Raw genomic sequence first — 57,671 nt, forward strand, 5'->3', positions numbered from 1 at the left:
CCAGGGTGAAGGTTGGGTAAAACCAACTGGAGGCCCGAACCAGTTTCCGTTGAAAAGGATTTGGATGAGTTGTGGGTAGGGGTGAAAGGCCAATCAAACTGAGAAATAGCTCGTACTCCCCGAAATGTATTTAGGTACAGCGTCGGCGTTGAGTTACGTGGAGGTAGAGCTACCGATTGGACTAGGGGGTGTCAAAGCCTACCGAATCCAGACGAACTCCGAATGCCACGTAATATAGCCGGCAGTGAGGCGTGGGGTGCTAAGGTCCCATGCCGAGAGGGAAAGAACCCAGACCATCCGCTAAGGTCCCTAAATTCGGACTAAGTTGAACAAAGGAGGTCCACTTGCCTTGACAGCCAGGATGTTGGCTTGGAAGCAGCCATTCATTTAAAGAGTGCGTAACAGCTCACTGGTCGAGCGAGAGGGCATCGATAATACGCGGGCATCAAGTCTGGTACCGAAGCGATGGATTTGCATTATATGCAAGTGGTAGGGGAGCATTCTAGCAGCGGTGAAGGTATCCTGTCAGGGGTGCTGGAGCGGCTAGAAAAGCAAATGTAGGCATGAGTAACGATAAGGCGGGTGAGAAACCCGCCCCCCGATAGACTAAGGTTTCCTGCTCAACGCTAATCGGAGCAGGGTTAGTCGGGACCTAAGGCTACGCCGAGAGGCTACGTCGATGGACAGCTGGTTGATATTCCAGCACTTACAATGAGAAGTGATGCAGTGACGCAGAAGTGAAAGCAACGCGGGCGGACGGAAGTGCCCGTTGAAGCGCGTAGGTATAGAGACAGTAGGTAAATCCGCTGACTTTGCTGAAACGTGATAGTACCCTACGGCCTCGGCCACGGGGATAGTTTGCCTAATCAGACTGCCAAGAAAACCTGCTAAGCGTTTTAATCTTGTTGTAACCCGTACCGCAAACCGACACAGGTAGTCAAGGAGAGTATCCTGAGGGGCTCGAGTGAATCACGGCCAAGGAACTCGGCAAAATGGACCTGTAACTTCGGGAGAAGGGTCGCTTCCTCTGCGCAAGCAGAGAAGCCGCAGTGAAAAGGCCCAGGCGACTGTTTAACAAAAACACATGACTTTGCGAACGCGTAAGCGGAAGTATAAGGTCTGACACCTGCCCGGTGCCGGAAGGTTAAGAGGGGAACTTAGTCGCAAGGCGAAGGTTTGAATCGAAGCCCCGGTAAACGGCGGCCGTAACTATAACGGTCCTAAGGTAGCGAAATTCCTTGTCGGGTAAGTTCCGACCTGCACGAATGGTGTAACGATCTGGGCGCTGTCTCAGCCGTGAGCTCGGTGAAATTGTAGTCTCGGTGAAGATGCCGAGTACCCGCCACGGGACGGAAAGACCCCGTGCACCTTTACTATAGCTTGACATTGACGCTGGGTAACACATGTGTAGGATAGGTGGGAGGCTATGAGCCGGGGGCGCCAGCTCTCGGGGAGCCAACGTTGAAATACCACCCTTGTGTTACTCGGTGCCTAATCTCCGAGACGGGGAAACAGTGTCTGGTGGGTAGTTTGACTGGGGTGGTCGCCTCCAAAAGAGTATCGGAGGCTTTCAAAGGTCCGCTCAGTACGCTTGGTAACCGTACGCAGAGCGCAATAGCAGAAGCGGGCTTGACTGTGAGGCCTACAAGCCGAGCAGGGTCGAAAGACGGATATAGTGATCCGGTGGTTCCGCATGGAAGGGCCATCGCTCAAAGGATAAAAGGTACGCCGGGGATAACAGGCTGATCTCCCCCAAGAGCTCATATCGACGGGGAGGTTTGGCACCTCGATGTCGGCTCGTCACGTCCTGGGGCTGGAGAAGGTCCCAAGGGTTCGGCTGTTCGCCGATTAAAGTGGCACGCGAGCTGGGTTCAGAACGTCGTGAGACAGTTCGGTCCCTATCTGTGGTGGGCGTTAGAGATTTGCGAGGACCTGTCCTTAGTACGAGAGGACCGGGATGGACCAGCCGCTAGTGCACCGGTTGTGGCGCCAGCTGCAGCGCCGGGTAGCTACGCTGGGATGAGATAAGCGCTGAAAGCATCTAAGTGCGAAACTCACCTCAAGATGAGATCTCTTATATAGGAAGAGTCGTGGGAGACGACCACGTGGATAGGCTATAGGTGGAAGGTCCGAAATGGCCGAGCCGAGTAGTACTAATGACTCGAACACTTACCCAATACAGCTCTTTTTCTCCTTTCTTCTTACCCGTTACCTGCGTCAACGTTATTTGTTGTGTCCGCGAACAGGACACGACCGCCAGTAATGGTGGCTTTAGCCCGGGTGTTCACCTCTTCCCATTCCGAACAGAGCAGTTAAGCCCCGGAGCGCCTATGGTACTACCTTCACCGGTGGGAGAGTCGGTCGCCGCCAACCTTACTTTGCCGCAGCCCCCCAGCGTCCCCATACCGGATGCGGGGGCTGCCCTCGTTTATAGCCCCCCCGCACACCTAAAGGCACCAGTACCTGAGTGCTAGTTATAGTTTACCTTACATCACTATTATAAGTAATTAGGAAATAGCCTGTGGCATTGACCTCATGTCGACAGATGCGCATTAGTGAGACATCACACATCTGCTGCCAAGCCGTAGTACAATATTTACAGGTCAGAAAAACTCATCTGTAGCTTACTATTGACGTGACTGAGACGCAACGGTGCTGCCAGCCGTCCTTTTGCGCACACAAAAAATCTGATTTGGCACAAAGTACATAAGCTCGGGACCGCTCCGTACATGTGGGCCCGACTGTAAGCACCAGGGCAACAGGGAAATTTATTTGCACATGCCAATGCTGCACTCTATTCAGTACGCCAGCAACCCATACTGAATAGAGTGCAGCTGTCGACGTCTTAAGTAGCAAGCTGCTCGTGGTGGCTAACACTTGTGGTTAACTCGTTCGGGTGTACCCTGCCGCCTACCAGCATGCACTACAAGACTTGATGCTAGTCGCGAATATATTCAGAACCACTTGAAGCGGCCCGCGGCAACTGTGCCGTCATCCCATCCCTCCCACTCTAGCAAGTGCTCCTGTGCTTATAATGAAGTCAGCTATACCCAATGTCACCTTATTGATCGGCTATTCAACTGCCTCAAGCAGTTTAGTTGTAGGGTCACCCAGCGAAATAATTTAAAAGCACACTCTAGGCCCTTTTTTCCTTTATCAGGAAATTTGCTCCGATTGCGGGAATATCAACACCTTCTAATCATTTATTATAACTAAGTTTTTTATTATGAAATAAAAATTCTGCTGGCACCCTTAATTTATTATCTAAGCATTTGTAAGCGCGTAGTATAGTATCATTCAACTATGCTAGTCAGTTTATAATACTGCTTTATATTAATCTCACCTTAATTAAACTAAGCGTGTTGGTTTTGAGTTAGTTAGGCGTGACATAAATAATAACCTATTATGATTTAATTATGTACAGGTCTAATCTCATTAATCATTTGTATATACAAAGTTGCATAAAGAGCGTATTTTGTTCTTCAAATAAAAATGAGAGTAATTAATTAAAAAGTGGATAAATAAAAAGGCTCACCTTGCATAAGGTGAGCCTTTTTATTTATCCTTGAGGTATTACTTAACTTTTTCAATAATACCTTGAAAAGCGGTTGGGTGATTCAAAGCGAGATCAGCCAATACTTTACGATTCAAATCGATGCCTGCTTTTTTCAGGCCGCCCATGAATTGAGAATACGATAACCCATGCTCACGAGCACCGGCGTTAATACGCTGAATCCATAAAGCACGGAACTCGCGCTTTTTGGTTTTGCGGTCGCGGTAAGCGTATAATAAGCCTTTCTCAACAGCATTTTTTGCAACGGTCCAAACATTCTTGCGGCGGCCGAAATAGCCTTTTGCAAGCTTCATTACCTTTTTGCGGCGGTGGCGCGAAGCCACGTTATTCACACTTCTTGGCATAACCTACTTTTTTTGGCGACCGGTGACAATCCTTGTCTTGTAAACCGGGCGCCTGGTGGAAAATTATTGAGATACTGAACCTTCAAATGATAATCGAAACTGTTATTAAATTAACAGTGACTCAACATTCTTAGATATTCAGCATATCCTTCACCCGATTCATATCGGCAGAGCTAACAAGCGTAACATGCGTTAGATTACGCTTTTGCTTGGTAGTCTTCTTGGTGAGAATGTGGCTTTTGAAGGCGTGCTTCCGCTTCACCTTGCCCGTTCCGGTGAGCGTAAAACGCTTCTTAGCACCGGATTTCGTCTTTACTTTTGGCATTGTGGTATGAATTGAGAAAAAGGAAATGCTTGTTAATAAGCTAATTAATCTAATGCCTAAGCAATGAATAACTACCTCTAAGCCTGTTCTTCTTTGGCTTTAACTTCTTTAAGCTCTTTGGGTGCGACCTCTTTACCTTCCTTCCCTCCTTCTTTAGTGGCGGGTGCTTTGGGTTTGGCAACTACGGCTACCTTAGGAGCCAAATATAAGAACATACGCTTGCCCTCTAGTTTGGGCAACTGCTCAACTTTAGCTAAGTCTTCAAGAGCTTGAGCAAACTTTAGCAACAAAATCTCACCGCGTTCCTTGAACACGATGGAGCGGCCTACAAAGTGCACGTAAGCCTTGATTTTTGCCCCTTCACGCAGGAATTCCTGCGCATGCTTCAATTTGAAAGCAAAGTCATGTTCGTCGGTGTTAGGACCAAACCGAATTTCCTTTAATACCACTTTCGTGGCTTTGGCTTTCATTTCGCGGGTGCGCTTTTTCTGCTCGTATTTAAACTTAGAGTAGTCGATAACTCGGCACACAGGCGGCACGGCCGTAGGCGAAATCTCAACTAAGTCTAGGTTTTGCTCCTGAGCTAAACGACGGGCCTGCTCAATTGAATAAACACCTTGCTCGATGTTTTCACCGACCAGGCGCACTTCGCGGGCCGTAATCTTCTGGTTGATTTTGAACGGCTCCTCCACCTGAGCACGGGGGATGTAGCGGCGATTTGGGGTTGCTATGAGTTGGTCCTCCTTCTGAAAGGTGAGCGAATAATCTTTAGATACTATCTAACTCAACACAATGACCCGTGATGAGTTTCAATCAGCGGGCAAATATCCGCTTATTTTTCGGATCTAAAAAAGTGACTATATAAAAACATGCCCATTTCAGCATTTGCTGTCGTGGGCATGTTTTTATATAAGTGAACTAATTACCTACTAGCATCTCAGCTACTTGGCTATTAAAGCTACGAATGAATGCTTCGATTGGCATGCTACCCAAATCGCCTTCCCCGTGCTTACGGAGTGAAACAATGCCATTTTCCTGCTCCTTCTCCCCTACAATGAGCATATAAGGCACCTTGGACATTTCGGCATCGCGGATTTTGCGGCCTATTTTCTCATCGCGGCTATCTAATGAACCACGCAATTCAGCTTGTACCAAGCGGTCATAGACATGCTGGGCATAATCTTGATATTTTTCGGAAATGGGTAAGACAGCAAATTGCTCAGGCGAGAGCCACAACGGAAAATTGCCGGCGCAATGCTCAATAAGTACCGCAACGAAGCGCTCCAGCGACCCAAAAGGCGCACGATGTATCATTACAGGTCGTTGGCGGGAGTTGTCGGGGGCGACGTATTCGAGTTCGAAGCGCTCAGGTAGATTATAATCAACCTGAATGGTACCTAGCTGCCACTTCCGGCCTAGTGCGTCGCGCACCATGAAGTCGAGCTTAGGACCATAAAAGGCCGCTTCGCCTAGCTCCGTAACCGTAGGCAATCCTTTTTCCGCAGCAGCCTCTTGAATAGCGCTTTCTGCCAAGGCCCAATTTTCATCGGAGCCGATGTATTTGGTCTTATTTTCAGGGTCGCGAAGGGATATTTGAGCAGTATAATTCTCAAAGCCGAGTGCCCGGAACACATACAGTACAAGATCTATCACCTTGATAAATTCTTCCTTAACCTGATCTGGCCGGCAGAAGATATGTGCATCGTCTTGGGTAAACCCACGTACACGGGTAAGGCCGTGCAATTCACCACTTTGCTCGTAGCGATACACTGTTCCAAACTCTGCAAGGCGCAAAGGCAAGTCACGGTATGAGCGAGGCTTGGTTTTGTAGATTTCGCAATGGTGCGGGCAGTTCATCGGCTTAAGGAAGAATTCCTCACCGGGATTAGGCGTCTTGATGGGTTGAAAAGAATCAGCGCCATATTTCTCATAGTGACCCGACGTTACATAAAGCTCCTTTGAGCCGATATGAGGGGTCACTACAGGCAGGTAGCCTGCCTTAACCTGGGCACGGCGCATAAACTGCTCAAGGCGCTCACGTAGGGCCGTACCTTTAGGTAACCACAACGGTAGCCCCGCTCCCACTTTCTCAGAGAATGCAAACAATTCCAATTCCTTGCCCAGCTTGCGGTGGTCGCGGCGCTTAGCCTCCTCTAGGCGCTCAAGATATTCGGTCAGCTCTTTCTGTTTGGGGAAAGTGATGCCGTACACGCGAGTGAGCTGCTTATTCTTTTCATCGCCACGCCAAAAGGCTCCGGCCACATTTAGCAGCTTTACTGCCTTAATAGGACTTGTATCAGGGATGTGTGGCCCGCGGCAAAGGTCCGTGAAATCACCTTGGGTGTAAAAGCTGATAGTTCCATCTTCCAAGCGCTCCAGCAAGTCAAGCTTATAGGGGTCACCTTTCTCCGTGAAATAGGCTATAGCCTCAGCTTTAGGCACTTCGCGGCGCTCATACTGGCTTTTCTTTCGGGCCAGCTCCAGCATTTTCTGCTCGATCTGGGGAAAGTCGTTGGTGGATATAGTCCGGCCTTCGCCTAGGTCGATATCGTAATAGAAGCCACTCTCGATAGCTGGGCCGATACCAAGCTTTACACCCGGATACAAAGCCTCCAAAGCCTCAGCCATCAAGTGAGCCGACGAATGCCAGAACGTATTTTTGCCTGCGTCGTCGTTCCAGGTCAGGATTTCGAGGGCAGAATTCTGCGTGATGGGTCGGTGCAGGTCGCGAACTTCGCCATTTACGCGCACGCCCAAAGCGTTGCGAGCCAGGCCCTCACTAATACTAGCGGCTACGTCGTAGCCCGTCGCGCCATCTACAAACTGGCGCACAGAGCCATCGGGAAGAGTGATGTTAATCATTGGTCAGGAAAAAATGCTCTACAAACAGCGTTAGCCCGCAAGTTAGCTGGTTAAGACGAATGTGGGGGGCATTTATTGGAGCTACCACCCCAAATCTCTTTGTCTATAGCTGCGCTTATCATCACCGTACTAGCTACAGACACGTCTTATCTATGTGAAAACCGACCGAAAAAGCCCCCAGGCGTGCTTAGCGCAGTGTAGGTAAGGACCGTTCAACCAAAGGGGCTATTGCCTGACGAACAGGGCGACGCATACTATCTCCGCGTAACTGCCGTGCGCGTTCTCCCGCTTTCCAGGCGCGGTAAGTCCAGTGTTTATTGCCTGGGTTTTCGGCGACTAGAATACGATACTGAGCGACTGCTTCTGTAGTGCGGCCCATAGCTTCCAGGCTTTCCGCTACCATTTGACGTCCGCCTGGCAAGCGGGAAGCCCGACGCAAGGCACGCTGTAAATGGGGCAAAGCTTCTGCATAGCGACGCTTTTTGAAAGCAGCCAAGCCCAGACGATAATCGGCGCGGTATAGTGTGGTGTCCAGCTCTACTGCGCGGGTGTAGGCATAAATCGCGCTATCAGGCCGGTTTTGCAGCTCGTGCTGCCGTCCGTAGTCGTACCACAGCGGACCGTGCGTGGGCGCCAGGCGAAGGCCACGCGTAGCATATACCGCAGCGGCGGCCGGGCGCCGGTTGGCATTCGACAAGAAAGCTAGCTGATGTAGAATTTCGGGTTGGTGAGGGTCGCGAGCCAGGCTGGCGCGCAGGTAGTCCAGCGCCTGGGCGGTATCAGCGAGTGCAGCGTGAGCTAAGCCTTTGTAGAACAGAGCGGCGGCTAGCTCCGGCTCCTGCTGCAAGGCTCTATCAAGATGATCAAGGGCTGCTTGATGGCGGCGGGCAGCCAAGTGAGTTTCACCTACCAGCAGGTTCAGTTCAGGCGAAGAAAACCCACGCTTGGACGCTTCGGCCGCAGCAGCCAAGGTGGCTTCGAGCCGGTTTTGAGCGCGTAGGGCGCGGGCCCTGATGAAATAAAATTCGCCGGGGTCATCATCTAGCTTTAAGGCTTGATCGATGTCGGCTAGCGCAGGGCCAATCTGACCAGCATCGAGGCGAAATGTAGCGCGGCGTGCGTATAAAGACGCTTTGCGGGGTTGGCGGGCAATGGCGCCTTCCAACGTTTCGGCTTGCAGTTGAGGCCCGCTTTGCACCGTAGCCAGGTTTACCATCGTGGCAGGTGGGCCAGTAGGTGCCTGGTCGCAGGCAGAAATAGCAGCGACGCACAACAGCAAAGGCAGAAAACGACGAATAACAGCCACGGCAGCTACGAACCTTAGTATAAAATACAGAATTGCCGCGACGAGCTAAAGAAAGTCAATCAAAACTATTCTACCGAAGCCACGACGCATCCGACAGCAAAGATAACTTCAAAGCCAACAACGATACCGCCAGACAAGGACCGCAGAAGCTTATTCGACCTCATTGCGGCCGCGTTTCTGCCGCGCCAACTGCTGCAACAGGTTCCGACAGCGCCTACTTACCTCCAGCTCTTCACCCGTTACAGGCTCCAGCTTTTGCGAATCGACGAGCACTGTGATGGCTTCATCAAACTGGCGCTGATTCTGATAGACACGGGCCAGATCATAGCAGAACTGTATGCGCTTCGGGTCCAGCTCATGGGCCCGCTTAAGCGCGTCGACCGCTTTAGTGCTACTGGCACCGCCGGGCATTCCGCCCAGAATCAGCTCACTATACACCCGCTCCAACACGTTGTAATGATCAACACGATAATGCCAGCGCCCAAGCAGCTGCCAGGTATCGGCCCAATCGGGCGGCGCGCTACGGCCCGAAACACGTAGGGCTGCATTTCCTTGTACATCAGCAAGCGGCCCCGAGCCCGCAGCAACGTAGCCTGGTTGGCAAGAGACAAGGCCACGGCGTAGTTGGCCTCTCCCCCATCCGATTTGGCTACAAAAGCCCGATACGCATATTGCCCCGCCGAGGTGAAATAAGCCGACCGCCGCGTTTCGTCGGTATAGCGCGTGCCGATGCGCACGCTAAGCACTGCGGCCTGCCAGAGCGCTTCGTAGTTCTTGGCGTCCTCGTCCAGCACTTGCTCGTATTTCGCTAATGCTTCCGAATCGAGGTATTTTCGTTGGAGCAGCCGCGCTTCGGCCAACAGCTTTCCAATATCTGGCAAGGAAAGTGTGGCGGCTATGGATTCCAACTCACTTACCATGAGCATTCCCAGCAGTATGATTAGCCTGAAAATACGGGGCGAAAACATAGGCTAGAAAGTGGCTGGGCAGCAGGCCCAGCATTGAAATTGAAGCTTGGGGAAGTAGCAGCGAATAATTGCATTTGGCCGCAATACAATGAGTTGCCAGCTATGTACAGTTCATTAATGCTTTCCGCAAAACGGTTGGAAACCGAAACTTAATCATTCATGGCTACACCTGGCAAACCGCAAAAGCCACGCGGGCTGTTCCTTTAGGTCAGAGTTTGTAAGTTGAGTCTAAAAAAGCCCCCAGAAAGTAACTGGGGGCTTTTTTAGACTTTTAAAATAGCTTTAGCTGAGACTTGGGGCGCCGTAGTACTGCCTGGGCGCGCTCTACATCCTCGCTGGTCACTTCCACCGGACCGGTTAGCTCGGGCAGTGGCGCCACGGGCTCCGGCGCGGCCGGGCGCGGAATGGTGGCCGGGCCGCGCTTCTTGGCGGCCGCCCGGCGCTCCGGCTCCGGACCTTCGTCGGTGAGCAAGGCCAGCGAGTGAATTTTGTAGTAGGCAAGCTTATTACCGGCAGCCTTCCATCCTTTCACGTCGATAAACGTGTGCAGCGGCAGCTTCTCGGTTTCGCGGTCCGATTTCTTATCGCGCTGCACTTTCATCTCGACCAGCGGCTCCGGGTTGGCCGTAACGACCAGCATTTTGGAGCTTTTGCTTTCCGAAATAAATGAGAAGCGCTTTTCCAGCGTACTGGTTTCGATCTTGAAGCGCTTGACGTAGTGCACTTTCGTTTCTCCTTCCACATATATGGCGCTGAGCACCGTATCAGGTTCCAGCTTGCGCAGCAGCACGATATTAGGCATATCGAAGTGGTGCGCCGGATCGGGCGACTTGAGCTCATAGCTACCATCCTTGTATACAACCAGGACGGTATTATCCGTGTCGAAAGTACCTAAATAGCGACCGTGGCCGGCGGTGTTGAGGCGCCCAACCACACTATCGAAGAAGATCTCGCGGCCACCTAAAGTAGAGTCGCCGAGGGCTTCCTGCTTGATGCGCTTGATGGGCTGCTTGGTTACGATGTTGCCCTGCGAGCCTTTGCCTTTGATGGCCAGCTCCGCGAAGTCAAACTCAAACTGCTTCACCCGCGCCGGGGCCTTATCCGTCAGCTGTATGCTTACTATTTCCGACTCAGAATTTGGGTTGGCAGTCAGGTACAGCACCTTGGAATTTTTGCCCCCCTTGGTCAGATCGTAGGTTTTGTCGCGGGTGATGCCCGTCACGAGGAAGCGCTTAGCATAAGTTACCCCCGACGGGCCATCCTGGTACATCATGTTGTACACCAGGCGGTCGTCGTTCTTGTTGTACACGCCCACATGCAGGATGTCCTTGCCAACGAAGGTTTTCTCCGCAATGCGCGTGACCATGAACGAGCCGTCGCGGCGAATGCCAATGATATCATCTAGGTCGGAACAGTCACAGACGAATTCGTCCTTTTTCAGGCCGAAGCCCACGAAACCGTCTTGGCGGTTCACGTAAAGCTTCTGGTTGGCTACGGCTACTTTCTGGGCCGTTACCACATCAAAGGTGCGGAGCTGGGTTTTGCGCTCCCGACCAGCGCCGTACTTCTTCAGCAAGCCATCAAAATAGCTGATAGCGTAGCGCGTGATGTTCGCTAAGTGGTCGGCCACTTCGGCTAGCTCCGTTTCCAGCTTCTGAATGTACTCGTCGGCCTTGAAACCATCGAACTTGGAGATGCGCTTGATGCGGATTTCGGTCAGGCGCGTGAGGTCTTCCTGGGTGATGGGTCGGCGCAGCACAATGCGGGTGTCATTGGCCTTCTGCTTCTCCCCTTCCACGCGCACAAATTTCTTCAGGCCCGCGTCAATGGTTTCCAGAATCTCATCCCAGGTTTCGCACTCCTCAATTTTGCGGTAGATGCGGTTCTCGATGAAAATCTTCTCCAAAGAAGCCGAGTGCCACTTTTCGTGCAGCTCATCCTGCCGGATTTCCAACTCACGCTCCAGCAGACGTACCGTTTTCTGGGTGCTCAGCCGCAGCATGTCCTCCACGCCCACGAAGCGCGGCTTGTCTTCGATAATAACGCAGGTATTGGGCGAAATCGAAATTTCGCAGTCAGTGAAGGCGTACAGCGCGTCCATGGTCAGGTCGGGCGATACACCGGTGGGCAGGTGCACCTGAATCTCGACATCAGCAGCCGTGTTATCGACTACCTTCTTAATCTTGATCTTGTTGGCCTCCGAGGCCTTCACGATGCTTTCCATCAGCGCCGTAGTGGTGGTGCCGTAAGGAATATCGCGAATGACCAACATGGTTTTGTCGGCCTTCTCAATGGTGGCGCGCAGGCGGATTTTTGCCCCCCGCTGCCCCGAGTTGTAGTTGGTAATGTCACAAAGCCCCCCTGTCGAGAAATCCGGGAACAGCTGAATGTCGCGGCCCCGCAGCACATCGATGCTGGCCTTGCACAACTCGCGGAAGTTGTGGGGCATAATCTTGGTACTCAGGCCCACGGCAATGCCTTCTACGCCTTGGGCCAGCAGCAATGGAAACTTAACAGGCAGCGTGGTGGGCTCGCGCTTGCGGCCGTCGTAGCTCATCTGCCAGTCAGTGATGTCGGGATTAAACACCACATCGAGCGCAAACTTGGACAGGCGTGCCTCGATATAACGCGGCGCAGCCGCACCATCGCCGGTCCGTATGTCGCCCCAGTTGCCCTGGGTTTCAATCAGCAGATCCTTCTGTCCCAGATTCACCATCGCGTCGCCGATGGAGGCGTCGCCGTGAGGGTGATACTGCATGGTTTGCCCGATGACGTTAGCTACTTTATTAAAGCGACCATCGTCCATCTCCTTCATGGCGTGCAAGATGCGCCGCTGCACGGGCTTCAATCCATCTTCAATTGCCGGCACAGCCCGCTCCAGAATCACGTAGGAGGCATAGTCCAGAAACCAGTTCTGGTACATGCCAGCCACCGTGGCTACGTCGTGAATGGTTTCGCCGGGGGCAAATTTGGGCTCCTCCTCGGTTTCTTCGGTTACTGGCGTGGGCTCGGTCGTGACGTGCACATCCTCGGACGACTCAGACAGCAGCAGCTCGCCGGAGGCACTCACTACAAATTCCGCCTTCTCCTTTTCCGATGCGGCATCAGCGTCCTCGGGCGCGGCCGAGGCTGACCCAAACTCAAAGGAGTCGCCGGCACCAAATAGATTCGGCTGCTCTTCCTGGTTCGGGTCGTGGGGATTCTTCTCTTCTGACACAGTGGGGTGTGGCGCTTGCCACGATTAATGTTCTTGTACCTCTCTTTCAGCCCTGCGGCTGAAAGGCTTTTCACTAAAGACGCCTGAAAATAGATAACTGGCAAAAAATGTAAGGATCAACTCATGGAGTTTGAGTAAAAGCTACAAAGAAAATGAGCAGCGTCCGGGCTTGTTACATGTTCAGCCTGCGTATCAAAAGTACCGTTAGCTGCGCAGAACGCAATATTTGTAATGCGCGTCAAGCTCATAAAGTTCCCAATAATATTAGCCAAACACAAGCATAAACCCAATTTTATGTACCCTGCAACCAGTTCTTTCAACTTAGTGCCTTTGATAATCAGCGCAAATTATACTAACAGCTTTAGCCAAACATAGAATACATTTGATGATTAATCTTAGCTACACCAACGGTTGCTATAATTAAGGGCGTAAAAGTCTACCATTCGCACGCTCAAAAATGCAGCGCGCGCCAATTTCTGCGCTGGGGGGCAAATTGTTGCTTGGGGCAGGCAACCCCGCTAGTATCGTCAGCATCTGGCTGTTAAAGCGCTGAGAAACGCGTCATTTGCAAACACGCTTCCTGCTGGCAGAAATACGCTTTATTCAGCCCTCACCTCTGTACTTTACTTCCTCTGTGCGCCTCCTTCATCACTTTCTGCCGGGCCTGCTAATCCTGGCCATCCTTTCATCTGCTAGTGCTCAGCAACCTGCCGCAAGCAGTTACCGCGCCACGGAGCGCCGGGTGAACAATCTTGTTCATACCAGGCTCGACTTACAGTTCGACTACGCCAAGCGCTACGCTTACGGCAAGGAATGGCTCACACTCAAGCCCCACGCCTACCCCACCGATTCATTGCGCCTTGACGCCAAAGGCATGGACATCAAGGCGGTAGCTTTAGTGAACGGCACATCGATGCAGCCGCTGAAGTACGCGTATACCGATCAGCGGAACCTGCGCGTGAACCTGGGCCGAGAAATGCCCCCCGGCGCTGCTTACACGGTTTATATCGAATACACGGCCAAGCCCGACGAGGCCAATGTAAAGGGCAGCGCCGCCATTTTGGAAGCAAAGGGCCTGTACTTCATTAACCCCGACAGCGCTGTGGCCGGCAAGCCCGTACAGATCTGGACGCAGGGCGAGACCGAAGGCTCTTCGGTATGGTTTCCGACCATCGATAGGCCGAATCAGAAAACGACTTCGGAAATCAGTCTGACCGTGCCTAGTAAGTACGTCACGCTGAGCAACGGCGCGCTCGTGCAGCAAAAGCCGGCCGGCGCGGGCTTGCGCACGGATACCTGGAAGATGGAGCAGCCCCACGCGCCTTACCTCTTTATGCTGGCCATTGGCGACTTCCGCATCACGAAGGACACGTGGCGGGGCAAGGAAGTGAGCTATTATTTGGAGCCAAAATTTGCCCCCCAGGCCCGCGCTATTTTTGGCAAAACGCCCCAGATGCTGGAGTTTTTTCCCAACGCCTCGGCGTGGAGTTTCCGTGGAATAAATATGCCCAGATAGTGGCCCGCGACTACGTGAGCGGGGCCATGGAAAACACGACCGCTTCTCTGTTTGGCGAGCAAGCCCAGGGCACCGCCCGCGAGCTGCTGGACTGGGAATACGCCGGTGTGGAGCGCGAAATTGCCCACGAAATATTCCATCACTGGTTTGGCGACTACGTGACGGCCGAAAGCTGGAGCAACCTGACTATGAACGAGTCATTTGCCAACTTTTGTGAAGTACTCTGGGCCGAGCACGCTTACGGCCCCGATGCCGGCGCGGCTCAGGCCGACCGCAGCCTGCGCAACTATCTGCGCACTTCTTCCAACTATGAGAAGCCGCTGGTGCGCTTTCAGTATGCCGATAAAGAGGACATGTTTGATGGCGTGACGTACCAGAAAGGCGGCAGCATTCTGAACATGCTGCGCGCCCACTTGGGCGAGGAAATATTCTTCCGGGGCTTGCAGCACTATTTAAAGCAAAATGCCTTCGGAACGGGCGAGCCGCACCAGTTGCGCCTGGCCCTCGAAGAGGTATCAGGCCAGGACTTGAACTGGTTTTTCAATCAATGGTATTACGGCGCCGGCCACCCCGTGGTTACCATTGACTACCAGTGGGATGCGGCCCGCAAGCGACAGGCAGTGGTAGTGCGCCAAACCCAGGCTGGGGGGCTTTTTGTGCTGCCGCTGCTGGTTGATGTGTACGCTGGGGGCAAAGCGCAGCGCTACCACGCTACTCTTCGTAATGCTATCGATACGCTGTACTTTCCGGCTGCTACTAAACCGGATTTGGTGAACGTGGACGCCGCCAAAGTGCAGGTGTGGCAGAAGCAGGACAACAAATCATTGGCCGAATACGCCTACCAGTTCCGCCACGCCCCGCACTACCTCGACCGCCGCGAAGCCCTGGCCGCTGCTCAAGCCAAACCAACCGATCCGCTAGCCCAAAAAATTCTGGTGGCTGGCCTCACCGACAAATCTGCCGCTTTGCGAGAGATGACCGTTCAGGCTCTTGACCTCAAAAATGCCCCCCAGCGCCGGGCGGCCGCTCCCCTGCTCGCCAAGCTAGCCGCCAACGATTCATCGGTGCAGGTGCAGGCGGCGGCGCTTACGGCGCTCGGCACGCTGGAGGAGAAGCGCTACGCCAGGCTGTTCAGCAAAGCTCTCGACAGCAAATCGTACCGAGTGCAGGGGGCGGCGCTGCAGGCCCTGTTGCCGCTTCAACCCAAGCAGGCGCTGGCCCGCGCCAGCGCCTTCGAGGCCGATAACAAAGGAGCATTAACCGTGGCCTTGGTAAATGTATATGGCCAAGCCGGCGGACCAGCCCAATGGCCCTCGATATTGAGCAAGTATGATGCAGCCGGCCCCAATGGGCGCTTCGATATGCTGACCGGAATGGTGGAAATGCTCGGTCGTTTGGAAGATGCCGCGGCGCTGGCGGAGGGCATTACGCGAATGAAAGATCTGGCAGTGAAGTTTAAGGCCTATGGCGTTGCTGAACCAATTATCGGCGGGCTGCGGCAAGTAGAACAGCAGCAGGCCGCGCGCCCAACTGCGACCCAGACCAAAACGCTGGTAGCAGCAGCGGTAAAAGAAATTCAGGAAGCCAATTAGCGCGGCTTGTGGCTGAAAAAGCCTAAATAAAATTGCCACATAAAGGCGGTCATGCAGAGCAACGCGAAGCATCTCGCGTGTTTAGTGGGATTACTAATCTTATATCAGCACGCGAGATGCTCCGCTCTGCATGACCGCCTTATTCATAACTAATAGAAAAGCCCCAGTCGGAAGTGTCGGCTGGGGCTTTTCTATGAATTTAAGTTTTGAAAAAGCGGGCTCTATGCAAACGCCATATCTTCTTCGGCTACTTCTTCTACTGGCAGCACATCGGAGGTAATAAGGTCCTTCTCCTGACGCAGGTTATCGATGATAAACTCCTGACGGGCAGGCGTATTCTTGCCCATGTAATACGTCAGGACTTGCTGAATAGAGCGGTCAGATTGCAGAATGACGGGCTCCAGCTTGATGTTTTCGCCAATGAACTTGCCGAACTCATCGGGGCTGATTTCACCCAAACCTTTGAAGCGCGTTACTTCGGGGTTGCGGCCCAGCTTGCGCATAGCCTCCTGCTTTTCCTGCTCGTTGTAGCAGTAGATGGTCGTTTTCTTATTGCGGACGCGAAACAGAGGTGTTTCCAGAATGAAAACATGGTTGTTGCGCACCAGATCGGGGAAAAACTGTAGGAAGAACGTAAGCAGCAGCAAGCGAATGTGCATGCCGTCCACGTCGGCGTCGGTGGCAATTACCACGCGGTTGTAGCGCAGGTGTTCGATGCCTTCTTCGATGTTGAGCGCGTGCTGGAGCAGGTTCAACTCCTCGTTCTCGTACACGATTTTCTTCTTCAGCCCGAAGCAGTTCAGCGGCTTACCGCGCAAGCTGAATACGGCTTCCGTCTCCACGTTGCGGCTTTTAGTAATGGAGCCTGACGCGGAATCGCCCTCCGTGATGAACAGCGTGGTGAGAGCTTCGGCTTCCTGCTTGCCTTCGCCGAGGTGGAAGCGGCAGTCGCGGAGCTTGCGGTTATGGAGGTTGGCTTTTTTGGCGCGCTGGTTAGCCAGCTTTTTCACGCCCGCCATATCCTTACGCTCCCGCTCGCTCTGCTCGATGCGCCGCTTAAGCGCGTCGGCCACTGCCTGGTTTTTGTGCAGGTAATTGTCGAGATGCTCTTTTACAAAGTCCAGAATAAAGCCGCGCACCGTGGGGCCGTCCTCACCCATATTGATGGAGCCAAGCTTGGTTTTGGTCTGGCTTTCAAACACCGGCTCCTGCACCCGCACCGAAATGGCCGCGATAATGGAGCCCCGAATGTCGGCCGCGTCGTATTCCTTCTTATAGAACTCGCGCACGGTTTTGACCACCGCCTCACGGAAGGCTGCCAAGTGCGTACCACCCTGGGTGGTGTACTGGCCGTTTACGAAAGAATAATACTCCTCGCCGTAGTCGTTGCCGTGCGTTAGCGCCAGTTCAATATCGGGGGCTTTGAGGTGGATAATGGGGTAGCGCAGGCTCTCCGCGTCGGCTTTGCGCGAAAGCAAATCGAGCAGACCATTTTCGGAGTAGTATTTCTGCCCGTTGAAGTTGATAGTCAGGCCCGCGTTCAGGTACACGTAGTTCCAGATCTGATTTTCCAGATATTCCGGAATGAAGCGGTAGTTCTTGAATACCGTATCATCGGGCTGAAATACCATCAGAGTGCCGTTGCGCTGGGAGGTTTTCGCGGGCTTAGGGTCCTGCACCAACTTGCCCTGCGAGAACTCCGCCGACTTCATCAGGCCGTCGCGCACGCTTTGCACCAGGAAGTAGTTGCTGAGCGCATTCACGGCTTTGGTACCCACGCCGTTCAGGCCCACCGACTTCTGAAACACCTTGGAATCGTACTTGCCGCCGGTGTTGATCTTGCTGACCACGTCCACCACTTTGCCCAGCGGAATACCGCGGCCATAGTCGCGCACCTGCACGCGCTGGTCAGATATCTTGATGTCGATGGTGCGGCCGTGGCCCATCACGTGCTCGTCGATGGAATTATCAATAACTTCCTTCACAAGTACATAAATACCGTCGTCGTAGGCCGAGCCATCGCCGAGCTTACCGATGTACATACCGGGCCGCAAACGGATATGCTCACGCCAATCAAGCGAGCGGATGCTGTCTTCGGTGTACGCGTGTTGGGGGGCAATGGGAAGTTGTTCGTCAGCCATATAAACTAGGTAATCAAATTTGAGGTAAAATAACGCAGAAAATTGGCCTTTTCTCAACAGTAAGCCGTAGGAGGGCGCAAGACTGCTGCTCGTGGAACCGAAGCGCTGATTTTAGCCATAAATATTAGCAAAATTTCCAACTAAAACCAGCCCCTAGCGCACATAGTTCCTCCCAAAAACAACATCCATTACCCTGACGCCCAACTTTACTTCTCTTCTGCTTTCCTAATTTTTTTAGCTAATGCTTTCTACCTCTAAACACTTTAACGGCCCTCGACCCAACTCGACTCCGGCCGAGGTGAAATTGCCCCCGTCATCTACTATACCTTCCTGCTCATTGGTTTGTCGCTGCTCGTGTTCGTGCTCTGGAAGCTCGACAGTGTGTTGCTGCCCATCACGTTTGCAGCCCTCTTTTCCATTCTGCTGCTGCCGTTGTGCCAACGCTTTGAGCGGTGGGGCTGGCCGAGGGTGCTGGCCATTCTCTTTTGTCTGTTGCTGGTGATTGTCGGATTGGCAGCCATAATCTTCGCTTTCGGCTCGCAGATGACGCAGTTTAAGGCCGAACTTCCCAAGCTGCAGACTAAACTGGTGCAGTATTTCGACCAGATTCAGCAGATGCTGAGCCAGCGCTTTGGCATTGAGCCCATCAGCAAAGACGAGTTGATTGATTCATCGCTCAAGAGCGCTAAAAAAGATGCTGGCGGATACCTGGGCGCTACGCTAAACACCACGGCCGATGTGCTGAGCGTGGTCACGCTGGTGCCTATCTATATGTTCTGCTTCCTGTATTACCGCGACCACATGCGGCAGTTTATGTTCCGCTTTGTAAGCCCCGAGAAGCGCACATCGGTACTGCACACCGTGGACAGTATCCAGACGGTGATCCAGGCCTATATCAGTGGTCTGATGACAGTTATCGTGATTGTGGCCATTCTGAATGCTATTGGCCTGCTCGTTCTGGGGTCAAATTCGCCATTTTCTTCGCCGTCTTTGCCTCGGTTCTGACCATCATTCCCTACATCGGTATTCTGATTGGCTCGGCCTTACCGGCCATCATTACGCTGGTCGAAACCGGCTCGCCGGCCAAAGCACTGGGCGTAATTGGCGTGTTTGTGTTTGTGCAGTTCCTGGAGGGCAATTTTATTACGCCTATGATTACGGGCTCCAAAGTGAGCATCAACCCGATGGCGGCCATCATTGCGCTTATTCTGGGGGGCGAATTGTGGGGAACGCCGGGCATCATCATTAGCATTCCGCTGATAGCCGTGATTAAGGTAGTGCTCGACTCATCCAAAGCCACGGAGCCGTTCGGCTTTCTGCTGGGCGACGTGGCCGATGGCGACGATATTGTAGACAAGAAGGCCGAGCCAGGCTTTTTTGGGCGGCTTTGGCAGCGCCTGCGAGGAGCCTCGTAACCTGGGGGGCAATTTGTTAGTATAAACTCCTGATCAGCTTCTTGACGTGGCTGTGCTACACATTCTGACCTAACCCTAAAACAAACTTACCATGGCCTCTATTAGCGATAACACTGCCCGCGCTTATAACGACCTCGTCGAAATCAACGAAACTGGTGCCAAAGGCTACCAGGAAGCCGCCGAAGGCGCTACCAGTCCTCAATTAAAGTCGCAACTGAGCCAGTTCAGCCAGCAGCGCGCCCAGTTTGCTTCTGAGCTGAAGCAGCAGGCTCGTCAGTTTGGTATCAATACCGAAGCCGGCAACACAGTGGAAGGCGTAGTTGCCGATGCTGCTGCTGCTGTACACCGCGGCTGGATTAACATTAAATCGGTCATCACCGGCCAGGACGACAACGCCATTCTGGGCGAGTGCGAAACCGGCGACAAAGTAGCCCTCGAAGCCTACGAGCAAGCGCTGAAAGCTGAGGGCCTGCCCGTTGAAGCCAAGTCGATCATTCAAAAGCAGCACGGTGAAATCCTGGCTGCCAAAAACCAGATTACTTCGTTGAAGCGCTAATTCGCTTTCCCGATTTATAATAAAAGCCCCCAGATTCGTCTGGGGGCTTTTTTGTGCACAAATATTCCACAAAAGAACGTCATGCAGAGCGCAGCGAAGCAGCTTATGGGCTGATGTAGGAGTAGTAGTCTCAACAAACAGACCGTCATGCTTGATCTGGCGTCCGCCTGTCGAAGCATCTCTACTGGTTAGTAGAATCAATACCATTGCAACGAAGCGGCAGAGATGCTTCGATTCCTCAGCATGACGTTCTGCTCATCAGTCATTCCTACGATTTCTTTTTGCAACCTTAGTAGGGCTTATCTTTGTTACCAATATCATTAGCTAAATCAGAATCCAAATCTGCGCTGCCTTTGTACGCTATCATTGACCTTGAAACCACTGGTGGCCAGCCCACGCAGGACCGCATTACCGAGTTGGCCATTTTCATTCACGATGGCGACAAGGTGGTAGACCAATATGAAACGCTGGTCAATCCGGGCCGGTCGATTCCCTTTTTTATTACCCAGCTCACAGGTATCACCGACGACATGGTGCGCGACGCGCCCCGGTTTCACGAGGTAGCGCGCAAAGTGGTCGAAATGACCGAAGGCTGCGTGTTTGTGGCCCACAACGTGCGCTTCGACTACTCGTTTTTGAAAAAGGAATTCGCGGATTTAGGCTACAACTATTCGCGCAAAACGCTGTGTACGGTGCGCCTGAGCCGGTCGCTTATTCCGGGCCAGCCCAGCTACAGCTTGGGTAAGCTGTGCCAGAATATTGGCATTCCGCTGGAAGGCCGGCACCGCGCCGCCGGCGATGCTGCCGCCACTGCCATTCTCTTCGATCGTCTGCTCAAGATTTCGCAGCAGGATGAAGCCCTTGCCAATCCCGCCATCAGTGCCGCCGACACGCTGGCCTCGGTTGATGCCCTGGCGCCCAGCGGCCGACCCGCCGCTACTGCCACCAAAAAGCCCAGCGTCAAGCGCGTAACGGCCGTGCAGGAAGCCATCAAAACCGCACTTTTGCCCCCCAACATCACCCCCGAAAAGGTAGCTACATTGCCCCAGGAGGCCGGCGTGTACTACTTCCACGATGAGCAGGGCGAGGTGATTTATGTGGGCAAGAGCATCAATATCTACAAGCGGATTCAGCAGCACTTCGCCGTCGATTATAAGTCGCGCAAGTCGCTGGAATTCAAGAACAGCATCTCCGATATTACCTGGGAGCTGACGGGCTCGGAGTTAGTGGCTTTGTTGTATGAATCGGCCGAAATCAAGCGCATGAAGCCGTTTTATAACCGTCAGCAGCGGCGCTCCATTTTTCCAGCTGGCATTTATCTTCGGCAGGATGAAAAGGGCTACAAGCACCTCTACTACGGCCGCGCCGACGCCGATAATCCGGCCACGCCGCTTATTGCGCTGGCCAATCAATTCAAGGCCAAAGGCTTTCTGTTTCACAAAGTTTCCAAGTTCAACCTCTGCCAGAAGCTCTGCGACCTGTACAAAACCCAGGGTGCCTGCTTCGATTATCAGGTGCACCGCTGCAAGGGCGCGTGCGTGGGCGCTGAGTCGCCGGAAGAGTATAACCTGCGCGTGGACGAGGCCATCGAGAGCTTCACATTTGAGCACGGCTCCTTCGTAGTTATCGGCAAGGGCCGCAGCGGGGATGAGAAGTCGGTTGTGGTGGTTGAAAATGGACGCTACTTAGGCTTCGGCTACGTGGATGGCGAGTTCTCGGCCCGCCGCCTGGCCGATTTCCGCGACGTCATCAAGCCCTACGGCGACAACAAGGACGTGCAGCAGATTATCCGCCAATATCTGCGCACCAAGCACAAGGATAAGGTTAAGATTTTTAAGTAGTTCTGGCCGGGCCTTACCCCCCAGCCCCCTCTCAAAGGGGTAACGCGCTTCAAGCGTTTGCGGGGGAGCCAGCCGCTTGGCCTACGCCGCACCTTCCGCTCGCGCTCCAGGTACGGCTACCAGTCCAATCCGATAAGCTCAGCATCAAAAAAGGCCCCCAGAAGATATCTGGGGGGCCTTTTTTGCTTTATAAAACCATGAAAAGAACGCGGTAGCGGTTGCGGAGGCGACAGCCGACGCAGCCGCGTAGAACGACTGACGTCAGGCTCCCCCTCTCCAAGGGAGAGGGGGCCGGGGGGTGAGGCCAATCGTTGAACGACCACATGAGGGGCCACCTTTGAACAGGCACCCACTTTAATACAAGCGGTGCCGCAGGAGCCAGCCAGCGGCATCAAACTCGTTGGCCAGCGGATGATAAGCTTCCACTTTTATGTCACTGTTGGGGGCTAGCTGCAATAAGTTGCCGTCGCCGCTGTCGTAGATGGTGACATCCGTTTTGGTCTTAGTCTGGGGGCATTTCCGGTGATGACCAGGTCCTGTCCGGCCCCATCGTAGATGCTTATGACAAAATCAGCATCGGGCAGGCCATGAAACTCGAATACATCGTTGCCGCCCAACCCGAAGAGCTTGATGGTGCTGGTTTCGCGGGCTTTAAACGTGCGTTGGCTTAGCAGACTATCCTGCAAGGCCACCCGGCGGGCCAGCATACTGATGCGCACTTCGTCCGGCGCTACGGCCTCTATCAGAAAGCGCTCAGGCTGGTCGGTGCCGGGCAGCTCCACATCGCGGGCCAGCAGCTCGTAGAACTTGGCGGCCACAGCCGGCAATTGCTCCCGCCGGTTGCGCAGCTTGCTCTCAAACTCCGCTCCCGACAGAGCATAAATCTGGGGCGGCCACACTCCTACTGCTTCCTTAATCGCCACGTCGGTGAGGCGCAGGCGCAAAGAGTCCGCAATTTGACGGAAGTCCTCGGCCGTCAGGTAAGCCAGCAGCGACTTATCCATGGGCCGCGCCGCCTTATTGAGTCCCTCTACATCTTGCAGGCGAATATTCTCTTTAAACGTCTGGTAATTAGTTTTAAACCAGCTTATTACCCGCGTCATCAGGCCATCATCAAACTTAAAGAAGGCGTGGTCCCGGTCGCGAGGAATGCCCCGGTACGTCACTGTGCCGCCCGGCCCCGGAAAGCTGGCCCAGCGCCATTGATCTTCGCGCCGGCTCCAGTCGCCCAGCCACATATCAAACAGGCGGGAGCGCAGGTAATGGCGCGCATCTACGCGGTAGTTATGCGTCACGAAAAGGGAAGTAAAGGCCTTCCGGGAGCTTTCGACTAATGAGGAGTTGCCAAAGTTCGCGCTGTTGACCTGGTTGCCGTCGGGGCGTTCCTCAAACAGATACAGCGCATTGCCGTACTCCTCCCGAAACGGGCCCAGCGCCGCATCAGCCGGCAGCCACACCAGGCGCGGATTGGTATGATACACGCCCGCCGCCTGCGCCAGCCGCGGCACGATATAGGCCCCGTACGGCTGAATAACGCTGGTCTGATCCTTCATCAGGCGGCCAATGGGGCCGTTTTGCAGCCTGGGGGGCAAAGCCTTCGTTGCATCTTTGTCGACGGAGCGCAGTACATACTCCTGCCCCAGCGAGTCGACGAGGCGCAGGTTTTTGGTTTGAAAGCTGCCCCCGGCCTGTAAGGGGCGCAAGCCACCCGGCACCGCAGTACGCAGGTTGAATACGGGAGCCTGCACCGGCGTCGCCCATTCGCGGCGGTAGTGGTCGCCCCAGAAAAACTGATGCACAGCGCCGCGCTCGTACTGTGGGCCGGCCGCCACGCGTACCGTCGAGTCGGGGCCAATAACGGGCAGCGTACCTGCCGGCACCTCACGGGCTGAGCAGGCAGCCAGTACCAGCCAACTAGTACCTAATCCCAATAAGCGGCCAGGCCGGAATGCTTTCAGTAGAAAGTGCACAGATGCGGGAATAGCGCTACAATGGAAGCCGGCTGCGAACGCAGTCGATAGCATAATTTATAGCGCAAACGGGAAAAGAGCAATTCCGTTTGGAAATTATGCAATTGTTATCCGCTATTGCCTACTGTTGCGTTGAAGGCAGTAAGTTGCGCCACAATCTCACTCCATGCCTTCACGCTCCTCCGCCCTACTGCTCTTACTGGCCTGTTCGATGGGCTGTGTACGGGAAAACTTTTTCCAACCCGACGCTCGTCTTGTAACCACCTCCTCCCCCGCTGCTACCGATAGTGTGCTCGTCACCGCGGGTAGGCATTATCAGCGCGGCCCCGTTCACAACCTGTTGCTGGGCAAGCACTACCGCCCGGTGTGGGCCACGCCCGTGTGGGTACCCGTGTTTGACCCCGCCACTGCTGTGCCGGGAGGCCTGAAACCGGGCAAGCTGGGAGGCGGTTTTCAGAGCACCAGCATGACAGTGCTCGGCTCCGATGGCCGTGAGTACGCCCTGCGCAGCATCGATAAAGACCCATATAAAACGCTGCCCAAGATTTTTCGCAAGACGTTTGCCCTGAATCTGGTGCGCGACGCTACTTCGGCGGCCAACCCCTATGGGTCCTTTGTAGTGGCACCTTTGGCGGAAGCGGCCGGTTTGCTGCACACCACGCCGCGGCCTTTTTATGTGCGCTCCGATGAAAATGGCCTGGGTGAGGAATCGGAGCTATTTCGGGGAAAGCTGGTGCTGCTGGAAGAGAAATTCGAGGATAGAGCCAGCCTGACGCCCGCATTCGGCAAAGCCACCGACCTGTTGGAAAGCGACGATGTATTGCGCGACCGTTTTGCCGACCCCAGCCACCGCGTCGATCAGATTGCCTTCGCCCGTGCCCGCTTGTTCGATTTATGGATTGGCGACTGGGACCGCCACGAGGGCCAGTGGAGCTGGGCTGTTTATCCTGATGCCAACGGCCCAACTATCTACCGGCCCGTCCCCAGGACCGCGACCAGGCGTTTTTTCGGTTCAAGGATGGTATCATTCCCTGGATTGTAAGCCGGCCCTTTTTTGTGGGAAAGTTTCGCACGTTTCGGCCCGAATATGAGAGCATTGAAGGCATGACGCAGAACTCCCGGTTCGTGGATGAGCGCTTTCTGAATAAAGTAACCTCTGCCGACTTCCAACGCTTGGCCACGGAGTTGCAAACGCGCCTCGATGACGACGCCATTGCGAATGCGCTCAAGCGCTTTCCAGAGCCCGTGTTTGCGCAGGAAGGTGAATATATCGGGCAGGCGTTAGAAGCCCGCCGCGCTAAGCTGCCTTGGGCAGCCAACGAGTTTTACCGTATTCTGGCCCGCCACGTCACCGTTGTCGGCACCGACCAGGATGAGCGCTTCGTGGTGCGCCGCCTTACCGATTCCACCACGGCAGTCACGGTGTACACGCTGGGGGGCAAATCGGACCGGGATTCGGTGTTTTACCAACGCGTGTTTCGGACCAATGAAACCAAGGAGATCACGCTGCATGGCCTCGAAGGCAAAGACATATTTGAGCTAAGCGGTGAAGTGCGGCGCGGCCCACGCATCAACATTTACGGAGGCCCCAACTCCGATAAAGTCACCGACTCAACTCGGGTGCAGGGCCTCAGCAAGAAAACCCGCTACTATGACACCCACTCCGATAATGAGCTGACCAAGAGCAAGGAAACCTGGGACAGAACGGATCATGGTGTAAAAATGCACGCCTATGACCGGGAAGGAACCTGAGTTAATGATATTGTTAGCGTAGAAATAATACCCTCAGAACGTCATGCGGCGCTTCGCTCTGCATGACTTGTTAAAAGACAAAAAAGCCCCCGCACAATGTGCGGGGGGCTTTTTTGTTTTCAATAGCAAACTTCTGAAAACCGTTGTTTTACAACGTCGGCTCCGGAGCCGTTTGGTCTTTTTCCTTTTCTACTTCAATTGCCGGAATAGCTTCTGTGTAAAGCAGGCCAATCTTGGCGGCATGCTCGGCGGCCTGCACCGTGTCTTTTACCAGCAGCATTTCCACCTTATCCTGCAGTATTTCCTCGGCCACACGCTCCACGAGCGCCGCCCTTCCGGGGTGCTGCACATCGCGGATATAAATGGCCAGAATGCGGCCGGGGTAGCGGCGCACAACCTCGCGGTAAATGTTGGCATCTTCCTGCCCGCTGTCGCCGATGAGCACAAATGGCAACTCGGGATAGGTAAGCAGAAGGTTATCAATCTCGTGCAGCTTATGGCCATGATGGGCCGAGGCTTCGGGCTTGGTTGCTTTGCGGGTCAATGACATATCGCGCAGCAGCAGCGGGCCGGGCGGCACGTCATTCAGCTCCAGAAAATCGTCCAGCAGATCGTAGAGGTTCCAGGGGCTGCTGCTCACGTAGAAAAACGGGTTGTTGCGCTTGCCATTGCGCCCCAATTGCAGCGCTCGATAGAACTCGGCCACGCCCTCAAACGGCAGGCGGGAGTGCGCGTTACGCACCAGCACCGTGCGCGCCATGCGCACCAGGTTGGTGGCGGAGGTTTGAATAACAGTATCGTCGAGGTCGCTGATGATACCGTATTCAGCGTCGAGGGGCGGAATGAGCACGTGGGCCGGCTCCTTCATGTCGGTGGGCATCTGGAGATGCTGGGGGGCTTTTTTCAACTCCACCTCTACCGGGTACCACAGAAAATCGATGGGAGCCGGCAGACTTTTGGGCTCAATATTCAGCGTGAAGTATCCTTCCTCGTCGGTGGTCACGTTGTGCTCACTGCCATCACCCGGCCGAATAATCAGCTCAGCCCCCGGAATCTCATTGCTCTCGAAGCGCCGATACATATTCAGCAGGTTCTGCCAGCGCGAATCGCCCTCGCCGGGGTCGCCAATGCCTTTATCTGTGAGCAAACGGCCTTTTACGTACAGGCGGCCGGCAGTGCCGTAGCTGCGGTACGTTACCAATTGGAGCGGGTGCAAGAAGCCCAAACGGGCGCGGGTGTTCGTGACCAGGTCATCAGCCCGCTCGGCCAGACTACTGAGTTTGTGGAGGAAGGAGGGCATAGGGAATGCAAAAGGGTAGAAAGCAGCGTACGAGCAAAACCCGCCAGGGAGTTGCCTCAACAGTACACTTCCCTCCGCCTGACCACGTTTTCGAATGGATACAAACGGATTAATCATCCTCAGTACCCATAAAAAAAGCCAGCCCTGTGGAGGCTGGCTTTCCGCTATAAGAACTATCAATCAAGGGTTTACAAAATCCGCTTTAGCTCCAGGAAACTCGCATTATCGGTGGTGCGGCTCGCGCAATTCAGCTCCTTGGCTTTGGCCTGAATAGCCTCCACGCGGGTGCCGGGGTTGGGGTGGGTGCTTAAAAACTCAGGGGTGCTGGTGGGAGCCTGTGCTGCGGCCTTGATGAAGAAGCCGGCTGCGCCGTCGCAAGAGTAGGGAGTGCTATTCAGGTAGCGCACCGAGAACTCGTCGGCTTCTACTTCGTACTCGCGGCTAAACCGCAGCTGGCCCAGGCTGGCCGCGATTTGCGCCAGCTGGTTGGGGTTTTCGCCTAACAAAAGGCTTAAAAGGAAGGAAACGCCAAACTCCTTCTGCAAAGAGCGCGACGTATGACGGCGGTCGGCGTGGGCAATTTCGTGGCCTAGCACCCCGGCCAGCTGGTCTTCAGTTTCCAGAAACTTAATCAGCCCCGAGAACACATAAATATGCCCCCGGGCGTGGCAAAGGCATTCTGGATTTCATCGTCCTTGATGATTTTGACATCCCAGGGAAACTCGTTGCGGTACTGAAGCTCGTTGGAGCTGAGCACCTTACTCACTACCGCATCAAGCAGCACGTAGGCGCGCTGGTTGGCTCCGTTATTGCGCTCAAGCAGCTGGTTCTTGGACCGGTAGGTGGAGTCGGTTTGCGCGGCTACTTTTTGGCCCAGCGCAATATCATCTTCCACAGAAAACAGCACGACCCCATCACCAGTACCGGAGCAGGCCGCAGTGCCCAACGACGTGAGAAGAGCAAGAAAAAACCAGGGTTTAAGCCAAATACGACGCATACTGCAAATAGGAGTGTAGGAAGAACAGGGGGCAGAACTTACCGTCTAAAAACGGTGCCAAAGCCGGCGGCTACCCATACGGGTTTGGGTTGTGAGGCGTTGCTGATACGCAGATAATAAACATATAGCTCAGACGCTCAACTTGAAACTTTATTTTCCTGCCCTGTCTCATTATTATTCATTCGCCTTACTCTTCTGCTTTGCGATTACTCAGCATGCATCCGCTTCTTCGCTGATGACGAGCTACCTGCCGCTACTTTTTTCCAGCTTCTGCGTACAGAAATGCCCCCGGCTGCTTTTGGCCGGGGACATTTTTAGCGCTTTATGCCCACCACCTCCACCCCTCGGCCCAAAACCAAAAAAAAAACATCTGCCCCCTTAGAGGAGGCGCACGAGCTGTATAAAGACCCGGCCCGGCAGGCAGAGCTGGCGGGCCTGCGCTACCAGGCTGATACCAAGCCCGGCATCAGCCGCCAGCCCGGTCCCGATGGCACGTTTACTTTCCTCACGGCGAAAGGCGAAAAAATCACGGACGAGAAGACGCTGGCCCGGCTGCAAGGCTTCGTCATTCCGCCCGCCTGGACCGATGTCTGGATTGCGCCTTCCGCCTCCGCTCACCTTCAGGTAACGGGCCGCGATGCCAAGGGGCGCAAGCAATACATCTACCACCCCACCTGGGACCAAGCCCGCAGCCTGACCAAGTTCAGCCGCCTGCTGGCTTTTGGTGAAGCCTTACCTACCCTGCGTCAGCGTTTGCAGCAGGATCTGAAGCGCGCTGGGCTGGACAAGCAAAAGGTTATTGCCTTGGTACTGACCCTGATGGATCAGTCGTTTATTCGCATTGGCAACAAGGAATACGCCAAGAAGAACAAAAGCTACGGCCTCACCACCCTGCGCGACCGGCACGTACAGATATCAGGCGACGAGGTACGCTTTTCGTTTGTGGGCAAGAAAGGAGTGGCCCACGATGTAGCCCTGCAAGACCGCCGCCTGGCACGCATGGTGCGCAAATGCAAGGAGATTCCCGGTCAGCACCTGTTTCAATACTACGCCGCCGATGGCCACCGCCAAGAGCTGGAGTCGGGCGACGTGAACCAGTATTTGCAGGAGGTGACGGGCATAGCCCTGTCGGCTAAGGATTTCCGCACCTGGGGCGGCACCGTAAAAATGGTGGAGTGCCTGGAAAGCGTGCTGCACGAAGAGCCGGATTTGCCGAAGGAAAAAGTACTGAAGCGAGCCGTGAAAGATGTGGCTTCGGGCCTGGGCAACACGCCCACTGTGTGCAGCAAATACTACATTCACCCGCAGGTAGTCGAGCTTTTTCATTCCGACAAGCTCATCGACTACCTCCGTCAGCACGACATCGACCCCACCGAAAACGACATCCTCTCTCCTACCGAGCACATGGTGCTGCACATGCTCCGCACCGCCGCGTAAGCGCTGTTTATAAAGATGGTCAAGTCATGCTAAGTGGCGCTGAAATAAGTTATGTGCTGCCGTTGCATAAAACATATGGCCGTCATGCAGAGCGGTAGCGAAGAATCTCGCGTGCTGACGAGAGATTAGTAATCCCGCTAAACACGCGAAATGATTCGATCTGCTCTGCATAACGGCCATCTTGATTATTGGCATTTTTAGCTGGAATGATCGGCTACGATAACCCAGCGGCCGGCAATGCGGCGAAACACGAGCAGAAAATGCCCCCCAAGGTCGCCGGCGGCGGGGCGGGCGAGTTGCCAACGGCCTACTACGTGGGCCGCGTCGGGGCTGATGGGAGTAATGCGCAAGTTGGAAAACGTAAGCTGTCCCATGGCGGCGGCATCGGGATAGCTGCGGCGGTAGTTGTCGAGGGTGGGCTGCCAGCCGTAGGTCAGGCCGCTTTTGCCAATAAACACGAGCGAGTCGGACTGCCAGTAGCCCTGCATGAAGCCGCTTACGTCGCCCCGGTTCCAGGCTGCCGTTTGGGTCGTCAGCACCTGGCTGATGTCCTGCCGCTGGCTGCCGGGACGCGTGGCGGCGCAACTGCACAAAAAGGCCACGCCCAGCACTAATCCGCTAATTTTCTTCATGTTATCAAGTAGTAAAGAAGGAAGGAAAAAGCCCCCCACCGGCCTGAATATAGCTGGTGGGGGGCTTTTTTCTGGTGATGCTATTCCTCTAGCAGCGCCTTCACGTAAGAAATGCCCCCCAAACGACGCATGTTGCGCTGCACCCGCCGCTGCTTGGCCCGCGCCACCGGCCCCGGATTACCGGCCCGAAAACGAAGCGGATTCGGCAGCACGCCCGCCAGCAGCGCCGCCTCCGAAGCAGTAAGCTTGGCCGCCGATTTGTGAAAATAGCGCTGGGAAGCGGCTTCTACCCCAAAGGTGCAGTCGCCCATTTCGGCCACGCTCAGGTACATTTCCATGATGCGCCGCTTGCTCCAGAGCGCTTCGATCAGAATGGTAAAATACGCCTCCGCTGCCTTGCGCACATAGCTCCTGCCCGACCACAAAAACACGTTTTTGGCTACCTGCTGACTGATTGTGCTGCCGCCAACCAACTGTTTGCCGCCCTCAAAATTGCGCTTGGCCGCCTGCTGAATGGCTTTCACATCGAAGCCCCGATGCAGCAAAAAGCGCTGATCTTCGGCCGCCACCAGCGCCAGCGGCACCTGCGGCGATACTTCGTCCAGGGTTTTGAAATTATAGCTGATCCGGCGGTCGTCTTCGCGAATGCCGTGGTAGCCGCGGCCAATGGGCGCGTGGGCGCGGCGGTCGAGCATGAGCCAGGTAGCGGGCGGGGCCAGCCACCGATAGATAAGCACCCAGGCTACCGTGGTAAGAAACAGGGCTGCAATTATTTGCAGCAATACCCGCCACACCCGCCGCCCATGTTGCCGGAATTTTGTTTTCATGAAATAAAGCCGTTCTTCTTTCCCATCCATCCTGCTGAGAGGCACAGAAGGGGCAAAAGTAACGCATTTGGGCGCGCAGCAACCCAATACCAGCGTTTTTAGCCTATTTTCGTCGCCGACATTGTTGAGCTCCTATGCCTCGTATCCTTCCTCTCTTTCCTTTAAACCTTGTCGTATTTCCCGGCGAGAAGCTCAATCTGCACATCTTCGAGCCGCGCTACCGCCAGCTTGTGCGCGACTGCATCGAGTCCGACCTGACCTTTGGCATCCCGCCTTACCTCAATGATGGCGTGAGCGAGTTGGGTACAGAAGTGCGCTTGATAAGTGTAGAAAAGGCCTACGACAGCGGTGAGCTGGATATAAAGACCAAGGGCATTGGGGTATTTCGCATTCGTGAGTTTTACCGCGAAGCCCCCGGCAAGCTCTACGCCGCCGGCCAGGTAGATACCATCGAGGACGACCCCGAAGAGGACCCCAATCTGAAGGTGCGCATCAACGAGTACGTGCGCCAGCTCTACGATACGCTGGGTTTGCGCAAAATCTTCCTGGATTTGCCCCCCAGCTATCGCATCTACGATATTGCCCACAACCTAGGCTTCAGCACGGAGCAGGAGTACCAACTATTGCAGGCCACCAGCGAGCTGGAGCGCCAATCCATAGTGCTGGAACACCTCGAAAACGTGCTGCCCATTATCCTAGAAACCGAGCGACTAAAGGAGCGCGCCCGCCTCAACGGGCACTTCAAGAACCTCACGCCGCCGAATTTTTAACGGGCTCAGGAGCTTTACCAGTTGGTACGGCGCAGCTTTTCCGGCTGCTGCACCCGAATAAACTTGTTGGTCAGCTCAATAATGCCATCCTGCCGAAACTCGCTGAGCGTGCGGCTCAACGACTCGGGCGCCGTGCCAATCAACGCCGCCATATCATCGCGCGATAGCTGAATCTGAGGGTCATCAGGGTTGAGGGTGCGTTGCTGCTCATGCAGGCGCAGCAGCGTATCAGCCACGCGCTTACGCAGCGAGTTATAAGCCATATCGAGCAACAGATCCTCTTGCTCGCGCACCCGACCCGCCAGCAGGCGCACAAACTGCTGACTTACCTCCGGATTGCGCATTACTAGCTGGGTAAAGTCGTCGGCCGGAATGTAGAGCAGAACGGAATCCTCCACGGCCACGGCCGAGTCGTGGTGTGCAGTGCCTTCCAGGAGCGCTTTGTAGCCAAAAAAGTCGCCCGCCTGATATAACCCGGTAATGAGCTCCTTGCCGGCGGCGGTGGTTTTGCTGGTTTTCACCCTCCCCGACTGCACGAAATACAGCCGCGTGGCTTCATCACCCTCGGCGTACACAATCTGCTTGCGAGGTATGGTATGCGGTTTCCGATCGGCGGAAAGCGCCGTAAGGCTGCCCGTTTTCTGAGCATCATGCAAAAACTCGTCGAGCCCATTAGCGTGCAGATCGTACTCCGGCTTAAGGTGCTGAAAACGGTTGAGTCGGCCGGCTATGGCGCTTAGCAATTCGCTGCTGTCAAAGGGCTTAGTCAGGTAGTCATCGGCTCCCAGCTCCATACCTCTGCGCAAATCATTGCGCTCGGTTTTGGCCGTCAGAAAGATAAAGGGCACACCCGAGAGCTGCGGATTCTGGTTGAAAATATGCAGCACGCCGTAGCCATCCAGCACGGGCATCATAATGTCGCACACCACCAGATCAGGCTTCGTTTCGAGCGCTTTTTCTATACCCACCTTCCCATTTTCGGCCGTGATGACATTGTAGCCCGTCATTTCCAGAATTTCGGCGGTATTCTCACGAATAAAATCGTTGTCCTCAATCAGCAGAATGGTTTTCATAGGGGATTTTGATAGTGACGGTAGTGCCTACATCGAGTGTACTCTGCAGGGATATGGTGCCATTCATTAGCTCCAGATACTTGGCAATAATATACAGGCCCAGGCCCGTGCCCGGTACATTTGTTACGTTGCGGGCCCGAAAAAAACGCTCAAACAAGTGTTCCTGATCTTCGGCCGAGATACCTACTCCGTGGTCACGGACAACCAGCGTGAGCTGACCTGCCGCGCACTCGGCCTCTAGTTCGACTGTTGTATTCGGGCCGGAGTATTTTATGGCGTTGGACAGCAGATTGACGACAATCTTGCGCAGCAGCGAAGGATCAAGCCACAGGGCTTCGAGGCAGTTTATGCGTCGCTGAACAGTTTGCCCCGGCTTCAGCAGGCCCTCCACATCCGTAATGGTGTCGTTCAGTAGGTCCGATAAGATGAGGCGGGCCGGGCGGGCCTCCACCCGTCCTTCCTCGATACGCCCTACCGACAGAAACTCCTCCAGAATATCATTCAGGTGATTGACGGATTGCCGTATGCGCTCGAGGTGGCGCAGACGCTTATCCTGCTGCTCGCTGCTGGGGTATTTCTCAATAAGAGAGGCGGAGGTAAGCACGGCCGTCAGCGGTGTCCGAAACTCGTGCGAGGCCATGCTCACGAAGCGCGACTTCAGCTCGCCCAGCTCCTGCTCGGCGGCTAGGGCTTTGGCCAGCTCATCCTTGCGCTGCTCCAGCTGCTCCAGGGTGTTCAGCAGCGCGTGGGTGCGGTCGGCTACCTTCTGCTCCAGCTCGGCGTTGAGCCTCTCCACGCGCTGCCGCTCCGATATCAGGGCTTGCTGCGCGTTCTTTTTGAAGGTGATATCAAGGATATAGGAAACGACAAACAGTTCATCATCGAGGTAGAAATAGCTGAGGCTAACCTCTACCGGGAACACCGAGCCGTCCTTGCGAAGCGCTTCCAAGTCGCCCCGGTGGGCACCCATCGAGCGCACCTGGGGCTGCGCATTGAAGGATTCGCGCAGCTTCTCGTGTCGGCGGCCTCCCGCGTTGGGAACCAGGGCTTCAATGGCATGCCCTATTAGCTCCCCATCTTCGTAGCCAAACTGCTGGTGGGCCATTTGATTGGCCGATATAATACTCCCCCCCGATTGCACACAACAATGCCGATAGTAGCATTGGCAAACACGGCCTCGAAACGACGCACGCTCTGGGCTAGCTCGCGCTCGGCTTGGTGCAGACGGTTCTGCTCCGTAAGGCGAACCATAAAATAGGGCGCTTCGGCTACTTTAAAATATGTAAGCTCGATGTGGGCCTGCAACAAATCTTTCCCTGGCCGGTTGATTTCTACTTCGGCTTCCTGCCGGCCGCTTTGGCGGGCTTGCGCAAGCAGAGCTATCCATTCAGCTTCCGAAAAAGTTGGGGTAAGCAGCGTACGGGCTGGTTCGGCCAAAAGCTCCTGCTCTGAGCTGTAGCCCAATAGCTGCACTCCGGCCGGATTCACCTGCGCGAACCGATTGTGAGTAGCGTCAAACACACCCACAAACTCCTGGGCCTGGTTGACGAGTATATCGGTTATAGCTAGTGCGAACACGTTGTCTGGCATAATTAATAAAGGCAAAGAAATCAGGACAAAGCGTATCTGCTTAGCTACGGCTGCTGTGGGGGGCAAATTAATGCTATTGTTAAGCGCAGAGGCATCGTTTGGAAGTGCAGGGAGAACTGATTAATGCTTGGCGCCTGGCGTTGGCATCGGCCAAAGGTGGTTAAAAGTAGTCTGTAGGGATGATATGTGATAAATGTCAAGCCCCTACTTGACCAGCCTCATGGATGAGCAGCAGGGCTAAAAGCTAATTTTACGACATCCATTTAACATATCCCATCATGTCCGCCTCGTCTCCTCCTGTGCTGCAGCCCGATACGGTCGTATTACTGGTGCTGCTGCCGCTGCATAGTGCGGGCGAAGCTTCGTCCGGGACAGAAAGCAACGCCTCCATTCGCACGCTGCAAGGGCGACTTGGCCCCGGAATAAGGGTGCTCAAAATTGATGAAGCCAGCCATCCGGCCGTGGTACGCAGCTTTGGCACCCCCGAGCTGCCAGCCTGTGTGCTGGTACGACAGGGAGTTGAAATCTGGCGGCAGCACGGCCTGCCCGAAGACGAAGAAGTCTTTTCTGCCCTGCTTGAAGCGGCGCACGCGCATTAAGCAGGTTTTCTTGCTTACTTATAGTTGAGCTTCAATCCTATTTTCTGAGCTACATGGCTCTTGGCGGCAGACTCCCTACATTGCTGAGGTTTCTATTTAGCCGCGCCTCCTGTGCTCGCCCGCCGACCTACCAAAGTCCATCTCTGGGACTACTTTATCTTAACTGCCCGGGTCTTATTGGCCTTCACCTTTATTAGCTACGGTTACTCCAAATTAACTGGGGGGCAATTTGGCCTTACTCCCACACAGGCGGCCTTACCGGTCAGCCGCCTTACGTTGTTCAAACTCGCCTGGTATGTGTTTGACCACGAACCATTCCGGTCCTTTGTGGGCGTGTCGCAGATACTGGCGGGACTACTATTGCTCTGGAATCGGACAGCACTCCTCGGGGCGCTACTGCTGTTGCCGATTGCCGCTAACGTTCTCATTATTGACATCACCTACCTGAAGATGCCAGGGTTCTATTGGCGGCTATCCTATTATATCGGGCTTATCTTCTTGATTTTCTGGCATTATCGCGCCCGCATGCTCGTCGTATTTCACACCGTGACGAAGGGGCTCACGACGCGTTTTACTTACCCGTGGTGGGCGTATGGACTATTACCCGTCGCTGCTATTGGCGCCGAAATAGCTGGGGCCCTACCGCGATTTTTCTTTTATCTCATGACTAGCCCCAGAAAAACGTGGGACGGGTTGGTCTATTTGTGGGACACAATAATGCAACACTTAGTTAGTTAGAAGGTAGTGATGGGCTTCTTCTAGCGCTTACTAGTTCCCAAAAAACGATTTCAGGATATAAAAAAGCATGAATAAGGACCGATAACGGTTACGTCGGCGGTCCTTATTTTATGGTAATCATAAGCCGTCTATTACCCCTTCACTGCCGCTATTGCCACTGTCAGCAGGAAAAAGGAGTCCTGATGCGCCTGCACGCTATGCAGAACACCGGCGGGCAACAGCAGTAACTGCCCGGCTCTGAGGTCGGATGACTGCTGGGCGGTGCAAAACGTGATGTGGCCTTCGAGCACCTGCACGGTAAGGATGCCGGGGGCGGAATGCGTTTTCAGCTCGGCCCCTTCATGCAAACCCAACAGCACTAAGCGCAGGCTCTCCGACTTGAACAGTGTAGTGGCGTGCCGGTCGCTGGACTTCCAGTTGGGCGTCTGCTTGGCCTGCGCTATCTCGTGTGCCAGATTCATTGTCTGCGCCGGACTAGCGGAGGCAGCGTTTGCAGCAGCTTGGGAAGAAGTGATATTGGTGCTCATAAAAAGAGTGGGATTCAGGGCAATGGAGGAATCAGATTAAACGGAAGCCGTTGCGGTGCTACCCTTACAGAATCGAGAGCGGATTGGGGCGCAGGCGGGCTTCAAACACGTGGGCAATATTCTGGGCGCGCAGCTTGGCTTCGTCGGCCACCGGCCCGGCAAACAGCTCATCCACCGTGCCCAGGAAGAGCGTCAGCCAGCGCTGAAAATGCTCCCCGGCAATAGGCAGCGGAATGTGCTTGAGGAAAGGCCGGCCGCTGTAGCGCGAGGTATGCAGCAGCAGGCCGCTCCAGAAATCGTACATACGCGGCAGGTGCGCCGGCCAGTCGACGTGGGCAAATTCGTTGAAGACTGGCGCCAGCAAAGCATCGGCATTCACCTTATCGTAAAAGGTATCTACCAGCAGCTTGATGTCGGCTTCGGTCTGAATATCGGGGCGGGAATTGGACATGTGTTGGTTTAGAGAAAAGTCGCGAATGGGCTTGCTGGGGGGCTTTTTTTTACGCGTGCTGCACGCGTCGGCGCTGCGCGTTCAACCTCTGCCGATTGAGGGTAAAATAAGCCAGCGCGCCGGTGCCTAGCAGCAGCAGCAGCTTCACCGCTTCGGCCACTATATACAGCAGATGCAGGGAATTGGGCGGCGGCGGGTTGCCGCTCAGCAGCGCCTCGGCCCGCACATCCAGCGCCGGCAGCAGCCAGAACGTTTGCAGCAGCAGCACAAAGCTAAGCGCTGCCAGTCCGGCCCGCACGCGCCATTCGGGGCGCAGGTACAAGGCGCTGATAACGGCCAGTGCGCACAGCCCGATTTCCACCTTGTTCAGGGCATGAAACACGATGCGGCCAATGCCCACGCCCAACGGCACCGTGATGTGCGGAGCCGTAAACTTAAGGGGCGCTTCCAGGAAAGAAATGCCCCCACCATGCCGGCCCACAGAAAAAGAGACGCTACAAGTACAAGAGGAAGTGACTGACGCATAGCAAAGAATAAGCAGTACGGATGCCGTAGCCCGCACCCAGAATTTACAAGTCGAAGCGCTGACTGGAACAGCCGCGCTCTAGTACAAAGGTCAAAGGTGTTCCGTTCGGGCGGCTTAACATCAATCAAGCCCGCGCTTGATACTTGTCATCGTTCGGGCGGGCTGCGGGGCGGAGCTTTGTCGCTGAACTTATTGTAGCCGCCTGTGCCTGCCGTTCTCGAACAACCCGCTACCCATGTCGTTTGTGCCCACTGCGGCGATAATTGCCCCCAGAGCCCCTGCTGCTCGCCGAAAAGCCGTTTTGCTGTGCCGGCTGCCGCACCGTGTACGAGCTGCTCGACACGAATAACCTCTGCACCTACTACAAGCTCGATGAGCGGCCCGGCCTGAAAGTAAAAGAGGTAGAGCTGCCCGGCCGCTTCGATTACCTGAATTCCGAATCCGTGCAGGCTCAGCTGCTGGCATTTCGCTCCGAGGAGCGGGCGCGCTTGACATTGCAGGTGCCCCAAATGCACTGCACGTCCTGCATCTGGCTGCTGGAAAACCTGCCCCGCCTGAACCCCGGCATTGTGGAAGCGCGGGTGCAGTTTCTGCGCAAGGAAATCACCATCACCTACTTATTGGCCGAAACCAGCCTCAAAGAAGTAGTGCAGCTGCTGGCCTCCGTGGGCTACGAGCCGCAGATTACGCTGGCCGAGCTTGGCGCCCAGCCCCACCGCGCCGGCCGCACACTCTACTACCAGCTGGGGTTGGCGGCGTTTGCCTTCGGCAACGTCATGCTCATGGCTCTGCCCGACTACTTCTCTTTTGTGGAAGACTTGCAGGCGGGCTTCGGGCAGTTTTTTGGCTATCTAAGCTTGCTGCTGGCACTGCCCGTGCTGCTGTACAGCGCACGGGGCTTCTTCAGCTCGGCCTGGCAAGGGCTGCGGCAGCGCTACATCAACCTCGATTTTCCGATCAGTCTGGGGCTCGCCTCCCTGTTCAGCGTGAGTACTTACGAAGTCATTTCCGGTACCGGCCCTGGCTATTTCGACTCGTTTACGGGGCTCATTTTCTTTATGCTGATTGGCAAATGGGTGCAGCAGCACACCTACGACGCCCTGCGCTTCGACCGTGATTTTACCTCCTACTTTCCCGTGGCCGTCACGCGGCTCACGCCGGAAGGCGACCAGAGTATTTCGGTCAAAGAGCTGAAAGTAGGCCACCGTATCCGGGTGCGGCACCAAGAAGTAGTGCCCGCCGATGCCGTGGTCCTGCGCGGTGCCGGCCAGCTCGATTACTCTTTTGTATCGGGTGAGAGTACGCCGGTGGCGCGGGCCTCGGGGGAGTTGGTATTCGCGGGCGGTCGGCAATTGGGCGAGGCCCTCGAGCTGGAAGTAGTGCGCGAAGTATCACAGGGCTACCTCACCCAGCTCTGGAATAATCCGGCCTTTGCCAAGCAGGAAAGCGACGCCACCTGGGAAACCTACGCCAACCGCGTGGGGCGCTATTTTGTGGCCATAACGCTGCTCCTGGCCCTGGGCACGCTCCTCTACTGGGGCCCGCGCGATACGAGCATGATGTGGCGGGCCTTTACGTCGGTGCTGGTAATTGCCTGTCCGTGCGCGCTGTCATTGGCAACGCCCTTTACCTTGGGCGCCGCGCTGCGGGTATTGGGCCGACAAAAGTTCTACCTTAAAAACTCCGCCGTAATCGAAACCCTGGGCCGCGCCGATACGCTGGTATTTGACAAAACCGGCACCCTCACCGACACCAGTCAGGCAGAAGTGCAGTATCACGGCCGGCCGCTGTCTATGAAGGAAAAGCGTCTTGTTGCCACGGCGGCCGCCCAGTCAACGCACCCGCTAAGTCAGCGCTTGGCGCAGGAGCTGGCCACTGAGCCTTTGCCGCTGGCCGCCTGCCAGGAGCGCCCCGGCCAGGGCATCAGCGCCACGGCCGAAACCGGTGATACTGTGCGGCTAGGGTCGGCGGCTTTTGTGCAGGCAAACCATGTTGAGCTGGCGGACATTGGGCAAGAGCCTAATTCGACCAAAAAAGCCCCCCAGGCACTTCAGGCCAATGATACAGCCCCACCGGAGGCACCCGAAACGCGCGTGAGCGTTGCCCTGAATGAGAAGCAGGTGGGCTATTTTACCTTCCACAATGTGTATCGTCCGGCCCTGGCCAGCGTGCTGGCCACGCTCAGCCGCCGCTACCGCCTCGCCGTGCTTTCCGGCGACACCGATGCCGAGCGCACTCGCTTACAAACCCTGTTCGGGGAAGATGCCGAGCTGCATTTTCGGCAGTCGCCCGCCGATAAGCTCGCTTATATCGCGGCCCAGCGCGCCCAGGGCCGCACGGTGGTCATGATGGGCGACGGGCTGAACGATGCCGGCGCGCTGCGCGCCGCCAATGCGGGCATTGCCCTCACCGACAGGCTCACCAACTTCTCGCCCGCCTGCGACGCCATTCTCGATGCCAGCGAATTCCAGCGACTAGCCACTTTTCTGGGCTTTTCGCGGGCTTGCCTGCGCGTTGTTTTGGTCACGTTTGCGCTGTCGTTTTGCTACAATGGCTTCGGGCTGACGCTGGCCGTGCAGGGCCTGTTCACGCCTATTGTGTCGGCTATTCTGATGCCCGTCAGCTCCCTGAGCGTGATGGTTGTATCCACGCTACTCGTGCGCTGGGCCGCGAACCGCTACCACCTCTAACGCTGTTGTCATGACTATTATCTTCTTGCTGATTGGTATCAGCCTACTCGTGGCGCTGGCGTTTCTAGGGGGCTTTTTGTGGGCAGTGCGCAGCGGCCAATACGACGACGAATACACGCCGTCCGTGCGCATGCTCTTCGATGAAGAAGAAGAGAAATAGTATTGATTTGATATCAATCAAGCCCGCGCTTGATATCCGTCATGCTTTGCCAAGGAGGCGGCGAGGACCTTTGAAGCAGTAAAAACACTTACTGTTTCACTCTATGGAAGTCGTACCCATTACGCCTCTTATCCTTCCGGCGCAGCCTCCAGTTCAGACCCGAGTATCCCGCGCCGTCGACGAGTTTTTCTACGATAACAAGATTGTCCGCGACTTCGGCATTGCTACCGTGTTCTGGGGAATTGCCGGCATGATCGTCGGAATTCTGGCGGCTTTTCAGCTGGCGCTGCCTGAGGCCAACATGAATACGGCCGTCACCACCTTCGGCCGCATCCGGCCGCTGCACACCAACGCCGTCATTTTTGCCTTTGTCGGCAATGGTATTTTTATGGGGGTGTACTACTCTTTGCAGCGTTTGTGCAAAGCGGCCATGTACTCCAAAAAGCTCAGCCAGATTCACTTTTGGGGCTGGCAGCTCATTATCCTCAGCGCCCTGATTTCCTTGCCCTTAGGCTACACCACCAGCAAGGAATACGCTGAGCTGGAGTGGCCCATCGACATTGCCATTACGCTGGTGTGGGTGGTGTTTGGCTGGAATATGTTCGGCACCATTGCCAAGCGGCGCGAGCGTCACTTATACGTCGGCATCTGGTTTTACATCGCCACTTTCCTCACGGTGGCCGTGCTGCACATCGTCAACTCGGTGGCTTTGCCCGTGAGCTTTATGAAAAGCTACTCGGCCTACGCCGGTGTGCAGGATGCGCTGGTGCAGTGGTGGTATGGCCACAACGCGGTAGCCTTCTTCCTGACTACGCCCTACCTGGGCTTGATGTACTACTTCCTGCCCAAGGCAGCTGGTCGGCCGGTGTACTCTTACCGTCTGAGCATCATTCACTTCTGGTCCTTGATCTTCATTTATATCTGGGCTGGTCCGCACCACTTGCTTTACACTTCCCTGCCCGACTGGGCCCAAAGCCTGGGTGTAGCCTTCTCCATTATGCTGCTCGCGCCTAGCTGGGGCGGCATGATCAACGGCCTGCTGACCCTGCGCGGCGCCTGGGATAAGGTACGCGAGGAGCCCGTGCTGAAATTCATGGTAGTGGCCCTTACGGCCTACGGCATGGCCACCTTCGAAGGCCCGATGCTCTCCTTGAAAAACGTGAATGCCATTGCCCACTTCACCGACTGGATAGTAGCGCACGTGCACGTAGGCGCGCTGGGCTGGAACGGCTTCCTCACTTTCGCTATGCTCTACTGGCTGTGGCCCCGCCTCTACCGCACCGAGCTGCACTCCAAGAAACTCGCCAATACTCACTTCTGGCTGGGCACCATCGGTATCCTGTTTTATGCCCTGCCCATGTACTGGGCCGGCTTTACTCAGGGCTTGATGTGGAAGCAGTTCAATGCCGAGGGCATGCTGCAATACCCCAACTTCCTCGAAACGGTGCTTCAGCTGGTACCGATGTACTATATGCGCGGTATTGGCGGGGTGCTGTATCTGAGCGGCGTGTTTCTGATGCTGTACAACATGATAATGACAGCCAAAGCCGGTACGCTGCTCGTTTCCGAAAAAGCCCATGCTCCTGCCCTGCGGCCCGCTTCGGAAGATCCACACGCTGATGCTGGTCACTGGCACCGCTGGATTGAGCGACGCCCCTTGCAACTGGCCATTGGCGCTACGGTCGCCATCCTGATTGGCGGCCTGGTTGAGATGATCCCTACTTTCCTCGTCGAATCCAACGTGCCCACCATTGCTTCCGTGAAGCCTTATACCTCCCTGGAATTGCAGGGCCGTGACCTCTATATCAAAGAAGGTTGCTCGAACTGCCACACCCAGATGGTGCGCCCCTTCCGCTCCGAAACCGAGCGCTACGGCGAGTACAGCAAAGCGGGCGAGTTTGTGTACGACCGGCCCTTCCTGTGGGGCTCCAAGCGCACCGGCCCCGATATACACCGCCTGGGGGGCAAATATCCGCACTCCTGGCACTACAACCACATGATGGACCCCACCAGCATGTCGCCCGGCTCCATTATGCCGCCTTATCCGTGGATGTTCGAAAACGAGATTGACTACTCCACGCTGCCTGCCAAAATCAGGGTGCTGCAACAGCTGGGCACACCTTACCCCGCCGGCTACGACCAGCAAGCCGTGGCCGATGCCCGCCGCCAGGCCGAAGGCATCGTGCAGGAGCTGAAGAAGGAGGACATCGAGGTGAAATCGGACAAGGAAATCGTGGCTTTGATTGCCTATCTGCAGCGCCTCGGCACCGATATCAAAGTGAAGCCCGAGCAGGCCACGGCCGCCGCTCAATAGCCGACTTAAAGAGGCGGTCATGCAGAGCGCAGCGAAGCATCTCGCGTGCTGATGTTGCCAAAGTAACTCCTACCGCTTGCTCAACGAAGCGGGCAAAATGCTTCGCTGCGCTCTGCATGACAAACGGAAATTATTCAAACCTCAATCCATCATGGACAAGAAAGTATTGCAATCCATTGCCGGCGTCGAGATATACCCCATTATCTCCTTCCTCATTTTCTTCCTCTTCTTTCTGGGCTTGCTGATTTACGTGGTAATAGCCAATCGTCAGCACTTCGACAACATGAGCAATCTGCCACTGCTCAGCGATGACGAAACCCTAAAGGCCCACCTCGAACACGACGTAGTATGCTAACCAAACGCGCTTTTCTGCTAACCGCCGCTGGGCTTCTTCTAACCGGCAACATGGCCTTTGGGCAAACCGCTACTACCGGTGCTGACATGCTGTTCTGGCTGCTGGGGGGCATTTTGATCATCGTGCTGCTGATGGTGCTGATTGCCGGCGCGTCCCTGGCCTCGGCCACTCGGCAAGTGCGCCAACATACAGCGTCGGCCACCAATCAATCTATCACCGAAGTAGAGGAAGGAGCACCCACATGTTAACGCACCGCAAAATGAATTATGGGGCACTGGCCGCTATGCTGGCGCTATCCATTGGCACAACGGTAGCCCAGACGGCGGAAGCCACCACCCCCACCCCGGCGGCCGGCGGCCAGGATGCGCAGATAATGCTGTTCTGGTTTTTGCTGAGCACGCTAGCCTTGGTGCTGATGGTGTTTGTGCTGCTCTTCACGATGATTATCGTGCGCATGAAGCCGCAGCTGCGCAAAGTGTACGAGCTGCCCACGGTGCACGATACCTGGAGCGGTAAAGTGCTCGGCCTGCTCATCGGCGACACGCGCCTGGTAACCGGCGGCTACAAGGAGGAGGATATGGGCCACTCGTACGACGGCATCACGGAGTTCGACAACGATTTGCCGCCATGGTGGAAGTATGGCTTCTATTTCACCATCGTGTTTGCTGTGGCCTACATGGGCTACTACCACGTGGCCAATGCCGGTGAGCTACAGATAGCCGAGTATGAAACCGAAATGCGCCAAGCGGCCCTGTTGGTTTCCAATGAGCCCGACGACCCCAACAAGCTCACCACCTACACGGCTTTGATGGCGCCGGCCGATTTGAGCGCCGGCAAGTCTATCTACGCTACCAACTGCGCGCCCTGTCATGGGGCCAATGCCGAGGGAAAAGTAGGTCCTAACCTTACGGATGAGTACTGGCTCCACGGCGGCGAAATAAATCAGGTGTATAAAACCATCAAGTTTGGGGTCACCAGCAAGGGCATGGTTGCCTGGAAAGGCAAGCTTGGCGCCAAGCAGATTTTGCAAGTATCGTCCTACATCGAGTCGCTGCAAGGGTCGAAGCCAGCCAATGCCAAAGAGCCCCAGGGCGAGAAAGCAACTGCTGGCAAATCCATTGCCGCCAAGTAGCACCCGCCCACTGCCCACCCCACTTTTTTACACTTCAGCGCGATTTTACCGTCGGCGCACCAGTCAATGCCTGTTACCAGCTACCATCCAAACGACGACTTCCGCGACTCCATCGCTACGGTGGATGCGGCCGGCAAGCGCGTCTGGCTGTACCCCAAAAAGCCCAGCGGCGCATTTTACCGAGCCCGCAAGTGGATCAGCTACGGCCTGCTCATCGTGCTTTTTGCCGGGCCCTGGCTGCGCATCAACGGCCTGCCGGTGCTGATGCTGAATCTGCCGGCGCGGAAGTTTATCATCTTCGGACAGATCTTCTGGCCCCAGGACTTCTTTATCCTGCTGCTTGCGGCGCTCACGTTTCTGCTGTTCATCATCCTTTTCACCGTGGTGTACGGGCGGGCATTTTGCGGCTGGGTGTGTCCGCAAACCATTTTCCTAGAGATGGTTTTTCGCCGCATCGAGTACTGGCTGGAAGGCGATGCGCCTCAGCAAAAAGCACTCGACCGCGCTGAGTGGGACTGGAACAAAATCTGGCGCAAAACCAGCAAGCACGCGCTGTTTCTGGTCATTTCCTTTCTGATTGCTAACACGTTTCTGGCCTACATTATCGGCTCCGATGAGTTGGTCAGCATCATCACCGATCCGCCCGCGAGCACCTCGGCGGCCTTACTTCGATGGTGCTCTTCACAGGCGTTTTCTACGCCGTATTTGCCCGCTTTCGGGAGCAAGTGTGCACCATCGCCTGCCCTTACGGCCGCCTGCAAGGCGTTATGCTCGATAAAGACAGCCTCGTGGTAGCCTATGACTACCAGCGCGGGGAGCCACGGGAGAAGCTGCGCAAAAACCAAACGCGCACCGCCGGCGACTGCATCGATTGCCACCAGTGCGTGCAGGTGTGCCCCACAGGCATAGACATCCGCAACGGCGCCCAGCAGCTGGAGTGCACCAACTGCACCGCCTGCATAGATGCCTGCAACAACATCATGGACCTGATAAACAAACCTCACGGCCTGATTCGCCATGCATCGGAAAACAACATCGCGCAGGGCACCAAATTCCAGCTGCGTGGGCGCGTGAAGGCCCTGTCGGGCGTGCTGATGGTGTTGTTGATGGGCCTTACGTTTCTGCTGGTGTCGCGCTCCAATGTGCAGGCCACGGTGCTACGCACGCCGGGTCAGCTTTTCCAGAAAACCGACCGCGGCACCATTACCAACCTTTATAATGTGTCCGTCATCAACAAAACCAATCACCCTTATCCCATCACGCTCAAGGTGTTGGAGCCGCTGGGGGGCAAAATTTTGCTCGTTGGCAACGAAAAGCTGACGCTACCCGCCCAGGGAATTACTGAAGGCGTGTTTTTCGCCGAGCTGCCCAAGTCGGCCCTGCTGACGACCAACCAGAAAATCCGCATCGGCGTCTTCAGCAAAGGCCAGCTGATTGCGGAAACCAACACCAAGTTTCTCGGGCCCGCGCAATAGCCCGGCCCAAGCTTTCTACCAGCGGCCTACCCAATCCGCGCTTTTCGCTTGCCTCTATGACCACTTCCCGCGCTAATCTCTGGCCTTACGCCATCATTGCCACCTTCATATTGTTTGCCAGCTACATCGGCTACATGGTGCAGCAGGCCATGAGCACCAACGTCGACCTGGTCAGCGCCGACTATTACCAGCAAGAACTGGCCTACCAAAAGCGCATCGAATCGGTGGCCCGCACGGCGGCCCTGCCCGCGCCGGTAGCGGTAGAATACGAGCCGGCAGCGCAGCGCCTGACCTTAAAATTGCCCCCCAGCCTCGCAGGCCAGGCCGTGCAGGGCACCGTGCACTTCTTCCGCCCTCCGATCAGAAGCTGGACTTCAGCCTCCCCTTCGCCCCAACTGGCGAGTCCGCTCAGCAGCAGCTAAATACCAGTAAGCTGCAATCGGGCTACTGGCGTCTGCGGGTCGATTTCACGGTCGGCGGACAGCAGTATTTCGTCGATAAGGAGCTTTCCATCTGATTCAGCGCGGACGCTGTCGTCCGCTTCTAAACCTTCTTACCATGCTTTGGGCTGGCTTTCTTTTCGGGCTTTTGGGTAGTTTTCACTGCGTGGGGATGTGTGGCGCTATTGCTCTGTCGCTGCCCGGCGCAGCCGGCCCTAATTGGCGCTACGTAGCCGGCCGGGTGCTCTACAACTTGGGCCGCGTCACGACTTATGCTTCGCTGGGGGCGGTGGCGGGCCTGTTGGGCCGGGGCCTGCAATTGGCGGGCTGGCAGCAAAGCCTGTCGCTGCTGTCTGGGGGGCTTATTTTGGTGCTGGTGGTGGCGCCGGAGCATTGGCTGAGCAAGGCGGCAGCCCTCCTGAAACTAGATGGCGTGCTGGCCCGGGTGAAAAGCCAGCTGGTGTATTTCTACCAGCAGCCTTCGCTCAGTGCCTTCTATATCACGGGGTTGCTGAATGGCTTGCTGCCCTGCGGCATGGTATATCTGGCGCTGGCTGGCGCCCTGAGCGTGCCCGGCATAGCAGGCGCAGCGGGTTACATGGCCTTGTTTGGACTGGGTACGCTGCCCCTCATGCTGGCGCTTTCCCTGTCGGGGCAACTGGTGCCCTTCGTGTGGCGCGGCCGTATGCGGCGGGCAGTCCCGATTATGGCGACCTGTCTGGCGCTGCTGTTCATTGTGCGCGGCCTGAGCCTGGGTATTCCGTATCTGAGCCCGCAGCTGAGCAGTGAAACGATCAGCACCACCAGACGCTCCAGCCACCTGCCCGCCACCATGCACTACTGCCACGGCGAGGCGGCCGCCCCCGCTCCCAACTCCAATTAATTACAGAACTAAACCGGCTTCCGGATCACTCTTAACGCATTGTTGCCATGCAAACCATTCTCGTTCCCATCGATTTCTCGGCCGCGTCCGAAACCGCGCTGGTTTATGCCAACAAGCTCGCCCTGCATCTTCCGGCCGAAATTGTGTTGGTGCACTCTCACGTCGGCGCCACGCTTACCCCCGAGCGCCGGGTAGCTTTACTGAGCCGACTGGAGGCGCTGGCCGAGCGCTTGCGCTATCAGCACCTCACGCGCCAGAGCGGCCGCCGCATCCACTATCATTACCACATGGCGGCGGCCTCCCTCACCGACAGCCTGGAAGTATTGGTAAGCGGCTACCGCGCCACGTTGGTAGTAACGGGCTTAGCATTAGTTGATTGCGCCACGGCCACGGCCGCGGGCAATCCGGTAATGCTGTTGCCGGAGCATGTGAGCTGCCCGGTGCTTATCGTGCCGCCCGGCCGCCACGAGCTGGCGAGTGAGGTGGTTGTTTCCGGCGACTTCTCTCGTCTCGATGCCCACCAGCTGGCACCGCTCACCTCTTTGGCCCGCACCGCCGAGGCGCATTTCGATCTGGTGCAGTTCCACCCACCGACCAGCACCGGGCTGGTGCCGCTGAAAAAAGCGCTGATGGCCGCGCGCGCCGCTATACCGAATGCCACTGTGCACTTGCTGCCCGAAGAAGATGCCTTGGAAGATATCAGCGAGCTCTGCGCCCAGCTTAGCGCTCAACTCCTGGTTTTAGCGACCATGGACGGTTGCCTGGTCCGCCGGTTTTTCAACCCGCACTATACCCAAACGAACGCCTATCACTTGCGTATCCCGGTGTTGCTGCTCCCCACCAGTACCGTGCCCACCAAAGCCTGCTGCAACCAGTGCGGGTTGCGCCAAGCCGCCGAAAGCCGGTTGATGGCCCGTATTACCAACGTCACGTTCTGATAAGCTGTTTATCAAAGGAGGTAGAGAGGCAACATGTTGCGTCTCCTCGTTGAACGACCGGAACCGCACCTCCACCTGAACAACGGCAGCAACGAGGAGACGCAACATGTTGCCTCTCTACCTCTACTCATTTTACAACTAAGGTTTTCCCTATTTATGCTTACCGAAACCACTAGCTCCACCGATACCCAATCTACCCGCGCTACCGTTGAGGCGTGGATGCGCCAATTTCAGGACTGGCTGTGTCAGCAGCTCGAAGCTGCGGATGGCAAAGCTGCTTTTCGGGAAGATCGGTGGGAGCACGAAGGGGGCGGCGGGGGCCGTACGCGCGTGATTGGCGAGGGTGCTATTCTGGAAAAAGGCGGCGTAAACTTCTCGGCCGTGTGGGGGCAAATGAGCGAATCCGCTGCCCGCCAGCTTCTTATGCCCGACCCCAATTACTTTGCTACGGGGGTATCGGTGGTGCAGCACCCGCGCAGCCCCAGGGTGCCCATCTCGCACATGAACGTGCGCTACTTTGAGGCCGGCAACGGCGAGGCGTGGTTTGGCGGCGGCCTCGATCTTACGCCCATTTACGTGGATGAGGCCCAGGCTCGCTGGTTTCATGAGCAGATACGGGAGGTTTGCAACCAGCATGACACGTCGTTTTATCCCCGCTTCAAGCAGTGGGCCGATGAGTACTTCTATCTGCCGCATCGGCAGGAAACCCGCGGTGTGGGGGGCATTTTCTTCGACCGCCTGACCGTGGGCAAAGACGGCACCTTCGAAGCGTTGTTTGCCTTCGTCCAGGCAGTGGGCGAAGTGTACGGCCGCACCTATTCGGAGCTGATGCGGCGCAATGCGAAGCTGCCTTTTGGCGAGGCCGAGAAGCAGTGGCAACTGGTGCGCCGCGGACGCTACGCGGAGTTCAATCTGGCCATCGACCGCGGCACCAAGTTCGGCTTGGAAACGGGCGGCCGCACGGAGTCTATCCTGATGAGTTTGCCACCGCTGGCCGCCTGGCACTACGACTATCAGCCCGCGCCGGTCTCGGCCGAAGCGGCTACGCAAGCTTGGCTCCGGCAGGGTATAAACTGGGTGTAGGCATCCATCAGCACCCATTTTCGCCGTAAGCTGCGCCGATAATTTGCCCCCCAAGCAGCTGCATTTACTACTCTTCACGCAGGTTTCAGCCTTAACTCTCTCCGATGAACCTCAAACCCTTACTTCCGGGCTTGGCCTTGGTGCTTGCTGCCTGCGGCGATGTCAAAAACCCGAATGGCATGCCCGACGAGTCCACCAGCAACGCCTCAGCCCGGATAGTAACGGCCAACCCACCCAAACCTGACTCAGCCGCGGCCAAAACCGAGAACCCCGTGATGCCCGCCGACACCTCCGTTACGGGTGCCTGGCTAATCCTCGACGGCGCCCTGCGCAGCCACGATGCGCAGGTGCTTAACCAGCTCATGGACCCGGAATACGGCCTCTGGATTCTGGAGCAAGCCGGCGGCACACCCCGCGTGACGCGCGTAGCCGACGTGCAGCAGTTCCGCGACCAGCAGCAACAGCCACTTTTCGCGCTGGATAAAAAACTGATGACCTGTGCCGCGCCGCAGCCGGTAGCCGCGCTACCCTCGGCGAGCTGTCCGGGGGGCAAATTTGGGCAGGAAGGCTGCTTCGTGGGACCGTCCACTGCGTTTCGCGGGCTCGATTTCTGGGCGCAGGCGTCGGTGAAGGGAGGCAACCGCAACCAGGGCCAGGCGGCACAGGGGCGCACCGTTCGCTCGGTACTTCAGACGCGCACGGGCTACCAGTTTCACTTCGCCAAATCGGCGGGTGTAGGTGGCCGCTGGCGCCTGATTTTCGTTGATCTGCGCGGCGCTTGTCCTTCTTAAATATGGCTGGGGGCTTTTTTAGGCCTAACGTAGCTTCATGAGCACAGTAAAAAGGGTTGCGGAAGTATGACATCATAGTCTATACTTCCGCAACCCTTTATTGCAGTTTTAAACTAACTTTTATGCTCCAGCTTCTACCAGTTCGTCTTCCAGGGCAAACAGCTCGGTGAGCATGGCCACCAGCTGGTCAGCTTCCCCGCGTTGGCAGGCGGCTTTGAGCTGCACCACCGGCAGCTTCAGAAACTTCTGGGTCAGGGCCTTGGTGGCGTCATCGAGGCGGCTAACTTCCGCGGGGCTCATGTTTTTGCCGAACCGGTTTAGCTCCTGTTGGCGCAGCTGCTCCAGCGTCGTTTTCAGCTTCTGAATAACCGGCGACACTTGCAGATTGCGGCTCCACTCGTGCAGATCAGCCATGCTTTCGGCAATGATTTCGCGCACGTGGGACACCGCCGCCACCCGCCGGGCCAACGCCTCCGACGCCTTGTTCTGGATAGCGTCAATGTTATACACCAGCACGCCCGGCACCTGCTCAGCGGCGGCCGCAATGCTGCGGGGCACCGACAGATCAATGAAGAACTTGGGGCTCAGGATGGTCAGGCTGTCCAGCAGCTCGCGGGTAAAAAACGGCGATGGCGTGGCGATGGCCGAAATGACTACATCAGCCGCCTGCAAACCCTGGGTGAGGTGGGCAAAATCCAGCACTTGTAGGCCGCACTCGGTGGCCAAAGCCTGAGCCGCGGCCGGGGTACGGTTGCAAATAGTGACCTCCGCAAAGCGCTTGCTCTTGCCAAAATGACGGCAGATATCGGCCCCAATCTCGCCCAAACCAACAATCAGAACACGCGGCTGCGGAATATTGGCCGTCAATTCCTGCACCAGTTCCAGCGTAGCATAAGACGTAGAAGCGGCGCCGTCGCGGAAGGCGGTTTCCTGCTGCACGCGCTTGTTGGCGGCGAATACGGTGTGTAACAGTCGATGTAAAAAAGGCCCTGCGACATTTGCTTCTGTCGAGCGCTGGTAGGCTCTTTTCACTTGGCTGCTGATCTGCATATCGCCCACCACCTGCGCGTCGAGGCCCAGGGCTACTTCAAACAGATGCTGCACAGCGGCCGTAGCTGAGTTTAGGACAGTGAAGTAGGAAGAGTAGCTGCTCGCATCCATTTCCTTTAGGTCGCCTAAGGCTTCCACAATGGCGGCGCTGTTGTCAGTATCGGCAGTGTAATAAATCTCGGTGCGGTTGCAGGTACTCAGCACCAGCACGTCCGACAGGCCCAGGTGGTGGTGCAGCGTATGCAGCAGGCGGCAGCACGTTGCCTCATCCAGTGTCAGCAGCTCGCGAATGGCCAGGGGGCTTTTTTGTAAGAGAGACTGACGGCCTTAAAGGATTGTTTCATAGAGATTTGCCGGAACGAAGAAAGCAGCGAAAGGGGGGTTTGAACAACTACAATCTGCTGTTTAGCCTGGGCTTGGGTAATGGGCAGATAGTGGGCTCAAAGTTTCGCTTTGCCGGCGGCACATTCTATGACTTTACTCAGAGACTGTGATGATTACCGTCATATCCACGCACCTGAAGCAGTCCGTATTTTTGGTGTGGTAGCCGGTCGCTCAAACGCAGCTACGTGCGTGGCCGGCCCGGCTCTCGCTCATTTCACCGCCCAATGCATATTCGCCTCTTTTCCCTGACGTCTGCGGTTCTCTTTTCGCTGCTGCAATTGCAATGCGGGGGCCAGCAGCAAGCGGTGACCACCCCGCCCGACCAGACAGCTGGTATCACCCAGGATTTGCCCCCCACCGAAACTCCAGTGGGTGAACTCATTCTGGCCCTGCTCGATACCACGGCCGCAGGCCCGGCGGCCGCAGACGAGCGTCTGGGGCTACAGACCGGGCCCCACGTGCGGGCATTTTACGGTGCGAGCCCCCAGCCCGTCTGGACGCAGCCCAACGACAGCCTAAGTGCCGAAGCCAAAGCGGTACTGGCCTTGCTCGGTGAAGCCCGCGCCTATGGCCTCCAACCCGAGTACTACGCTACTAATCAGCTGGTTGCCTTGCGTGACTCGCTACGCCTCCCGGCTGCTTCCGGCCCGCAGCAACGGGCGCGCCTTGACGTGCTTCTGAGCGACGCCGTGCTGCGCTTTATGCTCGATTTGCACCGTGGCAGGCTGCGGACGTACGTGGCATCTCCGCGGGAGAAGGCTTCCGGCCAGATTTTTCAGCCAGCCGATGTGTTGCGGGAAAGCCTGACAGCGGGCAAAGTGGCCGACGGCGTATTAGCGTGTCAGCCCCGGAACCGGGAATACCGGCAGCTGCAGCAGGCGCTGGAGCAGTGGCTCAGCACGCCGGCTCCGCCCGACTCGGCTGCGCAGTTTCAGGCGCGGTATGAGCAGGTGGCCCTGAACTTGGAGCGCTGGCGGCAGGAGGCTATTTCGGACTCGGAATACCTGCTGATAAACCTGCCCGCGTACCGGCTGGACGTGGTGCGCGGCGACAGTGTGGTGCGACAGCACCGCGTGATTGTGGGTCAGCCCAAAACGCCCTCGCCTACCCTGAGCAGCACCATCGACCACTTTACCCTGGCGCCCGACTGGCATGTGCCCCGCTCCATTGCCACCAAGGAAATTCTGCCCATTCTGAAGAAAGACGTGGGCTATTTGGCCCGGAATAACTTCGCCCTGTACGATGAGGGCGGCCGCCTGCTCAGCCCGTACCAGGTCGACTGGCAGCAGGTTACGGCCAAGAGCTTTGCTTACACTATCCGGCAGTCGGCGGGCTGCGACAACGCCTTGGGCAACATTGTGTTTCGGTTTAAAAACCCGTACTCCGTGTATCTGCACGATACGCCCGTGCGGCAGGCGTTTACATATCCGATGCGGGCGCTCAGCCACGGTTGTATGCGGCTTCAGAACCCCATGCAGCTGGCAGCTTATCTGTTGGCGCGTGGGGGCAATTCAGGAAGCTACCGACCGAGGAGGAGTGCGCCCGCCAGTCGAAGCCGGAGCATGTTCGCCTCGCCAAGTCTATTCCGCTGCATGTGCGCTACTTCACCTGCGCCACCGAGAACGGCCAGCTTCGCTTTTACGCCGACATCTACCAGCGCGACAAGGCCCTCAGGCGAGCCCTTGCTGTGGTAGCGCGCGAGTCGTAGGATTCCTTTAACTGCATGATTTAAAACAGATTGCTTCATGATTTAAATCATGGACGTGGGCGGACGCATTTTCGAATTTTGTATCGCTGTTTGACCACGCTGGTTGAGTTCACGCCGCAAAAAAGCCCCCCAGCACTTGTTTTCGGCCTGTCTCACCTCACCAATCTAAGCCTGTAGTCATGACGTTGAACCTCGCTCAGTCTGCACCCACCACCGTACCAGCTTCCGACAAGCCGGCCCTGACGCTGATTGTGCTGACTGATTTCTTTCCGGCCGCGCATCGGGCTATTCAGTACGCGGCCGAGCTGGCGGCGCCCCTCGGAGCCAGGTTGCTGCTGCTGTACGTGCGCGACGATTCGCAGCTCGACAGCAAGCTCGCCCCCGACGACAGCAAAGAGCGCGACCAGGATCTGCGGGCCGCCGTGCGGGCGCTGGCCGACGAGCTGTACGTGCCTACTACCATCGAGATGGTAGCTGATCTGCAGCTTTCTACGGCCGCCGATCTGGCCAAGCGGCACGCGCCGGCGCTGTTTGTGCTGGGCCGCGCCGACGAAAGCCTGAACGAAGCCGAAGTGGGGGTAGCGGTGCTGGAAGTGCTGCGCGGGGGCCTTTACCCCTGCTGGTAGTGCCCGAAACGTATCAGGGCTCCTCCACTCCGACCCAAGCCGTGGTGGCCGCCGACGGCGAGCCATTCACCCTGGATAAGCCCTTGGCTGCCTTACAATTAATAGCACAGCTAGAGCCGCGCATGACCGTCGTGACGGTGTCGGGCATTGCAGACAACCAGGCCTGCGCTACGTCGCTGCGCCAGGTAAAAGCCAGTGGCCTCGCCGATGCAGCCAGTCATGTTACGCTGGAAGCCATCCGGCACGCCTATCCGGTCGAGGGCCTGTTCAAAGCCATTACGCTTACCAAGGCCGATCTGCTGATTCTTGTTGCCCGCCGACGCAGCTTTCTGGGCACTATGTTTCACCGCAGCGTCACGAACCGGCTATTGCGCACTTGCCACATACCCATGCTGGTATTGCCCGCCATCGACGGCTAACCTACTGAGCAGCAAGGCCACCTGATCTGAACTAACTATTCTTTCTACTGCTATGAACAAGCAAATCAAGTATCCCGCTCTTCACTCAACATACCCCTCGGGTGCGCGGGTGAGCCGGTCAGCGGCCGGTTCGCGCGGCCGCCAGCGCATTATCCCTTCCCAAGACATGCTAACCCGTCCGGAAGCAAATCATCAACTCAATGACATGGTTACGGAAGCGGCGGGCCTGGCCCGAAACAAAGACGCCTGGGGTTACTACGCCGGCTCATTCTAAACACCAGTTTTAAACAGAAAAAGCCCCCCAGATTTGTTCTGGGGGCTTTTTTATGAGCAACGTTACTGCGCCAGGTAGCCGCCATCCACCACGATGGCCTGGCCAGTTACAAACGATGCTTCGTCGGAAGCCAGCCACAGCAACGCGCCCGTTATTTCCTCGGGCTTGCCCAGCCGCTGCATGGCGTGCTTGGCAGCAATTGCGTCCTGCAGATCCTTGTGCGCCTCGTCGATGCCTGCTTTGGTGAGCATGGGCGTGGCAATGAAGCCCGGACAAACCGCATTTATCCGAATGCCCTGTGGCCCGTATTCCAGGGCGGCGGTTTCGGTCAGGCCGATGAGGCCGTGCTTGGCCGCCACGTATGCCGATGCGCCCGCAAAGCCCACTTTCCCCAGAATAGAGGCCATATTGATAATAGAGCCCCGCCCCGCCGCTACCATCGCCTGCAGCTCATACTTCTGGCAATACCAGGCGCCGCTCAGGTTGATATTGATCACGCGCTGCCACTCCTCATCGGGGTAATCTGCGCTGAAGGCGGAAGCGCCGCCTATTCCCGCGTTGTTAATTGCCACGTCGAGCCGGCCGAAGGTGTCGAGGGTTTGGTGAATGAGATTTTGCACGCTGGCCGATGAGGCTACGTCGCAGGCAATAAACACGCTTTTGGGTCCTAGGGCGCTCAGCTGCCGGGCCACCGCCTCGCCTTCCTCCGCCGACACGTCGGCGACTACTACGTGGGCGCCCGCTTTTGCAAACGCTTCCGCGGCGGCTCTCCCGATGCCGGAAGAAGCTCCCGTAATCAGCACAACTTGATTTTCAAATGATGGCATACAGAATACAGATGATTAAAAGGCCAGTTATACTATTAAGCTGATAGTTAATTCATTAAACTCATGATGCGGGGCAGGCTTCTGGCCACGCCGCGGGGTTCGCGCTGAGCGGGCAATACAAGCACCGGAACCGGGCTGTGCAAAATCATTTGCGCCGTTACGCTGGTATGAAACAGCCTTTCCAGAAAGCGGTGCCGCCGCGCAATCATCACCAGCATATCGGCCCCCAGCTCCGATACGGCCTGCAGTATGCCCTCGCCCGCGTGGGTATGACACACATGGTAGGGGCGCACCTGATGGGGAAGGTCGCGGGTAAGGCCGGTGTTCTCCACCGTCTGGAGCGCGCGCCGGGTGGTGTGGCGGGTAGCCGACTCGGTGATGTGCGCCACCGTCAGATCAATCTGCAAAGCGTTGAAGAAGTCGCGGATGGGGGCCACATGCTCACCCAGCTCAAACCCGTCGCCATCGGCGGCCAGCAGTATGCGGTGCGGCACTCTGGCCGGCGGGGCATGCGGAGGCACTATTAGCAAAGGGTAAGGGCTGATTTTCAAAAGATTGAGTGCGGTGGTTGTCACCAGCACATCAGGCGTATCTTCGTCGGGCGGCCGGCTCAGCACAATCATCAGCGGATTATGCAGCCGGGTGCTTTCCAGCACGGCCTCTTCCACGCGGCCCGAAGCTACTTCTGCCTCCGCAGACACGGGCAGGTCACGGATCAGGTGGTTAAGCGCCAGATCCGTTTCCTTCCTGGACCTGACTGTCACCTCACCCGTCAGCAATTCCGGGTCGAGCAGGGAAGTGCGCTCTACATGCAGCAGCACCAACCGCGCTCCGAGAGGCTGCGCGATGGCAGTGGCGAAGGCTAAGGCCCGGTTTGAGCCGGCGAAAAAATCGGTCAGGATAAGCAGGGCAGGCTTCATAACTATCTAACGCTTAGTTAAAAAACCAAATCTGCTATTTCAACAGGACATATGCCATGTGGCAAATCATGATCAGCCATGATTTTTATCAGCTCCCTAAGGCCGTAATACTCAGCCCTGAGCTAATCAGGCGTCGGCGACGGGCACCGCGAGGCCTTTGAGTTGTTGATAAGCCGCTGGAAATAATCAGCCCGATGCTTCACTCATTTATCAGCCCCCCCCAGCAGTCGTTAAACGGATCTGGGGGCTTTTTTTGAGGTATTTCTCCGGAACGTATTCAGCAACGCAGTGAACACTGAAAGGCAAGAACTCAATCCCACTTGTTAAAGCGGTTACCCAAACGATGCAGAGACTCGTATTTGCGTCTCGTCGTTCGCGCCGCACACACGACGTGTTCAAGGACGAGACTCCAACTATTGCGTCTCTACACCGTTCGGGTAACTGCTATGGCCTTCAGGTAGCCGGAATTGCGTTTTAACCCGGGAAACTTGCCTGAAACACTTTCTCAGGCCAGATGCTTCTATACTACGCTGCCAGTGGTGCGTATAAGGTTCTGTACATCTGATTATTCGCTTTGCCGACTCCTACTCTTCTGTTTTATATTCTGCTCAGCATCAACCTCGTGTTGATTGGGTGGCTGCTGTGGCGCTACGTGCAGGAGCGTCGTTTCCGGCGCCTGCCTTACATTGCTCCGGCCGTGCGTGACTGGGAGCAGCACCAACCCGATCCTTCGTCGCCGCTGCGCCACCGCATTGCCCTGGTAGGCGACCTGGGCGCCGTAGCCACCGACGGCCGCGACCCGGTACTGAACCTGCTGCACAGCTGGCTGGAGGAAGCCGGCGCCAACAGCACTGTGGTTATACTCGGCGATAATGTATACCCGACGGGGCTGCCTGCCGAAACGTCCATCGGCCGAGCGGCGGCGGAGCGACGCCTGGATATTCAGCTCGATGCCTTGCGCTATCCTGGTCGGGTGGTGTTTTTGAGTGGTAACCATGATTGGAATAAAGGCCGCAGCGACGGTTTTCAGTATCTGCTGCGGCAGGAAGCCTACGTGCGCGAGCATTTGCCCGCTGCCCAATATTTGCCCCCCGGCGGCTGCCCCGATCCCGTAACCGTGCAGTTGGCCGACAACCTGCTGCTTGTGGTGCTCAATACGCAGTGGTGGGTGCAGCACGGCACGCGCCCGCTGGGAGCAGCCTACGGCTGCAAGGCCACAGATAGCCGCATGCCTTTTCAGCAGTTACAGTTGCTGCTCGACGCCAACCGCCACCAGCAGATTGTGGTGGCCGGGCATCATCCGCTGTATTCCAACGCCATGCATGGGGGGCAATTCACGACCAAGCAGCACGTATTTCCGCTCACGGCCGTTCATAAAAGGGCGTATGTGCCGCTCCCGGGCGTGGGCTCCCTGTTTCCGATATATAGGCGCATAGTGGGCGCGGAGGAAGATATGGCCCATCCGCGCTACCGCAAAATGCGCCGCCGCCTGCTGCGCGTGCTGCACCAATTTCCCAATATCATCTACGCCGCCGGCCACGATCACAACCTGCAATATTTTGCCTACAAGAATGGCCACTACTTAGTCAGTGGCTCGGGCAGCAAAACGGCCTATGTGGGCAAGGGCGGTAAAGCAACCTTCACGCACGAGCACAAAGGTTTCTTCACGCTGGACTTTTACGAGAACGGGGAAGCCTGGCTACGCACGCTGGAGCCCGGGAACGCCGACGGCACCGAGCGCGCCCCCGAACCATTTCGGCGGCGCTTGCTAAGCAGTCTGGGGGACATTTCCGGCGCGGCGTCTACTCCGACGCGGGCGTCAGCACCTGCAAGCTCCGCGGATTAATCTTGACCTCAACCGGCGTATCCAGCTCCAAAGGTTCGCCATCTACCTGCACGAGTACACGCGCCTGTCCCGGCACCTGAATGCTGGCATGGCGGCAGCGCAGGCGCCGCGTATACACCGACGTATCGAAGGCATCGGTGTAGAGATGATATAGAATGCCCAGGGAAGCCGTGGCGGGAAATGGCTCAATCAAACACAGCTCAAACTCGCCGTCGTCGAGGTAGCTGTCGGGGTTGATAACTACGTTGCTGCCAAACGTGCTGGCGTTGGCAATGGTGAGCATAAACGCCGGCCCTTCAAACTGCTCACGGTCGGTTTCGATGCGGTAGGTGGCGGGCTCGTAGCTCAGATATTCCTGCAAGGCAATGCGAATATAAGCGCCCGGGCCGCGCGTGTCGCCGTTGCAGAAACGCTCCACTACCAGCGCGTTAAAACCCAGGTCGGCAAGGTGAACCGAAAAATTCCCGCCCACGTGCAGGGTATCCAGCGCACGCAATTGGTGCTGCCAGA

51 protein-coding genes, 2 rRNA genes and 3 pseudogenes (2 of these 56 running past the window's edge) are annotated in these 57,671 nt (G+C 56.2%); 31 read left to right on the forward strand and 25 right to left on the reverse strand.

Annotated features, from left to right (window positions below):
- Together H9L05_RS17735 and rrf are read left to right on the forward strand one after the other, a co-directional pair.
- A 23S ribosomal RNA gene (locus H9L05_RS17735) occupies positions 1-2,177 on the forward strand (it extends 735 nt beyond the left edge of the window).
- 84 nt (positions 2,178-2,261) lie between these two features.
- Positions 2,262-2,373 (forward strand): 5S ribosomal RNA (gene rrf, locus H9L05_RS17740).
- Positions 2,374-3,573: 1,200 nt separating this feature from the next.
- Here rrf and rplT read toward each other — a convergent pair.
- The 8 genes and pseudogenes from rplT to H9L05_RS17780 all read right to left on the reverse strand — a co-directional run bounded on the left by rplT (position 3,574) and on the right by H9L05_RS17780 (position 12,404).
- On the reverse strand, positions 3,574-3,918 hold the full coding sequence (rplT, locus tag H9L05_RS17745; RefSeq protein WP_187732048.1) for a 50S ribosomal protein L20: 345 nt from the start codon (positions 3,916-3,918) through the stop codon (positions 3,574-3,576).
- 130 nt (positions 3,919-4,048) lie between these two features.
- Positions 4,049-4,243, reverse strand: a complete 195-nt coding sequence (gene rpmI, locus H9L05_RS17750) for a 50S ribosomal protein L35 (RefSeq protein ID WP_187312636.1) — start codon at positions 4,241-4,243, stop codon at positions 4,049-4,051.
- A gap of 173 nt (positions 4,244-4,416) precedes the next feature.
- Positions 4,417-4,974, reverse strand: a pseudogene (gene infC / locus H9L05_RS17755) (translation initiation factor IF-3); the annotation flags it as partial.
- Between the two features lie 187 nt (positions 4,975-5,161).
- Positions 5,162-7,105 carry a threonine--tRNA ligase gene (thrS, locus tag H9L05_RS17760; protein WP_187732049.1) on the reverse strand — a complete coding sequence of 648 codons (1,944 nt, stop codon included), beginning with the start codon at positions 7,103-7,105 and terminating at the stop codon, positions 5,162-5,164.
- A gap of 187 nt (positions 7,106-7,292) precedes the next feature.
- Positions 7,293-8,411 (reverse strand): tetratricopeptide repeat protein, encoded by a 1,119-nt coding sequence (locus tag H9L05_RS17765; protein WP_187732050.1) that lies wholly within the window; start codon positions 8,409-8,411, stop codon positions 7,293-7,295.
- A gap of 150 nt (positions 8,412-8,561) precedes the next feature.
- The gene (locus H9L05_RS17770) at positions 8,562-8,861 is read right to left on the reverse strand and encodes a tetratricopeptide repeat protein (RefSeq protein WP_187732051.1); all 300 of its coding nucleotides are present in this window, start codon (positions 8,859-8,861) and stop codon (positions 8,562-8,564) included.
- Positions 8,834-9,337, reverse strand: coding sequence for a hypothetical protein (locus H9L05_RS17775; RefSeq protein WP_187732052.1), 504 nt, complete (start codon positions 9,335-9,337; stop codon positions 8,834-8,836). The genes H9L05_RS17770 and H9L05_RS17775 overlap by 28 nt, the downstream gene beginning before the upstream one ends.
- Positions 9,338-9,650: 313 nt before the next feature.
- A complete protein-coding gene (locus H9L05_RS17780) occupies positions 9,651-12,404 on the reverse strand; it encodes a DNA gyrase/topoisomerase IV subunit A (protein WP_373285373.1) in 2,754 nt (917 codons plus the stop codon).
- A gap of 757 nt (positions 12,405-13,161) precedes the next feature.
- Between H9L05_RS17780 and H9L05_RS17785 the strand changes: the two genes are divergently transcribed.
- Positions 13,162-14,112: a M1 family metallopeptidase gene (locus H9L05_RS17785; protein ID WP_187732053.1), complete on the forward strand. Its 951-nt coding sequence runs from the start codon at positions 13,162-13,164 to the stop codon at positions 14,110-14,112.
- The gene (locus tag H9L05_RS17790) at positions 14,079-15,704 is read left to right on the forward strand and encodes a M1 family aminopeptidase (RefSeq protein ID WP_187732054.1); all 1,626 of its coding nucleotides are present in this window, start codon (positions 14,079-14,081) and stop codon (positions 15,702-15,704) included. Before H9L05_RS17785 ends, H9L05_RS17790 begins: the two co-directional genes overlap by 34 nt.
- 221 nt (positions 15,705-15,925) lie before the next feature.
- Here H9L05_RS17790 and H9L05_RS17795 read toward each other — a convergent pair whose 3' ends face one another.
- Positions 15,926-17,845: a DNA topoisomerase IV subunit B gene (locus H9L05_RS17795; RefSeq protein WP_187732055.1), complete on the reverse strand. Its 1,920-nt coding sequence runs from the start codon at positions 17,843-17,845 to the stop codon at positions 15,926-15,928.
- Between the two features lie 381 nt (positions 17,846-18,226).
- On the opposite strand from H9L05_RS17795, the pseudogene H9L05_RS17800 reads away from it, so the two are divergent.
- The 3 genes and pseudogenes from H9L05_RS17800 to H9L05_RS17810 all read left to right on the forward strand — a co-directional run bounded on the left by H9L05_RS17800 (position 18,227) and on the right by H9L05_RS17810 (position 21,657).
- A pseudogene (locus tag H9L05_RS17800) lies at positions 18,227-19,260 on the forward strand (AI-2E family transporter).
- 91 nt (positions 19,261-19,351) lie between these two features.
- Positions 19,352-19,816 carry a ferritin-like domain-containing protein gene (locus tag H9L05_RS17805; protein ID WP_187732056.1) on the forward strand — a complete coding sequence of 155 codons (465 nt, stop codon included), beginning with the start codon at positions 19,352-19,354 and terminating at the stop codon, positions 19,814-19,816.
- Positions 19,817-20,169: 353 nt separating this feature from the next.
- Entirely contained in the window at positions 20,170-21,657 is a 1,488-nt protein-coding gene (locus tag H9L05_RS17810; protein WP_187732057.1) for an exonuclease domain-containing protein, read from the forward strand.
- A gap of 446 nt (positions 21,658-22,103) precedes the next feature.
- On the opposite strand, the gene H9L05_RS17815 is transcribed toward H9L05_RS17810, so the two are convergent.
- Positions 22,104-23,627 (reverse strand): hypothetical protein, encoded by a 1,524-nt coding sequence (locus H9L05_RS17815; protein WP_187732058.1) that lies wholly within the window; start codon positions 23,625-23,627, stop codon positions 22,104-22,106.
- A 166-nt stretch (positions 23,628-23,793) separates the two neighbouring features.
- Between H9L05_RS17815 and H9L05_RS17820 the strand changes: the two genes are divergently transcribed.
- Positions 23,794-24,669, forward strand: a complete 876-nt coding sequence (locus tag H9L05_RS17820; RefSeq protein ID WP_187732059.1) for a hypothetical protein — start codon at positions 23,794-23,796, stop codon at positions 24,667-24,669.
- A 14-nt stretch (positions 24,670-24,683) separates the two neighbouring features.
- Positions 24,684-25,379 carry a hypothetical protein gene (locus tag H9L05_RS17825; protein ID WP_187732060.1) on the forward strand — a complete coding sequence of 232 codons (696 nt, stop codon included), beginning with the start codon at positions 24,684-24,686 and terminating at the stop codon, positions 25,377-25,379.
- Between the two features lie 148 nt (positions 25,380-25,527).
- On the opposite strand, the gene H9L05_RS17830 is transcribed toward H9L05_RS17825, so the two are convergent.
- The 3 genes from H9L05_RS17830 to H9L05_RS24135 all read right to left on the reverse strand — a co-directional run bounded on the left by H9L05_RS17830 (position 25,528) and on the right by H9L05_RS24135 (position 27,676).
- Positions 25,528-26,679 carry an App1 family protein gene (locus tag H9L05_RS17830; protein ID WP_187732061.1) on the reverse strand — a complete coding sequence of 384 codons (1,152 nt, stop codon included), beginning with the start codon at positions 26,677-26,679 and terminating at the stop codon, positions 25,528-25,530.
- A 188-nt stretch (positions 26,680-26,867) separates the two neighbouring features.
- On the reverse strand, positions 26,868-27,326 hold the full coding sequence (locus H9L05_RS24130) for a M48 family metallopeptidase (protein ID WP_223284541.1): 459 nt from the start codon (positions 27,324-27,326) through the stop codon (positions 26,868-26,870).
- On the reverse strand, positions 27,311-27,676 hold the full coding sequence (locus H9L05_RS24135) for a M48 family metalloprotease (RefSeq protein ID WP_223284542.1): 366 nt from the start codon (positions 27,674-27,676) through the stop codon (positions 27,311-27,313). Before H9L05_RS24135 ends, H9L05_RS24130 begins: the two co-directional genes overlap by 16 nt.
- 324 nt (positions 27,677-28,000) lie before the next feature.
- Here H9L05_RS24135 and H9L05_RS17840 point away from each other — a divergent pair, with 324 nt between their 5' ends.
- Positions 28,001-29,113 (forward strand): DNA topoisomerase IB, encoded by a 1,113-nt coding sequence (locus H9L05_RS17840; RefSeq protein WP_187732062.1) that lies wholly within the window; start codon positions 28,001-28,003, stop codon positions 29,111-29,113.
- A gap of 197 nt (positions 29,114-29,310) precedes the next feature.
- On the opposite strand, the gene H9L05_RS17845 is transcribed toward H9L05_RS17840, so the two are convergent.
- Both H9L05_RS17845 and mtgA read right to left on the reverse strand, forming a co-directional pair.
- A complete protein-coding gene (locus H9L05_RS17845) occupies positions 29,311-29,745 on the reverse strand; it encodes a YybH family protein (RefSeq protein ID WP_187732063.1) in 435 nt (144 codons plus the stop codon).
- 80 nt (positions 29,746-29,825) lie between these two features.
- A complete protein-coding gene (gene mtgA / locus H9L05_RS17850; protein ID WP_187732064.1) occupies positions 29,826-30,572 on the reverse strand; it encodes a monofunctional biosynthetic peptidoglycan transglycosylase in 747 nt (248 codons plus the stop codon).
- Positions 30,573-30,706: 134 nt separating this feature from the next.
- Here mtgA and H9L05_RS17855 point away from each other — a divergent pair, with 134 nt between their 5' ends.
- Positions 30,707-31,342, forward strand: a complete 636-nt coding sequence (locus tag H9L05_RS17855; RefSeq protein ID WP_187732065.1) for an LON peptidase substrate-binding domain-containing protein — start codon at positions 30,707-30,709, stop codon at positions 31,340-31,342.
- 14 nt (positions 31,343-31,356) lie between these two features.
- On the opposite strand, the gene H9L05_RS17860 is transcribed toward H9L05_RS17855, so the two are convergent.
- From H9L05_RS17860 to H9L05_RS26405, 3 genes are read right to left on the reverse strand one after another with little or no spacing between them, the layout of a single operon-like run.
- Entirely contained in the window at positions 31,357-32,415 is a 1,059-nt protein-coding gene (locus tag H9L05_RS17860; RefSeq protein ID WP_187732066.1) for a response regulator, read from the reverse strand.
- Positions 32,393-33,520 carry a PAS domain-containing sensor histidine kinase gene (locus H9L05_RS17865; RefSeq protein WP_317175004.1) on the reverse strand — a complete coding sequence of 376 codons (1,128 nt, stop codon included), beginning with the start codon at positions 33,518-33,520 and terminating at the stop codon, positions 32,393-32,395. The genes H9L05_RS17860 and H9L05_RS17865 overlap by 23 nt, the downstream gene beginning before the upstream one ends.
- Positions 33,481-33,993 carry a PAS domain-containing protein gene (locus H9L05_RS26405; protein ID WP_317175005.1) on the reverse strand — a complete coding sequence of 171 codons (513 nt, stop codon included), beginning with the start codon at positions 33,991-33,993 and terminating at the stop codon, positions 33,481-33,483. Before H9L05_RS26405 ends, H9L05_RS17865 begins: the two co-directional genes overlap by 40 nt.
- Positions 33,994-34,283: 290 nt before the next feature.
- Between H9L05_RS26405 and H9L05_RS17870 the strand changes: the two genes are divergently transcribed.
- Complete coding sequence (locus tag H9L05_RS17870) at positions 34,284-34,604, forward strand: thioredoxin domain-containing protein (RefSeq protein WP_187732067.1); 321 nt, start codon at positions 34,284-34,286, stop codon at positions 34,602-34,604.
- A 111-nt stretch (positions 34,605-34,715) separates the two neighbouring features.
- The gene (locus H9L05_RS17875) at positions 34,716-35,342 is read left to right on the forward strand and encodes a DoxX family membrane protein (RefSeq protein ID WP_187732068.1); all 627 of its coding nucleotides are present in this window, start codon (positions 34,716-34,718) and stop codon (positions 35,340-35,342) included.
- 131 nt (positions 35,343-35,473) lie between these two features.
- Here H9L05_RS17875 and H9L05_RS17880 read toward each other — a convergent pair whose 3' ends face one another.
- The 3 genes from H9L05_RS17880 to H9L05_RS17890 form a co-directional block, all read right to left on the reverse strand.
- Positions 35,474-35,869 (reverse strand): cupin domain-containing protein, encoded by a 396-nt coding sequence (locus tag H9L05_RS17880; protein WP_187732069.1) that lies wholly within the window; start codon positions 35,867-35,869, stop codon positions 35,474-35,476.
- Between the two features lie 64 nt (positions 35,870-35,933).
- A complete protein-coding gene (locus tag H9L05_RS17885; protein WP_187732070.1) occupies positions 35,934-36,320 on the reverse strand; it encodes a group III truncated hemoglobin in 387 nt (128 codons plus the stop codon).
- A gap of 49 nt (positions 36,321-36,369) precedes the next feature.
- Positions 36,370-36,801 carry a hypothetical protein gene (locus H9L05_RS17890; RefSeq protein WP_187732071.1) on the reverse strand — a complete coding sequence of 144 codons (432 nt, stop codon included), beginning with the start codon at positions 36,799-36,801 and terminating at the stop codon, positions 36,370-36,372.
- A 308-nt stretch (positions 36,802-37,109) separates the two neighbouring features.
- Between H9L05_RS17890 and H9L05_RS17895 the strand changes: the two genes are divergently transcribed.
- The 13 genes from H9L05_RS17895 (at position 37,110) to H9L05_RS17950 (ending at position 49,107) form a co-directional block, all read left to right on the forward strand.
- Complete coding sequence (locus H9L05_RS17895; RefSeq protein ID WP_223284543.1) at positions 37,110-39,536, forward strand: heavy metal translocating P-type ATPase; 2,427 nt, start codon at positions 37,110-37,112, stop codon at positions 39,534-39,536.
- Positions 39,537-39,546: 10 nt separating this feature from the next.
- Entirely contained in the window at positions 39,547-39,696 is a 150-nt protein-coding gene (ccoS, locus tag H9L05_RS17900; RefSeq protein ID WP_133272948.1) for a cbb3-type cytochrome oxidase assembly protein CcoS, read from the forward strand.
- A gap of 103 nt (positions 39,697-39,799) precedes the next feature.
- Positions 39,800-42,010 (forward strand): cytochrome-c oxidase, cbb3-type subunit I, encoded by a 2,211-nt coding sequence (gene ccoN / locus H9L05_RS17905; RefSeq protein ID WP_187732072.1) that lies wholly within the window; start codon positions 39,800-39,802, stop codon positions 42,008-42,010.
- Between the two features lie 151 nt (positions 42,011-42,161).
- Complete coding sequence (locus H9L05_RS17910; protein ID WP_187732073.1) at positions 42,162-42,365, forward strand: hypothetical protein; 204 nt, start codon at positions 42,162-42,164, stop codon at positions 42,363-42,365.
- On the forward strand, positions 42,359-42,613 hold the full coding sequence (locus H9L05_RS17915) for a hypothetical protein (RefSeq protein ID WP_187732074.1): 255 nt from the start codon (positions 42,359-42,361) through the stop codon (positions 42,611-42,613). The genes H9L05_RS17910 and H9L05_RS17915 overlap by 7 nt, the downstream gene beginning before the upstream one ends.
- Before the next feature lie 11 nt (positions 42,614-42,624).
- A complete protein-coding gene (locus H9L05_RS17920) occupies positions 42,625-43,497 on the forward strand; it encodes a cbb3-type cytochrome c oxidase N-terminal domain-containing protein (RefSeq protein WP_223284544.1) in 873 nt (290 codons plus the stop codon).
- A 66-nt stretch (positions 43,498-43,563) separates the two neighbouring features.
- Positions 43,564-44,292: a 4Fe-4S binding protein gene (locus H9L05_RS26410; RefSeq protein WP_317175006.1), complete on the forward strand. Its 729-nt coding sequence runs from the start codon at positions 43,564-43,566 to the stop codon at positions 44,290-44,292.
- Positions 44,265-44,972 carry a 4Fe-4S dicluster domain-containing protein gene (locus tag H9L05_RS26415; protein ID WP_317175199.1) on the forward strand — a complete coding sequence of 236 codons (708 nt, stop codon included), beginning with the start codon at positions 44,265-44,267 and terminating at the stop codon, positions 44,970-44,972. The genes H9L05_RS26410 and H9L05_RS26415 overlap by 28 nt, the downstream gene beginning before the upstream one ends.
- Before the next feature lie 56 nt (positions 44,973-45,028).
- Positions 45,029-45,394, forward strand: coding sequence for a FixH family protein (locus tag H9L05_RS17930; protein ID WP_187732076.1), 366 nt, complete (start codon positions 45,029-45,031; stop codon positions 45,392-45,394).
- A gap of 136 nt (positions 45,395-45,530) precedes the next feature.
- Complete coding sequence (locus tag H9L05_RS17935) at positions 45,531-46,295, forward strand: sulfite exporter TauE/SafE family protein (protein WP_187732077.1); 765 nt, start codon at positions 45,531-45,533, stop codon at positions 46,293-46,295.
- Between the two features lie 47 nt (positions 46,296-46,342).
- Positions 46,343-47,233, forward strand: a complete 891-nt coding sequence (locus H9L05_RS17940) for a universal stress protein (RefSeq protein ID WP_187732078.1) — start codon at positions 46,343-46,345, stop codon at positions 47,231-47,233.
- A gap of 156 nt (positions 47,234-47,389) precedes the next feature.
- A complete protein-coding gene (gene hemF / locus H9L05_RS17945; RefSeq protein WP_187732079.1) occupies positions 47,390-48,316 on the forward strand; it encodes an oxygen-dependent coproporphyrinogen oxidase in 927 nt (308 codons plus the stop codon).
- 104 nt (positions 48,317-48,420) lie between these two features.
- On the forward strand, positions 48,421-49,107 hold the full coding sequence (locus H9L05_RS17950) for a hypothetical protein (RefSeq protein ID WP_187732080.1): 687 nt from the start codon (positions 48,421-48,423) through the stop codon (positions 49,105-49,107).
- A 120-nt stretch (positions 49,108-49,227) separates the two neighbouring features.
- Here the strand turns inward: H9L05_RS17950 and hemA are convergent.
- Positions 49,228-50,501 (reverse strand): annotated as a pseudogene (gene hemA / locus H9L05_RS17955) (glutamyl-tRNA reductase).
- A gap of 264 nt (positions 50,502-50,765) precedes the next feature.
- Between hemA and H9L05_RS17960 the strand changes: the two are divergent.
- The 4 genes from H9L05_RS17960 (at position 50,766) to H9L05_RS17975 (ending at position 53,568) form a co-directional block, all read left to right on the forward strand.
- Complete coding sequence (locus tag H9L05_RS17960; protein WP_187732081.1) at positions 50,766-52,235, forward strand: L,D-transpeptidase scaffold domain-containing protein; 1,470 nt, start codon at positions 50,766-50,768, stop codon at positions 52,233-52,235.
- 193 nt (positions 52,236-52,428) lie between these two features.
- Positions 52,429-52,875: a universal stress protein gene (locus tag H9L05_RS17965; protein WP_187732082.1), complete on the forward strand. Its 447-nt coding sequence runs from the start codon at positions 52,429-52,431 to the stop codon at positions 52,873-52,875.
- Positions 52,875-53,294 carry a universal stress protein gene (locus H9L05_RS17970; protein ID WP_187732083.1) on the forward strand — a complete coding sequence of 140 codons (420 nt, stop codon included), beginning with the start codon at positions 52,875-52,877 and terminating at the stop codon, positions 53,292-53,294. The genes H9L05_RS17965 and H9L05_RS17970 overlap by 1 nt, the downstream gene beginning before the upstream one ends.
- A gap of 52 nt (positions 53,295-53,346) precedes the next feature.
- Positions 53,347-53,568: a hypothetical protein gene (locus H9L05_RS17975; RefSeq protein ID WP_187732084.1), complete on the forward strand. Its 222-nt coding sequence runs from the start codon at positions 53,347-53,349 to the stop codon at positions 53,566-53,568.
- A 62-nt stretch (positions 53,569-53,630) separates the two neighbouring features.
- Here the strand turns inward: H9L05_RS17975 and H9L05_RS17980 are convergent, their stop codons facing one another.
- Both H9L05_RS17980 and H9L05_RS17985 read right to left on the reverse strand, forming a co-directional pair.
- Positions 53,631-54,395: an SDR family NAD(P)-dependent oxidoreductase gene (locus H9L05_RS17980; RefSeq protein ID WP_187732085.1), complete on the reverse strand. Its 765-nt coding sequence runs from the start codon at positions 54,393-54,395 to the stop codon at positions 53,631-53,633.
- Between the two features lie 47 nt (positions 54,396-54,442).
- The gene (locus H9L05_RS17985; protein WP_187732086.1) at positions 54,443-55,315 is read right to left on the reverse strand and encodes a universal stress protein; all 873 of its coding nucleotides are present in this window, start codon (positions 55,313-55,315) and stop codon (positions 54,443-54,445) included.
- 574 nt (positions 55,316-55,889) lie between these two features.
- Between H9L05_RS17985 and H9L05_RS17990 the strand changes: the two genes are divergently transcribed.
- Positions 55,890-57,161, forward strand: a complete 1,272-nt coding sequence (locus H9L05_RS17990) for a metallophosphoesterase (protein ID WP_223284545.1) — start codon at positions 55,890-55,892, stop codon at positions 57,159-57,161.
- Here H9L05_RS17990 and H9L05_RS17995 read toward each other — a convergent pair.
- On the reverse strand, positions 57,118-57,671 hold the 3' portion of the coding sequence (locus H9L05_RS17995) for a diacylglycerol/lipid kinase family protein (protein ID WP_187732087.1). It continues 358 nt past the right edge of the window; only the last 554 of its 912 coding nucleotides appear in the window; its start codon lies beyond the right edge, outside the window — the gene reads right to left on this strand; it ends in the stop codon at positions 57,118-57,120. The genes H9L05_RS17990 and H9L05_RS17995 overlap by 44 nt on opposite strands.

The sequence above is a fragment of the Hymenobacter qilianensis genome (assembly GCF_014489555.1).
GTDB lineage: Bacteria > Bacteroidota > Bacteroidia > Cytophagales > Hymenobacteraceae > Hymenobacter > Hymenobacter qilianensis.

Coding starts and splice junctions, on each gene's coding strand:
- rplT (WP_187732048.1), bottom strand. CDS start 3,918: ATGCCAAGAAGTGTGAATAACGTGGCTTCGCGCCACCGCCGCAAAAAG.
- rpmI (WP_187312636.1), bottom strand. CDS start 4,243: ATGCCAAAAGTAAAGACGAAATCCGGTGCTAAGAAGCGTTTTACGCTC.
- thrS (WP_187732049.1), bottom strand. CDS start 7,105: ATGATTAACATCACTCTTCCCGATGGCTCTGTGCGCCAGTTTGTAGAT.
- H9L05_RS17775 (WP_187732052.1), bottom strand. CDS start 9,337: ATGCTCATGGTAAGTGAGTTGGAATCCATAGCCGCCACACTTTCCTTG.
- H9L05_RS17795 (WP_187732055.1), bottom strand. CDS start 17,845: ATGGCTGACGAACAACTTCCCATTGCCCCCCAACACGCGTACACCGAA.
- H9L05_RS17805 (WP_187732056.1), top strand. CDS start 19,352: ATGGCCTCTATTAGCGATAACACTGCCCGCGCTTATAACGACCTCGTC.
- H9L05_RS17820 (WP_187732059.1), top strand. CDS start 23,794: ATGCCTTCACGCTCCTCCGCCCTACTGCTCTTACTGGCCTGTTCGATG.
- H9L05_RS17830 (WP_187732061.1), bottom strand. CDS start 26,679: ATGCCCTCCTTCCTCCACAAACTCAGTAGTCTGGCCGAGCGGGCTGAT.
- H9L05_RS24135 (WP_223284542.1), bottom strand. CDS start 27,676: ATGCGTCGTATTTGGCTTAAACCCTGGTTTTTTCTTGCTCTTCTCACG.
- H9L05_RS17840 (WP_187732062.1), top strand. CDS start 28,001: ATGCCCACCACCTCCACCCCTCGGCCCAAAACCAAAAAAAAAACATCT.
- H9L05_RS17845 (WP_187732063.1), bottom strand. CDS start 29,745: ATGAAGAAAATTAGCGGATTAGTGCTGGGCGTGGCCTTTTTGTGCAGT.
- mtgA (WP_187732064.1), bottom strand. CDS start 30,572: ATGAAAACAAAATTCCGGCAACATGGGCGGCGGGTGTGGCGGGTATTG.
- H9L05_RS17855 (WP_187732065.1), top strand. CDS start 30,707: ATGCCTCGTATCCTTCCTCTCTTTCCTTTAAACCTTGTCGTATTTCCC.
- H9L05_RS17860 (WP_187732066.1), bottom strand. CDS start 32,415: ATGAAAACCATTCTGCTGATTGAGGACAACGATTTTATTCGTGAGAAT.
- H9L05_RS17865 (WP_317175004.1), bottom strand. CDS start 33,520: ATGGCCCACCAGCAGTTTGGCTACGAAGATGGGGAGCTAATAGGGCAT.
- H9L05_RS17870 (WP_187732067.1), top strand. CDS start 34,284: ATGTCCGCCTCGTCTCCTCCTGTGCTGCAGCCCGATACGGTCGTATTA.
- H9L05_RS17880 (WP_187732069.1), bottom strand. CDS start 35,869: ATGAGCACCAATATCACTTCTTCCCAAGCTGCTGCAAACGCTGCCTCC.
- H9L05_RS17885 (WP_187732070.1), bottom strand. CDS start 36,320: ATGTCCAATTCCCGCCCCGATATTCAGACCGAAGCCGACATCAAGCTG.
- ccoS (WP_133272948.1), top strand. CDS start 39,547: ATGACTATTATCTTCTTGCTGATTGGTATCAGCCTACTCGTGGCGCTG.
- ccoN (WP_187732072.1), top strand. CDS start 39,800: ATGGAAGTCGTACCCATTACGCCTCTTATCCTTCCGGCGCAGCCTCCA.
- H9L05_RS17910 (WP_187732073.1), top strand. CDS start 42,162: ATGGACAAGAAAGTATTGCAATCCATTGCCGGCGTCGAGATATACCCC.
- H9L05_RS17915 (WP_187732074.1), top strand. CDS start 42,359: ATGCTAACCAAACGCGCTTTTCTGCTAACCGCCGCTGGGCTTCTTCTA.
- H9L05_RS17920 (WP_223284544.1), top strand. CDS start 42,625: ATGAATTATGGGGCACTGGCCGCTATGCTGGCGCTATCCATTGGCACA.
- H9L05_RS26410 (WP_317175006.1), top strand. CDS start 43,564: ATGCCTGTTACCAGCTACCATCCAAACGACGACTTCCGCGACTCCATC.
- H9L05_RS26415 (WP_317175199.1), top strand. CDS start 44,265: ATGCTCGATAAAGACAGCCTCGTGGTAGCCTATGACTACCAGCGCGGG.
- H9L05_RS17930 (WP_187732076.1), top strand. CDS start 45,029: ATGACCACTTCCCGCGCTAATCTCTGGCCTTACGCCATCATTGCCACC.
- H9L05_RS17935 (WP_187732077.1), top strand. CDS start 45,531: ATGCTTTGGGCTGGCTTTCTTTTCGGGCTTTTGGGTAGTTTTCACTGC.
- H9L05_RS17940 (WP_187732078.1), top strand. CDS start 46,343: ATGCAAACCATTCTCGTTCCCATCGATTTCTCGGCCGCGTCCGAAACC.
- hemF (WP_187732079.1), top strand. CDS start 47,390: ATGCTTACCGAAACCACTAGCTCCACCGATACCCAATCTACCCGCGCT.
- H9L05_RS17950 (WP_187732080.1), top strand. CDS start 48,421: ATGAACCTCAAACCCTTACTTCCGGGCTTGGCCTTGGTGCTTGCTGCC.
- H9L05_RS17960 (WP_187732081.1), top strand. CDS start 50,766: ATGCATATTCGCCTCTTTTCCCTGACGTCTGCGGTTCTCTTTTCGCTG.
- H9L05_RS17965 (WP_187732082.1), top strand. CDS start 52,429: ATGACGTTGAACCTCGCTCAGTCTGCACCCACCACCGTACCAGCTTCC.
- H9L05_RS17975 (WP_187732084.1), top strand. CDS start 53,347: ATGAACAAGCAAATCAAGTATCCCGCTCTTCACTCAACATACCCCTCG.
- H9L05_RS17980 (WP_187732085.1), bottom strand. CDS start 54,395: ATGCCATCATTTGAAAATCAAGTTGTGCTGATTACGGGAGCTTCTTCC.
- H9L05_RS17985 (WP_187732086.1), bottom strand. CDS start 55,315: ATGAAGCCTGCCCTGCTTATCCTGACCGATTTTTTCGCCGGCTCAAAC.